The following is a 54,937-nucleotide window of genomic DNA, read 5'->3' as shown; positions in this document are numbered from 1 at the left end:
CATCATCACCGCCCAACTAACCCAAGCTTCCGAAGGTCTGCTTTTTCTCAGTGAATCTGACGCGCCCTTTGAGGTTGTTCGCTGGAAAGCAGAGGGACAACCTCTCACCCCGGCGCAACTTTTACAACTGACAGGACATCCGCCTAACGCCCCCGTGCAGGTGGTGGACATTGACAAATTCTTTGCGATCGCCACTCAAGAAGAAAACTGGCACGATGATGAGGAGAAAGAAACTGTGCAGCGGTTCCGGCAATTAGTTAGCGTGTTGAAACAGAACCTCTCACAGATTCAAGTGTGGAAAGTAGGCGATCGCGATATTGATGCTTACATTATTGGCGTTACTCCCGCTGGAGATTGGGCGGGGCTAGTGACGAAGCTGGTGGAAACTTAGGCTATATGAAAACTAGACTTGCTGCACATCAACAATAACAAACATGGATCGATTTGAATTTCAGCTAGCAATGCTGCAAAAAGGGGCAGAGGAACTAGAGAAAAAAATAGCTAACTTCAGTACAATTTTGCAGCAATTAAAAACTGCGGCAATTACCATTTGGGTAGCGCTGATCGGTTGGGCGTTTGCCAGCAAAATAGATGCGTTGGTTCCGCTGGGATACATTATAATCTTTGGTTTTTGGTTCTTAGAAGCTACCTACTGGAAGGTGCAACTTTATTATATGCAAAGAACCCATGCCCTTACCGAATTCTTGAATAATGAAAGCGCTTTAGATGAAAGTTTTAATAGCCGTTCTATACCGTCAGGCCTGGTTCACCCACTCGGCTCGTTAAAAACACTGAAAATGCCTTCTTTATGGAGAGCCCTCTGCGCTCCATCAATCTATATTTTTTATACCTTTTTGTTGGCTGTTAATTCGATTGTTTGGTTGATAACTTTTAAAACAGCTCTTTAACCGGGAAAGCTCCGAACGTGCGATTGACAAACAATATCTTTCATCCCAACTAACTAAAAGTATACATGAAAGGTTGAATTTGGTTGCTAACCCAAAAAGCGGTCGCTTGCTGTATTGCTTGGTTAAGCGATCGCCTGTTCTCTCCTCAATACTTTGCGGGTCATTTTCAGGCTAACCAGAACTGTTCGCAATAGACTTCTGCTGCGACAGCAACCTTTTGTAGCGCTTTTCAATCAGATTTTATAGTGCCGCCACTAATTTGATAAACTGAGGACAGCCCTTGGTACGGCAACCTTGGGTAATTTTGTTCATAGTCAATTTAGAAACCGCTGCTTAAACTGCAAAATAATGAGATGAAAACTCAAATACTTTATCCAATTGGTTTAGTGCTTGCACTTGCTCCATTAGCCGTTGCTACAACTGTTTTGGGTCAACGATCTAACAGTTCGTGGTTGGAACAAAAACCTCTGACGAATTGGAACAAACCCGGAGCCGCCGTTCCCAAAGCTCCTAACAATACTTCTGCCCAAGACACCCGCTGCCAGCAACAAATCCGCAATGCTGCCGCTCCAGAAGAACGAACAGTACAATCAGCAGGTTGGACTTTGTACAATGTACGCGGTGAGGGGAAAAACAGGGGTGGCGTATCGCTTATCAAAGGACAGACTGGTTTTGATGGAATGTGCCGACCTGTTGGCTATCAAGAATTTGTGTTCGTAAACGGCGTGTTTGCTGGAACCACTTCCCCCAATTTGATGAATGCTAGAAGCGATGGCTCATTGTTTCAAACTGATATCAAAAGTTCTGCGGAGCTGAGCGCTCAATTTGCCCGTTATTCCAGACAAGATGCCCTTTGTTGTCCATCGCGAACTAGCACTGTCCATTATCGAATTGAGGGTGTTAATAGCAAAAGACCTTTGGTTGTACCGATCGATGTAAAAACTTCGGTCAATCCCCGTCAATAGCGAAATGCAATAATTGTTGAATTCTAGTCGCTAATTCCCACATTGATGAAATATTTCAACCTAGCAAAATATCATATTATGAAAAAAGCACTAATCACCGGAGCCAATAAAAGTATTGGTTTAGAATACGAACTACATGATACGCAGTATAAGGTAAACGTAGTTGACCCTGGCTACACCGCAACCGATTTTAACAATCATAGTGGGCCTGGTACAGTGGAGCGGGATTGGATGCGATCGCTAAATCCATGAACTTGTCGCAATCGGAATTACTAGAGAGAATAGAGCGCGGGATGTTGGAACTGAATCCAGTGCAGCAGTTCGTGCAGGAACAGCCGAAAGATTAGCGCGATTGCCAATTCCGCATTAACTTTCCATGTCTATCAGGGCTGTAATTCTCACGGCTTTTGTGAACGGTATCAAACTATGATGGCTACATGGCGTAAGTCTGAATATATGAATTAGGGAATGTGGCAGCCCTAAATCAATCCTGTTTACTCAAAAGGAGAAACATCATGATTAAGCTTTACGGTCACGAAATGTCTGGTAACAGTTACAAACCAAGACTATTGCTGGAACTGTTAAACATTGAATATGAATGGGTAAAAGTAAACTTAATGAAAGGCGAACATAAATCGCAGGAATATTTGGCACTTAACCCATTCGGACAGGTTCCTTTGTTGATTGATGGCGATACCAAACTAGCTGATGCTCAAGCTATTTTAGTGTACTTGGCACGGCAGTATGGCAGCGATAGTTGGCTGCCGTTGGATGCGCTCCCGTTGGCTCAAGTTGTTCGCTGGCTATCGACAACTGCTGGAGAAATTCGCCAAGGCCCCGAAAATGCCCGACTTTATTATTTGTTTGGGGCTACCAGTATCAATATCGAACGGGCGCACCAGCAAGCAGAGAATATCCTGACTCAATTAGAGCGACATTTGAGTACGCGCAACTGGTTAGAATTCGAGCGCCCCACGATTGCTGATATCGCAGTATTTCCCTACGTTGCTCTGGCGAACGATGGCAAGATCGACCTCGCACCCTATCCCAACGTCCTGACCTGGATCGATCGCATCAAACAACTCCCCGGCTATATCCCAATGCCAGGACTGTAGGTGAACCAACATAGCTTAAAAACAGAGGTAACACATGGCAATCCCAGGCTGGACAAGAACCGAATCGCCGTTTCATGCGGGTGAACTAGCAATTCAAGGGCGAATGGGTACGCAGGCGAAGATGGATAGGCAAGGACGACAAATGATTCGGGAATACCTGCCCGATCAGTTTCGGCAGTTCTTCCCCCAACTTCCTTACATAATCGTGGGCACGGTGGATGTGACAGGCAGCCCCTGGGCTTCCATTCTGGTAGGGAAACCGGGATTTTTATCAACGCCCGACGATCAGATATTACAGATTGCTGCTAAACCCCTCTTTGGCGATCCTTTCACAAATAATCTTGCCGATGGCATCGATATCGGCTTGCTTGGAATTGAGCTCCATACCCGCCGTCGCAATCGTGTGAACGGTACTGTCACAGCAATTGACTCGGATCGCTTTGAAGTGCAAGTGGGACAAAGCTTTGGCAACTGTCCCAAATATATTCAAACTCGGATGTTTGAGCTAATTGAACAAGATTCAGCAACGCCGCAATCGATCCATCAATTCCAAATGCTTGGATCGGAAGAACGTGCCACGATTGCTGCCGCTGATACCTTCTTCATTGCCACCGCTTATCAAAATACATCGGCAGGCATTGCTAGCGGGGTGGATGTTTCTCATCGCGGCGGCAAACCAGGCTTTGTGCGGCTCGATGATGACTGTACGCTAACCGTTCCTGACTTCTCTGGTAATTGTCAGTTTAATACCTTTGGCAACCTAGAGTTGAATCCCAATGCAGGACTACTCTTTGTGGATTTCGATCGAGGCAACCCGCTCTATCTCACAGGCACAGCCGAAGTGATTTGGGAAGGGCCTCAAATTAATGATTACGAGGGAGCAGAGCGATTGTTTCGCTTCCACCTCGATCGTGGCTATCGGGTAGAGAGTAGCCTTCCACTGCGCTGGTCATCGCCAGTATTCTCGCCTTTCTTGGATTGCACAGGTTCCTGGTGAGGGAATCGCTTATTTAATCTTGTTAGTATTTCTATTTTTTTGCCACCACCAAACTTGGTTTTTTAAAACTTCATAGCAAAAGTATTTCAAAATTGCATTTTGCTGGTGGCGAAACCTTCCTGACATTAACTAACCTTGATTTGCTTTGCCCTGTAAAGCTTTTAGGAAATCTGGGCAGTCATTCTGTGACAGTGAATTCAAAAGTTTGTCTGTAGCGAAAGCGAGTAACTTGTAGTGGAGACTCGTTCACTGACTATCAACCTTGCTTTCAATCACTTGCTGAATTGCTGGCGGCACATTTGAGAGGAAATTTAGTCCTGTATCTTTCTCAACCTGTTTCACTGACACCCTAAAACTTTTCCAGCCCTTGCCCTTAACGCTGGCATCGTTGGGCATCTCCACCGCGATCGCTCTTGTGCCTGCTGTAACTCCCTGCACCCCTAAGCCTTGTCTATCCAGCACTACAATGATTTTCCAAGTTTTTGCCGGCACGTTAATCTTTTCCTTTTTGCCGATCGCGCCCTTACTACCAACTGGCCCGGCGATGATGTAAAGCTCTTTGCCTTGACTGACCAATTGACGGCAGTAATCCTCTAAATCACCCCAGACAACGCGATTGAGTTCTGGAACTTGCGGCATCATGTTGGTCATTAAGAAGGTGGCTGAGTTGTCGGCTTCATTGCGAGTGCGATCAGCAGAAGGGGCAACGTGGCCTCTGTCGTAACCGCTGCCCATGTAGTCACCAGGTCGGACTTTGTACCAACCAGCGGGGAGGGAGTCATCGGGCCGAAAGTCATTTTTTCTGTCAGCCGGCCCAATCCATGATTTATTGAGTTGCCACGAAACCCAGTTGGCAGTGTGAGTTTTGTTGTTGTAGCTCATGGTGTACTGAGGTTTCACCATCAGGTAATTGTTAGCGCTGCTTGCAATATTAGGAGCGGCATTACTGGGATTGCCCAGGAGCAAGTTAGGGTTATTCGTCGCGGCGGCTGCGGGTTTTTGTGGTGCAACTTGAGGGGGTGGGGATGGTGGTAAAGGCGGCGGAGCTATCTGAGGGAGACACCCGCTCAAAACCCCTGCAATCAAAGCGATCGCTCCCCATTGATAATTCTTCCTCATCCTTTCCGCTCCCTTGCTCATTTCTTGTCTGTCATTATGGCATTGAGCCGAGAACTGAGATGAGATAATGTTGCTGAATTACTTAAAATACTTATGTAAGGCTCGTTAGTGCAATAAAACGCTAGCTTCATCGGCACTCACCAATAATTCGCCTTAGCCTTCCTCTTGTCGCATATCAAAATCCGACAGTCAATGTGTCAGGCTCTTGTTGAAATAACCTCGTTTGTCGTATATTAAAATTCGACAGTCAATATACCAGCGTTTTTGTTGAGATACCTATGTTCGTCGTATATTGAAATCCGACAGTCATTGAATGAATATGCGTAAACAGAAAGTTGTTATAGGAATATTAGCAAATGCAGGAGGCGTAGGCAAGACCACGCTAGCAGTGCATTTAGCTCAAGAAGTCAGCCAGCGAGGGGTGAAAGTAGCCATTTTGGATTTAGATCCACAGCGCTCGTTAGATGTATTTTGTGGCTTGCCTGCTGCCAACACGGAAAATAGCATCGTTCAAGTGCTTGCTAAAGACTTTGATGGCAAGTGGCCGCTGGTATCAGTTTGGGATAATCCCAGTATCGAAGTGTGCCAAGGGCATCCAAGCATGGCACAACTAGCCAGCGACCTAGTGATTCGCAGACGTGGAGAGTATGTTTTAGCAGACCGATTGAAAGCGTATCCTCTGCCTCATGACCTAGTAATTTTGGATTGCCCCGCGACGCTAGGCATCATCTGCGAGAATGCGATCGCCGCCAGCACAGGATTGTTAGTACCCATCCAACTAGAGATGAAATCCGTGTCTGGGGTAGCAGACTTAGTGCAGTGGTTAATCGGCACGGCTGAAGATTTGATGCTGGAACCGCGTCCGCCTATTCTTGGGCTTGTTCCTAGCTTGTATGATAAGAGCCGTGCTATTCACCGACAATATTTACAAGAACTCCCTGAAATTGCAGCCAAGTTAAAGGTGAAATTGTACCCACAAATTCGAGATTCAGCCGAGTTCAAAAATTGCAGCGCCAACGGCTTGCCTTTATCCAAATATCGCCCAGCTCACCCAGCTTGTAAGGATTTCAAAACCATTGTCAATGATATTGTTGCGTTAGCTCAGGAAGGAAAAGCATAATGGCAAATCTTCCTAAAATTGGCGATCGCTTCTCCGGTGCTTATCAAGCAACCGAACAAGCAGATCGCATTGCCGAATTGCAAGCAGAAGTAGAGAAGCTGCGTGAGGCTCAGTCTCCAGAATTGGAGCAACAAATCGCCACTTTGCGAGAGCAGCTTTTAGCACAGTCGGGCGAACAAGAGATTGCCGTAGAGCAGATTGACCCAAATCCCTATCAACCTCGACAAACCATTACCCAAGAAAGCATCCAAACTTTGGCGCACAGTATGGAAAAAGACGGGCAAATTGCACCAGTGATAGTTATTGCCCAGGGCGATCGCTATCTCCTCTGGGACGGACAGCGCCGCTTTGAAGCAGCCAAAATCTTAGGCTGGAAAACGCTGCGGGCTGTTAGTGCGCCCATGCCATCGGATTTGCACCGCAAAGCATTATTAACTTTCATCCACCATGAAGACCTTAACTCCTTAGACAAAGCTGAGGCAATTGTCAAAGAAATTGCTACGAACACGGGAATTGAGAATGAAGAAATTCCTACAGTGCTCTCAACAGTGTTGCGCCGTTTGGAGCGCTCAGGGCTGGCTAATCAACTGACTGCCCTAGTAACGGCTGCGACAGAGGAACAGCAGCAGGGAGTGAAACGGTTGGGAGTCAGTGAAACAGAGGAAAAATTGTTGTTAGCTTTATTGGATTTAGCTTTAAATCCGGCTTCGGTAAAGGCTAACTTGATGCCGATGTTGTCTATGCCCAAGGATTTAAAAGCAGCAATTCGAGAGCAAGGTCTAAAAGGAGCACACGCTTTGGCGCTGACGGTTTTATCTGCGAAGACTTTAAAAACTTCAGAGCGTCAGGCCACGAAGGAAAGGATTGAAGCGACTAACCAAGTGATTGAGCAAGATTTGACGGTAGCGAAGACTCGCGAGTTGGTGGGGCAAATCAAGGCTAAATACCTCAAATCAGATAAATCCAAGGAATCGACGGAATCCAAACAAGTAACAGCCCTTCTCAGAGATGTAGAAAAATTATCACCAACGGTGATGGCTTCTGCTAACTCAGAACAACTTGTACAATTGCGCCAAGCTTTACAGCAGAAACTCTCACATATTAATGATATTCTTAATTAACCGTTTTTGTAACAGACTCAAACTACCCAAATCCTAAATACTGTCAAAAACTGTGGCAAAATCTATATCAAAACCATTGTCTCAAAAATTATGTGGGAAAAAGCAACTGACCTAATTTTCACAGGAGTTGTTCACTTAAAGGGAGATAGCCTCAAACATTTCTGGATAATGGACAGATCGCTCTGCGGAATTGAAGCAGAAGAGTTTAGAGTTGCCGAAGATGCGATCGTTACTTGTCCGCATTGTAGAGAGGAACAGGGGTTTTTCGAGATGCCCCACTCCCCTAATGAGGTAGCCCTCACAGTACCCAAATGGGAAAATTGTACGCTAAGCTTGAAACACTTATCAGATAAGAGTTTAGCTTTTTACTTTGCGGTTGATAACAGCTTCGCTATTTCTGAGCCTACATTGGTAATAATTCATTGGTAACAATTCATTAAAACTCTATCTTGAGCAATAGGCTTAAAGTGATAAAATTTATTTTAAAAATTACTACTTGCGATAGAAGACCCTCGAACAAAAAGAGTGTTTTAATTGATAAAATCAAAATAATTTTAACATTTTTATTGATTTATAGCTTGATCGCAACAAGTTGATCGCAACTAGGAAAGCAGGAGGCGTTCGTCTGTGGAAAGCGAGGAACTGATAAAGCAGTATGCCGCAGGTGTGAGAGATTTTACTGCGGTGGATTTGAGCGAAGCTGAATTAGCAGGAGCCAATCTTAGCGGTGCAATTTTAGATAATGCCATCCTGGATGGAGCGAATTTAAATGGTGCCAATTTAAGCGCTGCTAGTTTGAGCGGAGCAGATTTAAATGGAGCCGATTTAACTGATGCTAACTTGATCGGTGCTAACCTGAGCGGTGCAATTTTAGAAGGTGCTGTTTTAGAGGGGGCAATTTTAGATAATGCCGATTTGAGTCAGTCGGAATTAACCGTTGCAAAAATGATTCAGGCAAATTTGAATGAGGCGAATCTAAGCGAAGCTAATTTAACAGCAGCCAATTTGGAACAAGCCGATTTGACCGGTGCGGATCTCACTGTAGCGGATCTATCTCAGGCAAATTTGGTCGATGCCGATTTAACTCAAGCAAACCTCAACGGAGCTAATCTAGAACAAGCCAATTTAGAAGGAACTATTATCGTAGTTTATTGAGTAGATCGTCAGCAAAAGGCAATGGTTTGGGTGGTGAATTTAAGTTGTTAACAGGTTTATCGGATGGGGAATTAACCTTGTTAATAGGTTTCTCCTGAAGCCAAATCGGAGGTGAAAGTGGCTGACAACCTTTTCATTTCCGAACAATAGGAGGGCAATTTAAATAATATAAGCCTTTACTTTCCCAATAATTATGACGTTTTTTAACAATCTTGCTTGTATGAATAGAGCCTTGGTCTTGAACAATGACCGTAATAATTCCTGATTTTATTAGGTGCTATTGTGCTTGCTCTGCCTGCCAATCCATCAATTTAATAACTAAATTTTTACGTAAATTGACACTCGATCGCCCGCCACTATTATCGATCGCGGTGCAACGCCAATCGAGCCAACAACTTATTAATAATGATAATCGCGATCGGGTGGGAGAGTCCGCCGAGCGGCGGACTCTCCCACCCTTACCCGTTATTTGATTATCATTATTATTCAATTATATTTCTACACAAAGGCGTATTGACAAAATCTACTCCCTTCTAACTTGTTACCAATGGTTGCCGCTTGACTGCTGAGTAGCGTCTTTTTTTTTGTTAGTCCCACCGGGTGCATCTCAATGAGTGCGAATATGTATGTCAAAAAAGGGTTAAAATAAAAAAGCTAGTAAAATCGTAAAATATGGTTGTCGAGTTTTTGAATATAATAGATTCTACACCAACTACCACGATTCGGCTTTCGCCGACGAAGCGCGATGTCTACCGAAACATTAGTTAACTGGCTTGAAAAAAGTACCGAATTAGGTATATTATCCCGCGAGATTTTACAGGCGATCGCGCGTGAAATGGAAATGGTAACTTTTCCCGCCGGATTTCGAGTGGTAATTGAAGATACGCCTGTCACTAATCTCTATATTTTAGAACGGGGACAAGCCGATCGCTACCGCCGCAAACCACCGGAATTAATGTGGGCGAGTAGTTTGTTGCCGGGGGCGATCGTGAATTTATCGGCTCTTCAACGATCGCAACCTGCGGATAGTCGAATTATTGCTCGGACAGAGTGTCAATTTTGGGTAATTAGTGCCGATCGCTGGCGTGGTTTGCTAGAAAGATATCCACGGATCGCCGAAGCCTACGCTCAACGTTTGGCAGCGAAATTAGAGCAGCTAGAAGCAGAAATTGCCTACGAACGAGAGCGTCAAAATGCCCTCCGCAGCTATCTAGTACCTAGGGCGAGACGGGGAGTCATTGGCAATAGTCGTTATGCAGTGAAATTGCGCCAACAAATTCGCACGGCATCAAGTGACAGCCGATCGGTATTAATTTCTGGCGAACCTGGTTTAGAAAAGGATAATTTAGCTGCTTTAATTCATTTCGGTTCCCATCGCCGCAACGAGCCAATTATTCAGATTAAAAGTGCTTTACTTCAGAGCAATGGAGCGGAATTATTCGGGCGGTTGGGCGGCAAACCGGGGCTGTTGGAATGGTTGGGAGAAGGGACGTTAATTTTAAATGACGTGCAAGAATTACCCGCTCAATTATGCCCCAAAATTCAGCAATTATTAACCGAGGGAACCTATACGCCAGTTGTCAAGGAAGGACAAATACCGCGACCACCGCGTTCTAGTAATGCCCGGATAATTTTAATCTCAGAAATTGTGCAGCCCAAGCTAGATAAGCTGACACAACACAAGATTAAAGTCCCATCCTTGCGGGTGCGAAAAACAGATTTAGAGGCACAAGTCAACTATTATCTCAATATCATTGGTCGCAAAAAGAAATTAGTCAAGCCCCAAGTTACACCGGAAGCAATTCGCCGCTTACAAGCCTACGATTTTCCAGGTAATTTGCAGGAATTGCAGGGAATGGTCGATCGCGCCTTAGTTCAAGCACAGGGGAGTCAGGTATTAACGGAAGAAGTGTTTTGGGCCCAGGCAGCGAAGAAACAAAAGTTTCGGCTGAATTTATTAAATATTTATCCAAAATTTCGGCAATTTTTACGGAGCGATTGGTATCCCGAACGCGTAAATTATTGGTTTACCACCTGGGTGTTTGCATTGGTGGTAATTATCCTGTTTGTTGCTCCCCAAGATCGACAACATAATTTTGCCCTAAATATCTTTTGGGCGTGGTGGTGGCCGTTAATTTTATTATTATTCCCCATCATCGGGCGATTGTGGTGTGCTTTTTGCCCTTTTATGATTTATGGGGAAATCGTCCAAAAACTATCTCTGAAAATTTTTCCTCGAACTCTCAATAAATGGCCGCGCCAACAAGCCGAAAAATGGGGCGGTTGGTTTCTCTTTGGACTATTTACCCTGATATTTCTGTGGGAAGAGTTGTGGAATTTAGAAAATACCGCCTATTTATCCAGTTGTTTGTTGTTGCTCATCACCGCCGGAGCGGTAATTTTTTCCCTAATCTTCGAGAGGCGATTTTGGTGTCGTTATTTATGCCCGATCGGGGGAATGAATGGATTATTTGCTAAACTCTCAATTATCGAACTTCGCGCCCAACAAGGAACCTGCGCGGCGGAATGCAGCACGTACCAATGTTACAAAGGCGGCCCCGGCTTGGGGGAAGGATTAACTACTAATGGCTGTCCGATTTATTCCCATCCCGCCCAATTAACCGATAATAAAGATTGCGTGTTGTGCATGACTTGCTTGAAAGCTTGTCCGCATCGATCGGTAGAATTAAATCTGCGCCCTCCCGGCATCGAATTATGGACTACCCACGTTCCTCACAGTTATGAAGTTGCCCTGTTATTTCTATTATTAGGCGGTATTTATCTGCATCGCTTGCCGGAGATAAATAGTTGGTTGGGGCTGGGCATCAATTTAGAGCAATTTTTACCTCATTTAGGACTGTCGATCGCAGTATTAATTATCCCGCCGATGATTCCCCTAATTGCCTACACAATCATGCAGGCAATTTATCGATTGGGACAAGCAGAAACCATGCCATTTTCAACCTACAAACCCCTCTCATTTGTCTCTCTCGCCTACGGTTATTTACCCTTAGTCTGGGGCGGTAGTTTGGCTCACTATTGGCGATTGGGTTTGCAGGAAGGCGGTCGAGTGATTCCCGTAATTTTTGCCACTTTCGGACAAATTAGAGACGATTTACCGAGTTTTATTGGCGATCCATCTGTGATTAGTTTCTTGCAAGGTTTAACTTTGATTGTATCATTATTAGTTACAATATTTGTGACTCAAAAAATTGCCAAGCGCTCAATTAAATCTTTGATTCCACAACATTTAGCAAGTTTGTGCCTGATGCTGAGTTTGTGGTATGCGATCGTAGGAACCTGAGAGATAGAAACGGCAAAGTTATCGCCGCAAGCAAAAAAGGCGATTGTTCGCGGATACTGTGCGCTTATTCCAGCTACGACGAACTGTTTGACTGGGCAAAACAACAATTCCGCAACCCCAATTAACGTTTTGGTTTAGGATAATTTCACGGTTTTTCATCACCATTAAGAAGTTGTCGCGCTCCCTTAGTATTCGATCGCTCCCGATAACTTTGGTGTATACCGCTGCGCCCGCGTACATCAGCTCCTGTTCTGCTTTCGATAATCCCAAGGACGCTGACCGCCACCAGGAAGTCGCCACACTCCCAGCTTTTGCGATCGCCCGATATCCTCTGCGGTGTCGAACACATCAGCATTGTGGCAGTTGCCGCTGAATTGCTTGTAATGGTAAGCGAATCCAGCTTTGAGCATTTCCTCCTGCACCGATTGTTCGCCGTTGGGTGTATCAAAGAGGACTTCAGCCACAGTGCGGTTGTACGGGGTGAAATGAGCAGTCGATGCTGTTGGCGAAGTCAAAAGTAGACAGGAATTCCGTAGAGTGTCACTCTAAAATTGGTACTATATATACCCAGGAGAGTTAGGGATATGTCACTAAAACCACAACCCATCAGTCCTGTGCCAGAGGAAACAGTTCGTGTCGCCCGTGCTGCTTTCCCAAAAGGGAACCTTTATCTGACACTGCGAGATGAAATTGGCACACTTTACAGTGACAGTGACTTTACCGCCTTGTATCCCACTCATGGTCAACCAACAGTTACACCTTGGCGACTGGCGTTAATCTGTGTGCTGCAATTTATTGAGGATTTGCCAGATCGACAAGCTGCTGAAGCTGTCCGTAGTAGGATTGATTGGAAATATGTTTTGGGGTTGGAATTGACTGACCCAGGGTTTGACTTCTCTGTATTATGTGAATTTCGCACCCGATTGATAACTGGTGGTGCAGAGCAACAACTGCTAGACACTTTACTGAAGCAATTCAAAGAACGCGGATGGCTCAAAGAAAGAGGAAAACAGCGCACAGATTCTACCCATGTGCTGGCTGCTATTCGCAACTTGAACCGACTAGAAGGGGTAGGTGAAACCCTACGTGCAGCCCTCAATGACCTAGCTACAGTTGCGCCAGACTGGTTACGTTCATGGGTGCCAGAGGAATGGTTTGAACGCTACGGTCGTGCCATAGAAGAGTATCGCCTACCCAAAGGCATTGCTGCTCGTAAGGAATATGCCGAGATAATTGGCACAGATGGTATGCAATTACTGATAGCTGTGTGGGCAGAAGATGTCCCAAATTGGCTCAGGCTTGTGCCAGCCGTCGAAATTTTGCGACTGACTTGGATACATCAATATTATGTGGAGAATGAGCAAGTAAGATTGCGGGCTGCCAGCGACTTAGCTCCTTGTGGTAGTCGTTTTGACTCTCCTTATGACATCGATGCTCGCTTTGGTAACAAACGCAGTGTGACTTGGACTGGGTATAAAGTGCATCTAACCGAAACTTGCGATCGGAACCAAGTCCATTTAATCACTCATGCTATTACCACTCAAGCTCAAGTTTCAGATGTTACCCAGACTGCACTTATCCACGAGGCATTGGCCGCCAAAGACCTGCTTCCCAGTCAACACATTGTTGATGCTGGCTATGTCGATAGTAATCTGATCGTCACCAGCCATAAGCGTTATGGAATAGATTTAGTTGGGCCTGTTCGCCCCAATGTTAGTTGGCAAGCTAAAACACCTGGTGGTTATGACATCAGCCAGTTCACAGTGAACTGGAATACAAAACGGGTGACTTGTCCCCAAGGTAAAAAAAGTACCAAAAACTGGGTTCCGACTCAGGACAAATGGGGCAATGCAGTAATTAACGTGAGATTTCCTCGCAAAACTTGCCGACTTTGCAACGCCCGTGCTTTATGCACCCGCTCGAAAACTGAGCCAAGAGAACTGACACTGCGTCCAAAAGCTGAATACCAGGCACTGCAAACCGTGCGACAACAACAGCTTTCCACTGACTGGCAAAAACTCTATGACACCAGAGCGGGAGTTGAGGGAACGCTATCTCAAGGAATTGCAACTTTGGGGCTGCGACAAGCTCGCTACATTGGTTTGGTTAAAGTCCGACTCCAGCACTTGTTGACTGCTGTGGCTCTCAATGTGGTGCGGATGGTTGCTTGGTTACATGGTCGAACCCACGCGAAAACCAGAATTGCTCGATTTGCCGCTCTAGCTCCAGAGCCAGTTTGAAGCAAGAGCTTTCAATCCAAATTACCAATAATATCTGTTAAAATCATCTTTTCCCATGTAATACATGGAAAAGGCTCTGCTACCTTATGAGACGTGAGTTCGATGGAAATTTTAAGCGTCTTGGGTGGTCACAATTCACGGAAAAGCGATCGCCTAGCCAATCGTCCCTGGTTTTTTCGCGATCGCCAGCCCATCGAACTCACGTTATGAGCTAAAATTACGGTGTAATACATGGATCAGCGATTATGAAACGTGATATCCAGGGAAAGTTTGCGCTGAAAAACGAAGACTATCGTTTAGTTCGCTCATTGAGACTAACTGATTCCACTTGGGTAGCTTTGGGCATCAGATCTGAATGCTTGGGTCTTACTAGGGCTGACTATTTAGAGCATATTATTCGCGAAAATGCTCTGCCAAGTACAGTTCCTCCAAGTAATACACGGGGAAACGATTCCCTCTATCCAAGTAATACACGGAAAAATATGGAGTCTCTGCCGAGTAATACACGGTATGAGGAGGAAATAGAAGTACTCAAAGCGGAAATACAAAATCTCACTCAAAAGAATACTGTGTTGAGTGAACAAACAGCAATTGCTTTCTCCCAAACAGTAGAACTTGAGCTTTTACGCGATAAGCGAAGCTTGCTCGCTGCGCGAGATCGCATTTTGCTTGAGTTGAAATTAGGCAAGCAAGCCCCTGGATACAAAGCTGTTCAAAAAGCTCTCAATCGTTTCATCGCTGAATTGACTTACCCAAACACGAGCATTTTTTGACTTCGCCAACAGCATCAGCATCGACTGCTCATTTACCCCCTAATTCATGCAGTGATGGAGTAAATACTGAAAACTTTCAGTTCTACTGCTAATGAAAAAATACCTCAACCTAGCCACTGCCTTGCTCAGTTCCCTCAAACCCAAATCCCAACAACTAACAATTGACAGTTACGGGCAAACAACCCTCACCTATGAACAACAGCAAGCCCTGATGGAATGGTTGTTTTCGAGTTTAATTAATGCCGGGTACTTCGGCAAAGCTCATCTCATCTGGAACGATGGGCAGGATAGAGAAAGGGAAATATTAACTGCACTGATGCGAAATGAGCCGATATTCTTGTACCGTCTGGGAGAGCGACCATCCTTACCTCCTGCTGGGTTTTATTGGCGACTGATGGGCGAACATCCTAGCTTGCGAATTTACCAGTTGGAGATGGAAGGTCAAGACTAGATGAGTCAAAGTTCATCATCAGATCCTAGTATTCTGAAGGATCGGCTGTTTGAACCACTCTCAGCAGGTTTGAATTAAGACAAAATAGTTGTAATCTGCAAGTGAAGAAACTCCTAAAATTAATGAAACAATTAGAACTTTTCCCGGACTTTAACCCCAAACCTAACGTCACTCAGCCTCAATTGCTAATGACTGCTAACTCCCTACTCCAATGGAAGCAACGGATATTTGACTATCAACAATCGGCTAATATTCGTCAGCCAGAGCAAAAAACTCTGTTCGACATTGCTCCTAACCCTTATGATTCCAACGAAATAAAGCCCTTCGGCTTGCAATTCCAAAACCTTTCTTGTCTCGAACTGCCCGACCCTGGCGATCGCACTTGCCTCTATTTCGTTGTTGACAATACTTTACCATTGTTGCTGTATGTTGGAGAAACGGAACTCACGCCTAAACAACGGTGGGTTAATCACTATTGCCATCGCTACATTTTGCACTACATTGAACTGCACCGACGCTATTCCTTTGATGTGGCTGTTGGGATTGCTTTTTGGTATGGAGCACCTAGCGATCGCAAACAACGGCTGAAGTTAGAATCTGAGTTAATTTATAAGTGGCGTTCCCCGTTTAACAAAGAATGCTGGCAATGGTGGGGTCAGCCCTTTGGTAAATAGGGGTTTGCATTTTGCTAACAAAGCAAATCGAGAAACTACAGAGCTTGAAAATTAGTAGTTTTTTTCACAGTGATAAGGAAGGGCAAAATAAATTTGCTATTTTAGAGCAATGCAGAAAATTCTTCACTCAAATTTTTAATGAATAATTACACTCTCAAAAAATATGAAATCAATCAATTTCCGAGCCTAAAATATTATTATATTCTGCCCAATCAAGATTTAATCCTTGATAAGTCGCCCAGGCCTTAATTACTTTTATAGAGCAATTATAGGTCTGAAAAAATTGATTGAGTAGGTAGCCAGTAACGAGGCCTTTTTCTCGCTCAATATCGAGAAGTTTCCAACAGTAAGATTCCTGTTGTTGTAGGAAAGTAGTAATCTCATACTGCTGTTCTCGCAGGTGAGGATAAAAAGTTTCTCCTAAAGTAATAGTATTAGCAATCACCAACTCAATAAAAGAATCCTCAATGCCTAATAGTTGTGCGTGCAATACCAAACGCATCAACCATATTTTAATTTGTTTATGGATAGGCAATGGCCAGCGCTGGGGTGGTTTGAAAATATAATCAGCAGTCAAGTGAACAGCCGCACGAACGTGATCGGCAATCGCTTTCAAAGAAAGTTTAGTTAAGTTATCTACATGATAGTAATCTATTCCGGCAACTTGAGCCACAGTTTGAATTATCGGAAATATCAGGTCAGTTTCATAGAAACTAGGTACTTGTTGCAGAATAGCTGCTAACTTTTCTAAATCCATCCCAGCCGCAATATAATTCCTCTTGAGAGGAATCCGCTTATTTCCATACTGCTGGTACTCACAATCCATAAAAACCAGAGTGTAAAAGTTCAGAAATCGCAAATCTTCTTCTGGTAAAATGTAAGGAAGTATGTCATCGCGCTCGTAGTATTCTTTATCTTTAGATTTAAATTCAATATCTTCTTCTGTTTCCACTAATTCATCACCTCTTTCTGGGTAACAATCGTAGTGAATGCGAGTGGAGTTACCGCAGTGACCATGAGGATGACTTCGCCAAAAATTCCAGCGGCTGATAATAATACGATTTTCGGGTACGCCGATTTTATCGCGCCAGATAGCAATAGTTTCAGTATCATTTGGATATACACTCACCACCAATCGGGATGGTGGCAATTGATAAACTTCAGTGCAAAGTTCCCAAGCCCAAGTTAATGCTTGTTCTTTAGAATAATCGCCCCAGTTACCTAGCATCTCAAAAAAGGTAGGATGGCGCTGTGTGAGAACAGTGATATTCGGAGAAATATGCTTTTGTAAAATTGTACTATGACTTAATGGCGAGTATTTCTGTCCCAAGGAAATAGGATGAAATGGTAATGTCCAAAGATTACTTTGCAACATTAAATTGGGAGGTTTTGCAATCAAAGGTACACTGGGGAAAATCTGATGGCCTCTGGTAGCATAGAAGGAAATAAATTGTTGCCGAATTTGGTTACTATTCATGCTGACACAATTGTGATAATTACCGAAATAGCCCCTTCTTTTAGTGATATTCCTCTGGCTCCAACCTATCCGCTGACGGTTGGCGAATGAGGTCAGCACTAAGCCATTGGCGGACGGGTGGCATACCCATTTCTACCAGATAAATTCTACAAAATTGTTTGCCAATCCCGGTACGTAGTTTTAATTGTCTGATGATTTTCCCTTCATACCACTGACTGTTCCAAAATGCTTCACAGGAAATGTCTACTAATTTATCCTCAGTGATGAGAGCATCTGATTTTACTAATTCCTTGCCACTTTCTCCAAGTTGGATATTTAGCGGTGGCTTTTCCTCTAAATCATATTCGTAACTTTTCTCATAATTCTCCCAGTTTTTGGGAAGCAGAAAGTAAAAGCAACTGATGGCAGTCAGTAAACAAACGGCTAATAAGAATGCCATGAACAGATAAAACCCTACTTTATCAGGCAAGGGAGTAGTGGCTTTCTCCAAAGTTGTTCTAACGAGAGAAAAACAGCAAAAAATAGCTAATAGTCCGACCATTAGGAAAAAGAATCTAGCACTACTTATCGTTTTCATTTTTATTTAACAGTTAATAGTTTTGCTACGAAAGCAGAATCGCGATCGCCACTCAATTCTAAGTAATCCATCGCCCTAGTCATGGCCACGTACAAAAGTCTCGCTTCATCAGCAATTGACTGAGACTGAGAAGGCATAAAACCAACACCCGGAATAAACACTACTGGAAATTCTAGCCCCTTACTGCTGTGTATTGTTAACAATTTTACGCTTGGGGCTTCGGGGTGGTAGTAGCGGCTATTACTATCAGCATTGAGCCATTCTACAGGGATATCAACATTTTTCAAAGCCTGATTAAGCGATTGCCCCATGAAGCCTAAACGGTAAACAATCGCGATGTCATTCCAAGCTATCCCACGCTCTCTATATTCGCGAATGCGATCGCATATATGCCTTGTCTCAGCGGCAAAACTAGACAAGCGGGTAAATGTCGGTTTTGCCCCATGTCTGCCCACAGTTTCGGGTTTGAGGAGTACGGGCGCATCTTCTTCATTATCTTCTGTGGGCTGCATGATATTCTTAGCAAACTGATAGGCAAAGTGTAAAATCTCTTCAGTATTGCGGTAATTGAGTTTAAGACTTGTAGTCCGTCCCCTTGCCTGAATGCCCACACTAGCAAAACTAAACTTACCGAGTTTTTTCTTTTCGTAAATGCTCTGAGCATCGTCGTAAAGCACTAACAACGAATTAGTTTCGGGGTCAACCATCTGCACGATTAATTTGAGCCAATCGGGTTGAAAATCATGCCCTTCATCCAGTAGCACCGCCCCATATTTACCCTTGGGTATATTTCCCGCTTCCACTCCTAAAATCACTTGCGAGACTAACTGCTCCACAAATTCATTGCCTCGGTACATGGTGCGATCTGGTAACGGTAGGTTATAAAGTCGCAACTGTTCCATACACCAGCTATGAAAATGTTGTACTGATACTTTCCCCTCAATAATACCCTTTTCTCTGAGTATTTGCCTGAGCTTTGATGCTAGGGAAATATTAAAACATAGTACCAATATCGGTTTGTCACTCTGTTCTGCTAAAAACTGACAGCGATAAACCAGAATTAAGGTTTTACCTGACCCCGCCACGCCATGAATTACACGATGTCCGCCCCTGAGACTTCGCGCTAACTGCTCTTGCTGCAAGTCCATAATTTTGATGAGGTCAGGTGCGATCGCCACTGGGGTAATTTCTGTATCCTCTTCTGGTTCTGGCAATAGGGATGGCTCAATGGCAATATCTGGGAAAATATGCCATCGGATGCGATTAATTTGGTGCTGGCTTAAAGTGTGCTCGAAATGGTAAGGAAACATATTCCACAAACGTTCTTGAAAATCGCTATCAGCAACGCTTTCCAGCATTTCATCTTTGCAAATTACTAAGTTTGATTCGATTACTTCTCCTAAGCCCTGTTTCTCGAAAACTGAGCGCGTAATATTGGTAAAAACAACACCATAACCGTAAGGAATTATGCACTTACCAGCGTAGGGATTGCTGAAGCTGTGGACTAAATCAGCATCGCGTTCTAATAACTTCACGGCATGAAATACATACTTTCGCGCTTGCTCTAAAGGGTTATCTACTTGTTTGGGATTGTCGCTATTGCGATCTAAAATTGTCCAACTTGCCCTCGTCACATTGCGGATGGTGTCGATTTTCCAGTCTTTGACTTCTAACACCAATAAGCCTCGAATGGGGTGCAAGATGATGAAATCGGGGTGCAGTTGCCTTTTGCCAATGGGTACGTCATACCAGATGAGGTAATCCCGATCGAGCTTTTGTTCTAAGCGCATGGCCAAACGTCTCTCTCCCGGTGTCATTCGGGCTTCGCAACTGTTGAGTGAGGGGATGAGAGAGGGCATTGTGGGGTGGGCTAGAGGATATTTGCATTTTATGTCTATATCCTCCGCTATCCTTCTCAACTTAATGAAAAGCGCTGAGTACCCTGTTTTTTAAAAGCGATTGCCATTCAGTGCGCTAAAATATTAACGTTTCAACCAATTTGTGTTAGATATGAAACTCCGATATGTCTCTGGCTTAGTGGGAGCTTTATCACTTTTTGTTGCCAGTGCTGCTAGTGCAAGTACCTATACCAATAGCGATCGAAGTTTTGCCTTGTCCTTTGACGAAATTCAAAGGAATAATAATAATTTTTATTATCGTCATAGTGGCGATCGCTATTTTATGGGACAAATTAAAATCATTAATACTTCAGAAACAGCAGGCAGCGTAACTTATAAAGGAACCTTTAAAGAAGATTTAATTGGCAAAAGAGAGAAAGAAATAAGCTGTGTTGGTGATATTAATATTGTGCGACACCAAAAGAATAATCAGGTTGAAGCACAATTAACTCAAATAGTTAAAAGCGGGACAAATTGCCCATCCATTGGTCAAACTTTCAAGGTAACATTAGTAGAGCCTTTACCAGTTGCCGATAAAAACGGCAATTTTACTTCACAGAATAGCGATAATGATTTATCAGAAACAGCCGGGTTTCTGACTTGGCCAGCATGGCAAGTCGTGTCGAGTGATGGTGAGTTGAATTGCCGCGCTCAACCCAATGCTGAGGCTGCCGTGAAATTTGTGTTTCGGGCTGGACGCGATCGCCTTAAAGCTGAGACTAGAGGGGCTAGTGCTTTTCAATCAAGTAATGGAGCCACCTGGATGCGGACGGTAAGCCCGAAAGGGATATGTTATGTTCGTGCTAATTCTAAATTTATTAAACCAATTTCAATTCCTAATTAATACTGGGTTTCGAGATTAAAAGGGTTGATTTGTATGGCAATGGAGAAAAAGTAGAATTATTCGCGCGACAAAAGCGCGATCCGTCGCGTTTTTGGTACGGTGGCGATCGTTCTGTGCTATTTAATGCTGAGTTGTCTCATTATCCCAGAAAATTTGAGAGATGAGTGCAAAATCCTTATCCGTAGGTTCTTTACCCAATGTTTCAGTCCAAGATTTTTTCAATTCTTGCCAAGCTGCGGGTGTTTCTGGTTTACGAGTCAGCAAAGTAATTAAACGAGTTTTAGTTTTAGCTTCTTCTGGTTCAACACCTTTAGCAATCAATCCCAATTCAAACCCTGGATTGATGCTATTGAGCAGAATATCTGCATATTGAGTATCGGATAGGTTTAATTTTTCAATGGGTTGGTTTGTCATAATTTTCCTATAATGGCGTTAGGTGGTAAATCCGTCTTTTAGAAGTGAAAAATCTTCGAGGTAATTTCCTTCAAAAATGCTAAGAATATCAGCATGACCTTGCTGTGTTCGTAATTTTACTACGGATTTAACCCATTGAGTTGAAAACGGGATTCCCAAGTAGCAATTTCCTGAAGTTTCCCAGGTTGGATCGAGAGCATAGCCATCAGGGGAAAGGAGCCAAGCATGAGCGAGGGGAAAAGATACATCAGCCGCGATCGCAAATCCTTCCACATAAGTGAGATTACTATGTTTCAAAGCAAGCTGCTGGCAATTGTAATAACAAGAACGGGGTTGACCGCGCTTAATATTTTTCGGTAAAGGTTTAGGTTCCATGAAGCGGCCGTAGTCTAAAATTAATTCTTGAAATCCCGAATATTTGCTAGTCTCCTTTTTTGATTGTTTCATCACTGCCACAATCGCTTGTAGATATTCCCGCAGTTGCTCGACTACTTGAGGTTTAGATTGATTATTCATTGTTCTTTTGTTTCATTTGCCGCCATTATCTCCGTCAATAATTGATATTTGCCAATTAAATTATTGATTCTCGCTGTATCTACATTTGTATGGGAGCCTAATGTAGCACCTTCTTTTACCCTATTTTCAATTATGTGCAAACTTTCCTCTAATTCTTTAATTTCGGACAATAATGTTGACTTAAGTGTTTCAATTCTCATAAATAATTTAACCTCGGAAATAGAAATCTTTGAGATATCCAATTATAGTATAATAGTGATGCTAACCTCCTGAATCGCTAAATCAGTTATAAAAATTACTGTTAACTGTTAAGTCCTTGCTCCAACTTCATCAGCTTTTCTAACTTGCGATTGAGGAGGTTAGCATCAGTTTCATTGGGCGATCGCTCCTTCTCTAACCACTTCAAAATCTCAGGTTTAGGACGGAAGGAAAGAATGGGACGTTTACTATCGTACTTGGCTTTTGCTTTTCGGATTACTTCAGGATTATTTGCTTGCCACTGCTGCTGTGGGGAAATTTCCACTACCTCGATGGAAGTCCATCCTGCACGGAGCCTTTCACCTTGTCTGCCTATAAGTACGTGGGTTTCTAAATACTTTTTAGCCCCTCGTTCAGTTTTCCAAATTTTGGCATCTTCCAAAGTGCCGACATCAATTCCATTATATTCTGGATTGCCTTGGGTTTTCTTAATAGCATAACGAACTTGAGTATCTTTCTGAAATTTTATAGCAAATTGGGTCATAAATTAAAAACAATCTAATTCAGAATAAGGATAGCCCTTTTAATGAGCTATCCTTGAAAGCGAGATTAATGGTTACTGCTCAGAGGTTAAGGGAATGATGGGTTTAACTTCGGCGATCGCTCCTTGGCTCATCTTCTTTTGTAAAGCATAGTCTTGCTCTAAATGCCCGATGGTGCGATTGTCTATCCGCTCTAAAGCTGCCTTTTCCCAAGTTTGAGGAAAGTATTTCTGAAGTAGCTCTATATGTTCTTTTTCTTCCTTCATAAACCACCATCCTCGACCCGCAAAGTGCATACGGTAATTAGCGTACACATATCCAGGTCTGTTTTCATAATCATCGCCCAACAATTCCTCAAGGCTAATAGACTCCTCTGGTTCATCTTTTTTGAAAGAAAGACCTAGTGTTCGTCTTTCCGTCTGTTCAATAACTTTCGCCTCCCAATTATTAGGAAATTTTTCTTTGAGTTGTTGAACGTGCTTAATCTCAGGCTTGGTCAACCACCAGCGCTGGCCCGCAAATTGCATGGGGTAAGTTTTTACGTAGCTCATGTTATTTGTTATCCTTTTCAGTCTGCATTATTTTTCGCCTTCTTTAAAGTTAGACTTTGAGTTAATTGCCATCTTAAGCAATTCTCTTGCTTTCTCCAATAGCTCTGATTGACTGTTAAATTCAAGCTCCCCCGTAAAGCATTTCCAATCAAGCATGAATTCAATAACTCCACTCGAAGGAGAGTAAAACCTCACGGAATAAGAATGTTGACCTAATGACTCGCTTAAGGGCTTTAGGATTTCAAAAACTTGATTTAGGGTTGATTCCTGTAACACGATCTGCTCCTAACTATTGATTTAGCTGGGGTCATCCTTATGATATCAAGCCAATTGGTGAGCACGGATAATTTCATTTTTCACCCAATCAATAGTTGATTGAGCTTCAAATGGTAAGGAGTCATTGGTAACAAGATTGTATTTATAGCTTCCATTCTTGATTCCAAACCCCGCATAAATCCATCCCTCGCTATCTTGAATTTCCCACTCCTCTGAGTATCCTTGAGAAACTGGTTCATCTAACTTGACTATTTTTAACCCTTTCGCTAACAAGGACTTCTCAAGTTCGGAAATAATAGCAGTTGTTACAGAATGTTCCATTTTTCTATCCTTCTTGAAAGTTGAGTAAAATTGAGCGTTGATAGTGAGTGGTTACAGTGTTTTGCTCTTTCTTGTCCCCTTTAAACATTGAACGGTTAACAACAAACAACCTCATTGATGGCTTATGGCTGGTATTTTTTAATTTCTCTAGTATCAGATAGAGACAGCCTTAGTACCCACCCCTCATCATTTATGCTCATATTTCCGTTGAAGACAGAAACATCCATTTTCTTTAAGTAAGATGGCGACAACTGGACGTAAAAACACTTTTTTGTGATGTTGATAACTCTACCATCTTTACCCTTCCATCCTATTTCCATAAAACCTCCTACTAGGGGTTTAAGCTTTCCAATCGATTCCACATCTGTCTGAGTTCAGCATCCTGGGGATTGTACAGGAGTTCCTTGAATGGGGGAAACTCTTTAATGTACATTTTGTAGAGCTTGGGATTGCTTTGGAGGCTGGCTTCAGTGTTGGCGATTCTATCAGCCAATTTAACAATCAAAGCTTTTTTGTTGGACTGGATTTTTAGTGCAGTCTTGCGAAAGCGATCGACTCGGTTTGTACCGGGTTCGCTAGTTACAGCAAACACAATATCGGCCGTCTCTTTCCCAAATTCAGACACTAACATTTCATAAGTCGTTGGAGTATCTTCCAAAACATCGTGGAGCCATCCTGCGACCATAATCGATCCGTCGCCTGCATACCCGAATTCAGCCAGCACTTGAGATACTTGAGCTAAATGATACGAGTAGGGATGCTCACCATATTTTTGAGTGCCGTGTTGGGCAATTGCAAATTCTTTAGCTGCGTTTGTGATATTCATTAGACATCTCATCGTCCGTAACTACTGGTAACATTTCTAGTCTTTCATTCCATTCTTCTACTTTTGTGTTCATTGGCTTTTCTCCATTTTCGTTTTGTTAATGATTGGTTTTACCAACTTTCAACGATTTGCTGCATCATCAAGATAGTCCATCAACTGATTAATCTCATCTTGATTGAGTCCCGCTGCTAAAGCCAAATCTATCCACTCTTGCCCTGTGTGAGTTTCCTCTGAGTGTAAAGAGATAAATTCATCCAATTCGGGAGAATATATTTTAAGCATTTGTCACCATCCCGAAACATCAACTTGATTGTTATGAAGAAAATCTACTTTGTTAAAATTAGACTTTGAGTTATTTGAGTTAATTACCATCTCAAGCAATTGTTTTGCTTTCTCCAAGATTTTTTTTGTTCAAGTGTTGAAGCAATTTTGGATCTCTCCAAGATACAAGATTGACTAGAGCTTCTAGCCGAACCTGCCAATAATGGCGGAGCGCATCAATTTCTGCATTGGCTAAGTTTTGCTGCTGTTCGGTTAAGCCTGTCGTAGCCCATTCAATGGCTTGGTTGGCTTCTTGAATCTGGGCTATACAAAGTGCGTACTCCGATTCAATTTCAGCCTCGAATTCTGCTGCCAAGGCTTGCTGTTGTTGAGTCATGTATTCTTTGCCTTTGAGCATACTCGCCCTCCTGCGATCGCCTTGGATTTCACCTGCTACTTAGCATAGTTCGTTTACGAACAACTGTCAAGTGGTTGTATTTCAGATTTAGTAACGTTTTCACTCCTCAACTGCTTTCACATTGCCTCGGATAAAAATGCCTTCGTCCAGTCACTGCGAACCGTTCAAACTTGTCGCTCGAAAAAACTTTGGCGGTGCCACTGCAAAGCATCGGGGCGGGGGCGATATTCTTCTCGCATTGGTAGCGTAATGCGATCGCCGTGAAAATCTTTGATAGGACGAGCGTGGGGAGAATACTCTCTCAAAGTATCGGCAACTATAATTGTGAAATCATCGTTGAGGGTAAACCAGAATCGGTCAAAAGCCCAGTGATGGTTTTTGCACAAACTCAATCCATTATTGATGCGGTCGTCATAAAATTTACTGAACGGCTTGATATGTGCTCCATCTACGATATTCTCCAAACTATTGAATACTTGCAAGCCACAGAACGCACAACGGTGTTCGTAGATCGAAATGATGGTTCTCCGAAATGCGCCATCTCTGACAATCGATTCTTGTTCGCCTTCACTGGTAATCTCGTCTGGCTGATAAACGCGCCCACCAGTCGAAAATAATTGGTCTTGCAAATCCCGGAAAGCGTTGAATTGCAGGGAACACTCAATTTGTGCGGTTTTGTCAGAGAACCAAGCATCGATCAGGGTGAGCAACAACTGATTCCTGCTTTCGGGATGTTGCAGGAGCTTCCATAATTCAGAATCTAAGTAAGCATAATCTATTGTTTGTCGGATCGCGCTAATGCTCCTCACTTTTACTTTGTTTTGGCTCGATTCTACAAGCTCATAACCCGGTTTAGCTTTGAAGTGCCAAAATTTATTGTATTTTAAATGAAAGAATGGCAAACCAATATCGGCTTTCCTGTTGATTTCTAAGTCGCCCCATAGCTTCAGAAACGCTGCAATTAACTCAGGTGACAAATAAATTTGATTGTGCTGGATATCGCCGCGCTGAATTAGTCCGATTACGGCTAGCAACAAAACTGGTTTATTGGGAGCTAGCCCCGCAGAGCGGCTCACGTTTAAGCCAATTGGGTTGGATTTTTTTTCTCTTTGAGAAAACTTGCGACAGTAGTAATCAATCCCTTTGCTATTCATACTATTCACTAATTATAATATTTTCCTTCATTTGTGTTAGCTTAGTTTTTTTCATTTGAGGACAATCTTGCATTATACAGCGGATTCCAGGTTTATGAACTACACCCCCAAAAATCGGCTTTCTTCTGGATTTCTCAGCAACCACCACCCGCCCAGAGAAACGTTAATTCTCCAAACAGGCGACTCTGAACTCAAAAGGCGGCATTTCTTACAGAGTAACTACAATGCTGCTAAAACTGGTAGACTAATTAATACCAACTGGCAACCTGCTTTTGAGTACCCCCCAGCTTTTTGATTGATGGTTCATTGGAAAATATAGAGATGAACTTTTAAAATTTATTAAACCTCCCCCTGAAATAACCCGATGAAAGAATATCGATGCACCCGCAACGCGCCCTACAGTCACCCCTGCGACGGCCGCTCTGACCTCAGCGCCAGAAACGGATATTACCTTCGATCTCAAACAGCCCAGGATGCTATGCAAAGAATGGTGGAGCGCTTTCCTGAAGAAACAAGCTTTGGATTCACCGTTGAGGAATGGAAAAACCTCCCTGGTTGCCAGAGCAACTATGATGCAAGCTGAGGCAGTTGGTACTTACTTTTCTACCCCAAGCCCATCGACTACAAATTCTTCTCATTCACCCCACACAAGCCGGCTTTTGAATATCCACCTGCTTTTTAGGAAATTATGTCAGAATTCACCCAATCTCAAATGCTCAACTTTTTAGAATTCTTTGCCCAAGTGTTACCAAATAAAACACTCAGGGAATCAGTTATGTTAGCTTTAGAACAGCAAGATAATGCCAGCTTAGTTCAACTAGCAACAGAACAGGGCTATACTTTCACAGCCGAGGAACTAAATGAAGGATTCCAAACTATCACTAAAGAGATATTAAACACAGCCATTTCTGACGCAGAAATAGCGGTAATTCAAAAAAGAAATTAATTTTTCTAATTTTTCGTCAAGAAGTAAGCCCAAGGTTTACAGTGTCAGAGTGAAAAGATTTATCTTGCTTGGCAGAGCCAGTAAGTGTAAGCTAAGTAGGTTGGTACTTGTTTTTAAGATAAAATCCCTGAATTAACTTGATAATTATGAACGGTGAAAGTCAACGAACGCTATTAAAATCTCATCCCATCCCCGCACAACCCGCTACAGCTCCCGGTGAAATTACCCTACACGAGTGGAAACCGGGCGAAGAATGGGTGACACACTTTCACAACTTACAAGATGGGGGCTATTATTACGGTCACTATTTCCGAGATTTGGAAGTTGCTGAAGCTGATTATGATGCGCGGGTGCGGGAGTATTTGGGTCAAACCCATAATTATCCTACAGTGCAGCCTGTACTCGTACCAGCGCACATCTTAGAAGGGATAAAAGCAGTAAGGGAATGCAACACAACAAATATGTTTGATGTCGGCATAGCTAAAGTGCAAGCAGTGGCGCTGGGCTACCCAGAAACTGCTGATTGGATTGACTCCCATAGAGAGGATTACATACAAGGCATTTTCAGCGGATTTGTACCTCAATAAAAATGAAAGCTTTAGATGGAATTCAACCCAAACAACAATGTTGTTAAACTCTGTCTTCAAGGTATGGGCATGGAAGAAAAAGGCAAACCTGAAGAAGCAAGTAAACTGTTTCTTCAAGCCTGGAATGAAGCGACATACGACTTTGAAAAATTTATTTCCGCCCATTATGTAGCTCGATATCAAAAAAATGTTTCCGACAAATTAAAATGGCTCGAAACAGCTTTGCAGTTGGCATTAAAAATAAATAACGACACTGTTAAGAGTGCTTTCCCTTCTCTATATTCAAACATTGCTAAATGCTATGAGGACTTAAACGAACCTGACAAGGCAAAAAAGAATTATGAATTAGCAACTTCGTTTAAGGATAAACCTTCTGACAAAGGCCCCTTTTATCATGGGACGAAAGCAGATTTGCAGGTGGGCGATTTGCTGATAGCAGGAGGTAGTTCTAATTACAAACTTGAACTCAAAATGAATCACATTTATTTCACAGCCATTGTTAATGGGGCGGGACTAGCTGCTGCATTAGCAAAAGGCGACGGGCGCGAACGAGTTTATATCGTTGAACCGACAGGGGGGTTTGAAAATGACCCGAATGTTACAGACAAAAAATTTCCGGGCAATCCGACACGCTCCTATCGCTCACTCGCACCATTAAAAATCGTTGGCGAGGTAACAGATTGGGTGAGACAAACACCTGAAGAACTCCAAAAATGGCGTGAAAAGTTGGCCAGTAACAAAGGAGAAATTATTAATTAATATCTGAAGAGAATAAATAGACATGAAAACCAAAATCAACCAAGATATAGATTATTTGGTACAGGTTTATAAGAGGCGATCGCAATATTCAAAACGGCTAATCAAATCCTTTGTTTGACAAGAAGCGGTTTCAACCGCCGAATAACTCAAACCCCATAATCGGAAACCCACGGATCGAGCTTGAATTCTGACGTTAAAAAATCAATAAAACAAGTTATTTTTGCCGGATAAAAACGACTGCGACGATAGAACGCATGAATTTGTAACTGAGTAGGCTGATAATCCTGCAACACCACCTTAAGATCGCCCCGGTAAATCTCATCACCAAACATCCAGACCGGCGCTACCGCAATCCCCAAACCCGATAACACTGCTGCTCGAATCGCCACAGAACTATTAGTTTGAAAACAGCCCCCAACCCGCACCTTAATAATGCCATCTGTTCCTTGAAACTGCCACTCATTGCCCGTTGCCAAATGGGTATAGATAATACAATCATGCTCCACCAAATCATCGGGTTTTTTGGGTTCTCCCGCTTGCTCAAAATAGCCTGTTGTTGCCACTGTGACGCGGCGAGTCATGCCGATGCGATGGCTAATGTGGGAACTATCCAGACGATTACCAATGCGGATCAAAAGGTCTAAACCATCCTCTACAATGTCCACAAAATGATCCGCCATCATCAGATCGATCTTGACATCGGGATAGCGTTTCATAAAGGCTTTTAAACGGGGGACAATCTGCATTTGCCCAAACAGCACAGGACAGCCCAATCGTAAAAGGCCTGTAGCCTGTTCTTTTCCTGTTAAACTGGCCTCCGCTTCGGCGACGGTTTCCAAAATTTGCTGACAGTATTGATAGTATTTTTTCCCCTCCTCGGTCAAACTCAAATGGGTAGTAGAACGAGTGATTAATTGTACCCCCAGATATTTTTCCAGAGCGGCGATTTGCTTACTAATGGTCGGTTGTGTCGTTTGTTGTTCCCGCGCAACGGCAGAAAAACTGTTCAGTTCGATCGCCCGAACGAAACTCTGCATACAGGCAATTCGATCCATAGTACACCTATTCCAAAATGGCATATATCATATTCTATTTTGCCTGCTTCTCAAAGAAATTGAAATAGATGATGATAGTCTCATCAACCGTTCTCACCCCAAAAACGCAGATGTTAAAACTCAAATCCCTCAGTCCTCTGTTCGCTCCCCTAGCCCTCGCTAGCGTTATCAGTGTGGGAGATGTAGCCATACATAGCTTTTTGCCCCAATTCCAAAATCAGGCGATCGCCGCCCCGGAAATGACGGCTCAGCAAAAGATCGAGATGATTAGTAAAAACAAAGGACAAATTGGTAGTGGCGACCAATTACGACGATTTTTCTTTGGTGATTTATTACCATTAGGAGTGCAACCCGGTGGAGCAGGTATGGTGGTCAATCTCTACAACAAAGCCAACGATGTTACCTTCTCCTACTGTGCAACTTATGATGTCGTTGTTGCTGTGAAAAAAGGCAAAGTGCCGATGTTTCCAGCCAATGAAGTCAAGTAATTTATCTTTCCCCTTGCAGATGGAATGTGAGGGTGAATTTCCTATAAAATATAGGAAAAACCTGTGAATTTACAACTTGAACTCTCTAAATTTAAACGGGAATTTTTGACAAAATTCCCCCCTGAAAAAGCGGCAATCATGCAAGGAGCAACCCAAGCTTTAGCGAAAGAATTTCAAAACCGAAGAGCCTTAAGAATTGACGATGAAGCCCCCGATTTTCTCCTACAAAATACTGACGGTCAGCCGATTAGTCTTTACGATAAATTAAATCAAGGAGCCGTTATTCTCTGCTTTTATTTTGGCAGTTGGTGTCCCTATTGCAATCTAGAATTACGGGCTTATCAGGGGCTATTACCCAAAATTCAGGCATTAGGAGCTTCAGTTTTAGCTATTTCTCCCCAAACGCTTGATGCTTCGCGAAAAACAGCCATTAAAAACGCACTTTCCTTTGATGTTCTCAGTGATAGTGGTTGCACGGTTGCCCGTGATTATGGGGTCGTCTTTGCAATTCCTGACCCACTTCGACTGATTTATAAAGAACTGGGTCACGCTCTCCCCGATTACAACGGGACAGAAGATTGGCTGTTACCTGTTCCTGCGACTTTTATCATCGATCGCCGCCATCATATTGCCCTAGCTCATATTGACGTGGACTATACTAAGCGTTATGAACCAGCCGATGCGATCGCCATTTTACTGTCTCTGTTTGTGGCTGCTTAGTGCAAATTGATTTTGATTGTCCCTGAATAGTTCATTAATGGATCGTTAACATGGAACTTCAAGATACATTGGCTTTATTACATCCGGCGATCGCCATTATTGTCGTCTTTCCCTTAATCGGAATTGTACTGAATCGCGCCCTACTCACCCGTCAACGCCGTCTGCAAGTCGCCGATGGGGAAAAAAGTAAAATTCCGCCAGTAGTAGGTTCTGAGCACGTAGCGATCGGTAATTGGTTGAGTCGCTCAGTGGTAGGGGTTGCCCTACTGGGAATGGCCTATCCCATCTTCTCAAAAATGCTCGGTAACGACACCTTGACCAAAGAACCCTTTCGAGTCTTTTTTGTGGTCGCCATTTTCCTATTAAGTATTGCTTCTTTCACCCTACTATTTAAGGCAAGAGTTAAACTCTGGCGAGGCATTTTTGCCACTTTTACGGGCATGGGATTGATTATTTTAGGGTTTCAGCCAGAAATCTTTCGTAGGGATAATGAATGGTTTGTTTCCCATTATTACTACGGTATTACAGCCGCTTTATTGATGATTTTTTCAGTGGCGATCGTGCCAGATATTTATCAGGATAAACAAAATCGCTGGCGCACCGCTCATATCATTCTCAATTGTTTTGCTCTACTGCTTTTTATCGGTCAGGGAATGACTGGTGCAAGGGATTTACTAGAGATTCCCCTACATTGGCAAGAACACTATATTTATCAATGTGATTTTACTAACAAAACCTGTCCTCAACCCAAATAAAACGGTGATTTGAAAATGATGCAATCCAGAATTTTTGCCTTAGAAGCTCATGTGCGTTTCTCCGATAGAGTCGCTACGGTGACTGAAATTATTCAGACTGAAAATGCTAGCATCGCTATTTGGGGAGTCAAGCCTGGCCAAATTGTTCAAGCTCATTGTCACCCCGATGGACAAGATACTTGGGTAATGCTCCGGGGCACTTTGACGTATTATTTAGGCAATGGTCAAAGTCAAAGCTTGAATGCTGGTCAAGTTGCAATCGCAGAAAAAAATCAGATTCATGGGGCCGTGAATGAAAATAGTGAAGATGCTGTGTTTGTCTCCATTTATTCTGCTCCCCAAATTGGCTATGAAAAGGCATTGCCTTAAGCTAATTTTTATGATATGACTTCCGCAATAATCTACAAAAATTATGCAGGTTGCCAATAAAGTACATAAATTTTTTATGCGAGTTCCTAGCCCAATGTATCTTGGCATTGCTGTTTTGATTTTTGCGGCTTCTAATTCTGTCACTCGTAAAATCGTTGAAGTTGGACAAGCTCATGCTATCAATGGCATAAATCCTATCTCACTATGCAATGTTTTATTTGTGGGTAATATTTGTGCTTTGGGGTTAATGACTCTAATTTTTTATCAAGACTGGAAACCGAATACTCTGAAAGCTCTGACTCGTAAAGATTGGATTAGTTTAACCATTACAGGTATTTTATCGGGGGCGATCGCGCCAGCATTAATTTTTTCAGCCATTGAACAGACAAATATTACCAATATTGTTTTAATTGGGCGTATCGAACCAATTTTAACTCTGGTATTGGGTGTTTGGCTATTGGGTTCGCGGGTCGATTTTTGGGCAAGTGCAGGCTCTCTGATTTCCTTTGTTGGGGTGATAGTGACTGCTTTTTTAGCGAGTTCAGGGCAGATGATGACGATGGCTGGATTTCATGGAAGAGGAGAAATTTTTGTGGCGATGGCTGCTATCATTGGTTCCATTGCAACCGTTGTTGGTAAACTGCAATTACAATCCATTCCCTTGGGAATTTTTACGATTTATCGCAATATTCTGGGGACGGTGATTTTTTTCATCTTGGCTAATCTCCTTTACGGGCCAAACCATTTTGCAGAAGTGTTATCTCCTTTTCTTTGGCAATGGATGATAGTGTATGCGGCGGTTATTGTCGTCATGGGTCAATTATGCTGGTTAGCGGGTTTAAAAAATGCGACTTCAACGGAACTCAATTTAGCCAGTTTATTGAACCCAATTGCAGCTATAGTGATGGCTTATTTAATTTTAGGGGAAGCTCCTACTTTAGCTCAATATTTAGGGGGAAGTTTATTGTTTCTCGGGGTGATCTTGGGTTTGGTTGGCAACCTATATCAGGCTAAAAGAAATCGAGAATTAGTTAGGGCTTGCTGAATCAGTGAGAAAAGTAAACAGTGTATGGATTTTCCGACCAAAAAAGTAGTAAGGGTGCAAGAAAAACAGGTATAATGACTCAAAACCCGTGCATCACCATTTGCGATCGTGTACAGAAAAGTTGAGCTTACCCCAAGCCCCCCATCCGACTTTGAACTTCCCAACGGATGCAAGTTGGCAGAAGATAACCGTTGGGTGAAAATGGCCCAACTAATTCCTTGGTCGGAATTTGAATCAGATTATGCTGAAAATTTTCCCACGGAAATGGGAGCACCCGCCAAATCATTTAGAATGGCATTAGGGGCATTAATTATTAAAGAAAAACTCGGAATCAGCGACATAGAAACAGTAGAACAAATCCGTGAAAACCCCTACCTACAATACTTTATCGGTCAATCAACCTATAGTAATGAACCCCCATTTGACCCATCACTATTAGTTCACTTTCGGCAAAGAATTAGTGCGAATCTAATCAAGAAAGTCAATGAACGAATGGTGGAAAAAATGCGCGAAACCACCCCAGTTCCACCCGAAAAAAAAAAGGATTCGGACGCAAAAAATGAGTCACCCAATCAAGGAAAATTAATCATAGATGCGACCTGTACCCCAGCAGATATTAGCTATCCCACCGACTTAGGACTATTAAACAAGGCCAGAGTTCACACCGAAAAAATCATCGATATCCTCTATAAATCCCTCAAAGGAAAAATTAATAAAAAACCCAGAACCTACCGTAATATTGCCAGAAAAGATTACTTAGCAGTAGCCAAACAACGACGACCTAAACGAAACAAAAAAATCCAAGCAATTAAAAAACAACTGCAATATATCAAAAGAAATCTCGCTCATATTGAACAGCTAATCGAATCAGGTGCCACCCTACAAAGTCTGACCAAAAAGCAATATAAAACCTTGCTAGTCCTGACAGAAGTCTATCGGCAACAACTCTGGTTATTTGAAAATAAAAAACAGAGTATTGAGGACAGAATAGTAAGTTTAAGCCAACCCCACATCCGTCCCATTGTCAGAGGGAAAGCAGGAAAACCAGTAGAGTTTGGAGCCAAACTGTCAGCGAGCTGCTTTGAAGGATATGTATTTTTAGACCGGATAAGTTGGGATAATTTTAACGAATCGGGAGACTTAAAAGCACAAGTAGAAGCCTTTAAAAGTTACACAGGATACTATCCAGAATCAGTCCATGCTGATCGGATTTATCGAACCAGAGAAAATCGAGCATGGTGTAAAGAAAGAGGAATTAGACTCAGTGGCCCACCGTTAGGAAGGCCACCAGCAAATGTGAGTAAGGAAACCAAGAAACAAGCCTTAGAAGATGAGAGAATTAGGAATGCGATTGAGGGCAAATTTGGACAAGGAAAAAGAAGATTTAGCTTGAATCGAGTCATGGCAAAACTTGATAATACTGCTCAAACAGCTATTGCTATTACTTTTTTAGTAATGAACCTTTCTACCTGGTTAAGACGGGTTTTTTGTGTGTTTTTATGTCACAAACCGAAAATCACGCCTGTTTACGGTTTAATGATTATTAAAAGCTATAACTGGGCAACTTATAGTCAACAAAAAGTTATGTTTCGCCGAGCTTGAATTGCCCATCAAGTGCGATGTCTGCGGCTGGCTACGCCTACGCGATTTTTCCTAACTTATTCAGCAAACCCTAGTTAACCCCAGTCCTCGCGAGGCTATGGAAACGGCGCTCGGTTTCCGGGGAGTTTAACGGTGGACACTTGACAATTGACAGTGGACAGTGGACAGTGGACAGTGGATACCAAAAACCAATATCTGATTTAATCAACGAAGCGATCGCTACTTACTCAACGACTTCGATAACTATACCCCCAAATCTGGCTTCATCAGCCCAGCATTTAATTCCGTCTATGTAAGATTCATGGCTATTGTATTCCTCGGCGTTATTGCTGTCAGAGTAGTAAGCAACATATCCCCCACCCATCGACTCATTATAAAAGTTAAGCTTTCTGCCATTGATATCAGTGGCTTTTTTGAAACAATCCTCACAAACGTATTTGGGATATCGGGGAAAAGAATTGATAGAAGCCTTGCAAATGGGACAGATTTGTGAAGTCATTTTTAATAAGTTGAAGATGCCTAGACTTACTTGTATAATCTACCTTTTTTGTCACCACAGAGAGTTAATCTGTAATCTTTCTTCTCATCGCTTTAAGCTGTCCGCGCTTGGTTTTGCTATCGAGGCGCTTGCGCTGAGAGCTGCGAGTCTGTTTGGTATTGAAGCGCTTTTTGGGAACTGCAACTGCATTTTGAATGAGTTCTTGAAGCCGCCTTAACGCTTCCTCTCGGTTCTCTAGCTGACTGCGATGTTCTTGGGCTTTGATGATAACGATACCATCCTCCGTAATGCGCCGATCGTTCAAATTTAACAGCCGCTCTTTGTAGCGCTCTGGCAGCGAGGAAGCTTTGATATTAAAGCGCAAGTGAATAGCAGTTGCTACCTTATTTACATTTTGTCCCCCTGCTCCTTGAGAACGAACTGCACTAATCTCGATCTCGCGCTCTGGGATGCTGGCTGTGTGATAAATTTGTAGCATAATTCCTAAGTGAGAGGAGAACAGCATATTGTTCTCTCAGACAACTGTATAAGCCGGTAATGATTTCATCATAGAGCAGCGAGGGTTTGAACAAAAGCGCGGAACTCCGCGTTTTTAGATTGGTGGCGATCGCTCTGTGTTAATCTGTGTTAACAGTTAACAGCCCTAATTATAGTTAGGATTGCAAGTCGCTACAAGTAAGCAAATAGTTGTTGCTATCTTGAGGTTCAGGAGCCTAGGATCACCATACCCAAACGGGAAAATTATAGGAATCGGCAACAAGAACAACAGCGAGGGTTAGTAAAATGGATGAACTCGTAAAAAAAATAGCTGCTTTAGGTTTACCGGGTATTATCCTGGTGGTAACGATGGCGGCGACAGGTTTAACAGGAGCGGCTGCAATCACAGCAGCTCTGGCATTTTTAGGTGGCCCGGCGGGAATGCTCGGAGGCATTGCCGTACTAGGTTTGACGGGATTGATTGCCGATGCTCTGACAAAAGTAGGGTTAGAGGACTTACTGAGAGCAAAGTTGACCACATTTTTTTACGTACACCCAATGGCAGAATGATTTATGGCGGCTACGTCGGCTGGATTCACCGTGAGGGTTTGAATCAGGCCCTCTCGCGGATGAGAAGAGACTTGACTTGACAGAGTTTGTGGGCCAGGTAGCTCAAAGTTTAGTTGTGATTGCACGTCGCTACAGCTATCTCCTCGTTGGTTTAAAATTTTGCACAAAATTAATCCACTGCTGAACCTTAGAACCAGTGATGTCTAAAATCGGAATAGAATAGACATCTGATTCAGGAGGGCCGCCCTCGGTATCTCTGGCAATGCTGGTGCGTTCTGGCTTACCTAAACCGTAGGTTGAAGCTGTTTCACTAGCTAAACTACAGGAAATCCTAAAGTTTCCCATACGAATACTTCCATTACCTGCTAAATAAACCCATTCATAACCCGAAATGCCTCTAGATTGCTGGCACAAAAATTGGGAAGTTTCAAACATTTTGGCAATATGAACATCGTAGAGACGAAGCTTGCCACCGTAAGCCGGTTGAGTTGTATCTCGATTAGGTACAGTAAACTGCATGAGGACAAAGCCTCCCCTAGCTTCTGTCCCACCATACCGAATGCTCAGCGGCACCTGGGTGTTCTCTTGAGCCAGGATGATGTTAACCTTTTGAGTAAATTTAGCACTGTCAGTCTCAGCAATTGTTTTACTACCCAAGTAAGTAGGTGCAGAAAAAGCGAAGTTTGCAGGCAGTAAGATAACCGCACAGGTCATTAGTTTTGCCAACTTGTGGCGCTCTGCTTTTTTGGCGATCGCATATATTTTAGTTACGATAGTGCGCTCCGAGGTGATGGGTGTGCAATTGAGTTGGAATTGTGAGAATGGTAGTTTATACATAGCTTTTATGAGCAAGTGAGGAGCTGTGCTGATTTGCTGGTAAATTAAGGGTTAACAGAACTTGAAAGTATTATTTATGAGAAAAAATCGGCTAGTAGCATTGATGGTCAATTTGATAATTTTGGGTGCTTGTTTACCAATTATTGCACAACAATCTAAACGATACCCAACTGAGAATGAATTGCAGCAATTAATGAAGCAGTTTCGCAGTTTTGTCGCTGCGCCATCGCCAGGTAATCGTGATTTTTATATTCGCGATCGTCGGAATGAAGCTGAGACTGAGAAATTGAAAGCTTTTGTTAGAGCTTGGTTGCCAGTTAATCCTGATGTAGCACCTTTTCTCGGTCAATGGACAGCGTTAGAAGAAACTCAAAATATTTACCCTTCAACTATTAAAGGTAAGGTTTGTATTATAGAAACCTTTGTTCCCACCGAAAATGATATGGGGATAAGTTTTACTCAAGGAACTATCTCTGGCAAATACATCAAAACCAGTGGTTTCACTATTCTCCTCCAACAAGGTAACTATTTAGGAGTGGGTTTTATTAACACTAGAAGTAATCAACTTGGTATCTACGAATACGCTTGGCCTAAACCGTTAATCGCTCCTGCTAAATTAATGAGTTCTATTTCTCAAGGGAATAGAAATCGGTTACTTCAACAATTTAAAGAAGCTGGTTGTAGTGATAGTTTGCCGAAGAGGTGATGAAATGATTAGAGTTATGAAAAGAAGCTTGTTTATATTGGCTATTATCTCATTTATTTCTGTCATAGCTTTGCCTGTTAAGGCGATAGAAACTAGGTGTGGATGGTTGCGAAATCCCACGCCAGCAAATTGGTATTTAAAAGACGGAGATGGCACTTGGGTTATTTCCATGCAAGGAGGATATCAAGCCGAAGGAATGGATAATCTTCCCAGTGACGAAAAGGAATATGTCAAAACTAATGGTTATTACGGATATGGGTGTGCTTGTTTAAATGTGTCAACAGATAGCAATCGGATGAGGATTACCATGATTCAAGGCGGTGAAGCATTGCCACTCTCGACTTGCCGCGAAGATTCAAATTTACCAAAAGAATGAAATTCAAGCCAGGACTATGTGCGATCGCATCAGTGGGGTTAGCTTTCACCCCTTCATTAAGTTTGTCTAGTCCGTTGACAAACTGGACAAGATAAAAAAACCCTTTTTAAGGGAGAAAAAGGCAATTTATGACAAATTTGCTTAAGGAAATGGATTAATGATGGGACAGTCGATCGTATCGGAGTCAGCAGCCATTTTTTTGATTTTCTTTAGTACAGCTAAACAATCTCCTAAAGCTCTGTGCTCTCCATTAAGCGGTTGCCATTTGTAGTTTTTATAATAGTAACTCCAGTTGCCTATCCATTGAGCTACCCACTCCATTATGCACTCGGAATAACGTAAGTTTATTATTGGTAAGCCGTGAAGGTTACAGCAGTAATTCAACACCTTAATATCAAAAGTAGAATTGTAGATGAATACTTGTTTATCTGTAAGAGCTTCCACAATAGCAGGATAGATTTCGGGAAAAGTGGGAGCCTGTGCCACCATTTCATCAGTTATGTTATGTATTTGTGTGACTTCTAAGGGAATGGGGATGGTAGGCTTGATTAGTGTGTTTAGTAGCGGTTCGCCACTGGGTTGAACAATTGCTATTTCTACTATTTCAGCCTCATTGAAGCCTGTTGTCTCTGTATCCAAAACTACCCAATCATCAAGACCGAGCTGCTTTCTTGCCCATTTTACCGCTTTGACTCTATCTTTTTCAATGAATCCTACCTCTTCGTACCACTCCTTGTAAGCGCTCTTGTATCTTGCTTTAGCCCTACTAATTTCTAAAGCTTCTAATTGTTTCTGGGTTGGCTGTCGCTTTGGCTTGCATGACTCTGGATTTGCCGGATCGTACAGCAATACATCATATTTGCGAGTGGGGATAATTCCAACTGCTTTTACTGGCTTTAATCCCATTTCTGCAAGCTGTTTTTTGGTTTTTAAGTGTGGCGGTGGTTCGCCTGTTTCCCCCCACCATTTATAAGTCTCTATCTCCATAATTAATAAGAGCGACACTTTCAATACAATATAGCTCTTTAATCAATAGCAGTTCTTTACCCTGCTTAATAAGCGATCGCCAGTAAATCCTGCTCTCTTCCCAGCCGTTGTTTTAACGTGAGTTCGATTTGTGCGATCGCTACCAAACCGACGACTATTGGGCAGGCGATCGCTTCTTAGTGATGAGTTTTATTTTCATCAGAGTGGCAAAAGAGGGTTAACTACGGTTTGAGGACGTTAGCGGGAAACTGCCCAGTCACATTACCAGGGGGAGCATAATGGCAAACGACATAGAAAGCTTGATACTGCGTACCCTCAAGCGTTTTAGTGCCCTGTGCTGCACCGCAGCCTAATTCCGTACTACTCTTCCACACCACCTGAGTAAAATGCCCCGTACTGGCAGCAAACGCTGGATTGGCATAGTTATATTTAGCCACCTCGTCGTACCAGGATTTCACCGCGCTGTTAGCAAGAGTGTCTGGGGCTATAGAAGCCGCCGTGGTGTAGTAGACGTAAAGGTTCTCTCCCGCACCGTTCCGTTGACTGGAGGAACTATGGGCAAGCTCTCCAGTTGTTGCCATCTGCTCGGCCCAAGATTGAGCGGTGCTGTTGAGGGAGTCACTGGTGGTCATCGCAGGACTATGATGCTGAGTGCGATAGGTATTGTGCATAGACAGGGCGGTATTATGCAAAATTGTCTGGTTAATGGAGGCCTGCCCCCATGCACTCTTGCTCAGCATTCCCAGCGATATAATGCTGACCAATCCTGTAAAAGTTAACCCCATAATTTGCTGCCGATTCATTAGCGTCTCCTAAAATTTTTTCAACTTACTTCTTTAATAAGAGAAAAATACTGTAACAACAACAGTTATTTTCTGAAGAATCATCATAAGGATAAACTGTTTCTACTCGCTACCCACTTCGTAGCTAGCACCTCCTATCATTTTCGTAGCTAGCACATCCTATCATTTAGCAGAGTTAAAAACGCGATCGCATAACCCATACAAAATAAAACCCCCAGTTTTGCGCCGGGAGTAAAAGCGCATTAGATTGCGTTTTCTTCTTCAACCAGGGGTGCGTGGTTCTTCAATTCGTTTGGCTAGCTTTCTTGGTCTTCCTGTAGCAGCGATCGCAGTTTTCCCGTTCAGAGAAATAGGATAACCGCCTTCAATTAAAGCATTGATACGCTGAGTTACAGTTGTCGGATGAATTTGTAAATCATCTGCTATCTCTTCAAAAGTAAGAGTGTTACCTTCAATCAAATCCAGCATTTCCAAAGTTTTAACTATTCCTCTGGATAAGAGAGGTTTTATCCATTTTTTCTCTGAATCTTCTAGGCTCTGGAATTTGTAAATTGTTTTTGCTAAGGCGCAGATTTTTTCTCTCTGGTCATCGTGCATTTCAGTTTCCTCTGTTACAATGGGTGAGACTTATACAAAAGAACATTTTGGGGAGTTGGACTCCCCATTTTTGTCAAAAGCGCAACGCGATGCGTTTTTAGAGTGAGAGGAAAAGTTTTAATGTTCCCTCATCTGTTTGCTCTAAATGGGTTGGATCTATCTCTATCATTCCCGGCTCTTGAAATTTAGCGTGTAGGTAATCTGCCCAAATGAAATTGATTCCGGCAGATGTGGCACATTGCTGATCTTCAGGGCGATCGCCTACCATCCAGCAATCTCGCTGTAGTTCCTCCGGTGAGCAAAAGTTAGAGGATGCGATCGCTATCATTCCGTGTCCTGGTTTGCGACAAGAGATTGTACTGCCATCCCCTGATACTGGATTGCTAAATTCCAATGGCACATTGTCATGTGATAGTTGCCAGCAGATGTCCCCTTCATAGTTTGGGCAAAAGAAAATCTCCGAAAGTTCAGGGAATAATTGCAAAGTAATTCGTTGCTCTTCGATCGCGCTTTCTAAAGATTTATGGCCAGCAGCAACGCCTCCCTGATTGGTGATGCCAATGCAAATGAAACCGCGATCGCTGTAGTATTTCACTGCTTCTTGAGCGCCGGAAATTGGTTCCTGATCGTCGGGTTTATTAATGAATTTAGCTCCGCTTTTAGGTTGGCGAAGTGTGCCGTCGAGATCGAAGAAGAAAAATTTAGTCATGGTTTGATTGAGGGCGATCGCTCACTTCGACCGCCAGATATTGTTAGCCGTAGTGAGTGGAAGTGGTTTTATCCCTCTTTTGTCTTTTGTCACTGTCGGCAAAAAATCATCGGGGATGCTTATAACATCAGACTTTTATCAAAAATCTTGATTTCAGCCATTCTAATTTTTAGCATTATCTAAGGTTCTCTCGAAGTTTTTGATATCGCCCCCAAGAATTTCCACAACTGATGCAGTAAAGCAGTAAACTCTCAGACATTGAGCTTACGGGCTTTACATGAAAATACAAGGGTACGGCCAAGCAAAGATACTCACCCAAGCAGAAATTGAACTCTTATTTAAAGAAGGGTTCCAGACTGAGCGCGATCGCGTTCTTTTTGGAGTCTGCCTTTACACCGCCTGCCGAATAGCCGAAGCTTGTTTGTTAATGGTCAAAGATATTTACACGAACTCTGGCATAGTCCGCTCTACCATCAACTTTCGCAAAGGCAACACCAAAGGAAAATTACAGACTCGCACCATTCCGGTAATTGAAGACTTGCGAAGTCTCCTCATGTCTTGGCGACTGAACGCTGGCCCGACTTATTTATTCCCCAGCCGCCACCGCTGCCATCATTGGAAACACATTCACGAAGATTCAGCCCTCGCCATTCTCAGCGAAGCTTTCGAGCGAGTTGGCATCGAGGGAGCTAGCTCTCACAGCTTCCGTCGCACGGCTCTTACCCAGATGAGTAACGCTGGGATTCCGCTGCGGGTGATTCAAGAAATTTCAGGCCACCGCAACCTCGAACAGTTGCAGCGGTACTTAGAGGTGAAGCCGGAACAGGTACGCGGTGCGATCGCTTCGCTTTCCATGCTCTCTTACACAGGGAAATTCACATATCCCCACGTAGAGGAGGAATTGCCAGCCGTGCCGTTACCCTCTGAGCAACTGTCACAGTCCCTATTAGACGAGTAAAAGTATCAAACTGTAAACATTGATGACTCGCTCACCAAAAAGCCCCTAAAATGATAAAGCACCAGCGGCGCTCGACACGCCCGGTGCTTTTAAACCCGCTAACCTTTAGAAGAGGTGAGCAAACAATTCTCAATTTCCATAATACTCGCAACTTGGCAAATTTGCCAATTCGATTTACTCACCTCTTCTAAGGACATGGGGGTTTTCTGTAAATTAAACAGGGAACAAACAATGACCAGCATCCTACCCAATTCCGACCAAGTTAATCAAGAATGGAAAATCTGGAATCAAGCCCCTAACGCCGCCGCGATCGCCGCAGGCATCAAAGATATCCCGGCGCACTGGAGTCTCACCCCACTACAAGACAAAGCCTCTAAGCGCGATGGATGGGAAAATGAACCATTTATCCCCCATTCCCACATTGCGGATTTGATTTTGAATGGGGAAGAAAAAATCAGTAAAAAAAATGGGAAGGCTTACCGTGCCTATTATTCAGGCTTTGGGCTTCGCGCCGGGGATTATTCAGATGGACTGTTAGCCATAGATGTAGATGGAGCTCAGGCTGAAGAATTATTACAGCTAGTTAGCGGCGGCGACTTACCGCTAACAGTTAGCTGGACATCTGGCAAACCAGGCCGTCGCCAACTGCTCTATCAAATCCCCGAACAATACCGGGAACGGCTTAAACCCTTAACGCACAAGGCTATCAGAGAATGGGGTTCGTTTAAGAACGATTGCGATTTAGATTTCCGCTACAACAAGGTGTCTTCGGTTTTGCCCCCCAGCCGACACCCCGAAACTGGTTCTTATAAATGGATAAATTCACCCGTCAATGTGCCAGTAGCGATCGCGCCTGATTGGTTATGTCATTTGGTCGTGAAATTAGCCAATCCAGAGCCAACAGTAGAGCCACCGAAACAGCAGCAACAATTTACTCCCTATGAGAACATCACCCTACCCGTAGCTGCTAGTATCCCGCTAGAGTTTTGTCTAGCACGTAGTTCGCGAGAACTGCTTAACGGTGTAAGTGAGGGCGGGAGAAACGAAGCAGCGGCGAAACTGGCACGGGATTTGATTGGCACTGCTAATTATTTGCACTCCATCAATCAAGCGTTTGACGGCGACCCCCAATTACTACTACAAGAGTTTGCTCAGTGCTGCCACCCGCCACTGCCACAGAAAGAAGTTGAGTCAGTTTGGAAGTCAGCCAACAGCAAGCACCCAACGCCTGCAAGTAAAGGTGAAGGTGTGGAGAATTGCGTGAAGGGTTGGTATTGGAATAATTTTGTCAAACGCGATCGCGCCTCAACCAACTACCAAACCAACGGCTCCGTAGCATTAAAACCACAACCACAAACCAACATCCTGACGCACCCCACAGCGCAACGACTCAGTGAGGAGGAACTGGAAACAGAACTCAAGAAACTAATAGAAGATGACCCCAAAACTTCTGAAGTTCGCCGACGGTTAAACTCCCTCGCTAACCGTACCGAGCGCCGCAACTTGAACGCAATTAAGGAACAATATCAAGCCTTAAAACAAGAGCATCAAGCTGATGACGAGAAGCCAGAACAAACAGAGAATTTAAAGGAAATTGCACGACTGCGGACAAGCACCCTTAACCCTTATGATTACTTAATTGGCGACGGCGGGAAACTAGCAAGGCAATTAATAGAAACCGCCGCAGCTATGCCTACCTCGGCTTCTTGGCTGTTCACTACTTTGGTGGCCGCTAGTGCCAGTTGCATTAAAGCTGATAGCAAGATTATGATTCATCCCAAATCTAACTACAAGCAAAGTGCAATTTTCAGGACGTTAATTATCGCCAATACAGGGGCGAAAAAAACCCCCGCGCAATGTGCAATTTTAGATCCTTTAACCCAACTTGAAACCGAGGCAGCCGCTAAATTTGAACAGGAAAAATTACAGTTTGAGGAGGAATTGCGGCAATATGAACGGAAGCCAAAAAAAGACCGCGCCGACTCACCACCACCCAAACTACCCATCAGAAAGCGCTACATTTTAGGGGATGTAACGCCAGAAAAACTCACAAAAATTCACAACGAAAACCCCAATGGGTTCTTAATTTACCGAGACGAGGGCAGTGGGTTTTATACCAGTTTGAATAAATACCGGGGCGGGCAAGGTGATGATATCGAATTGGATTTAAGCGAATTTAACGGGAAGCCCTTAATTGTCGATCGCGTTTCCGGGAGTAGTTTCGTCGCCAACCCCCACGTCTGTCGCACTGGCAGCACCCAGACGAAGACTTTCAAAAAATTAATGGGTAACTTTGACGACGCGGCGGGGTATTGGGCGCGGTGGTTGATTGACATTTCCCCTGCCCCACCAAGTTTTATCGATCTAAATAATGAAACGGAAACGGGATTGACCGAAACCTTAACCCAACTCTATCAGGCGATCGCAAACCAGGAAGCCAATATTTATGGCTTGTCAATGGAAGCTAAACCAATCTGGCAAGAATATCAACATGAGTTAACGCGCCAACTACTAGAAACCAACTTGACCGGACTGCAAAACGTTTACCCCAAGCTGGAAACCTACTTTGGTCGCTTCTGCTTGTGGCTCCACTTGGTAAACGCGGCACTCGCCGGAGTAAAGCCAGAACCCCAAGTTAGTGCAGATACGGTAAGCCAAGCTATCAAGCTAACTAATTACTACGCCCATCAATGGGTGCTGTTCCACACTACCCAAAACCCCGAAGTTAGCAACTTGACTGAGCAAATGTTGAGAATCCATGAATTTGCGAAACGCAAGAATAAACCAGTCGCGCCCCGCGATTTAAAGATGGGAGTGCGAGCGCTCAAATCGATTTCTGGGGCTCAAATTCGGGAATGGTGCGAAGTGCTGGGCAATACCGCCGGGTATGGGTCCTGGGATGGCAAGGTTTACTCCCAAACCCCAAATAATGTTGACAATGTTGATGGTTTGTTGCCGGTTTGCCAACCTACTCAAAGCGTTATGGGGTGTGGTGTTGATGGATTTGTTGATAAGGTTGACAAAAATTTCACGACTTCAAAAAATTCAATAATTACACCAATTGTAGAGACTGGCATAATCTCAAAAAACGAGATGTATCCTCTTGGTGATCAACAGTGTCAACAAAGCACTCAAACCTATACAGAACATGGTGTTGATGGTGTTTGCAGAACGGCAACAAACCATCAACATTATCAACATTTAACCCCCCAACAGACCCCCCAAAACACCCCCCCCAAAACACAGAGCGGATCTGAAAACCTTACACCGCAGTTATTGACGGATGTTGCCAAAATTATTGACGATGTTGATGATGGACTGAACGAAACCGAGTTAGAGGTGGTGGAATTTATCAATGATGCGATTTGTGAAGCCGATACTAAATATGCGATCGATGTCCAGGAAATTATCAGTTCAGTTTGCCACAGCGGGGCTGCCAACCAGGAGAAAATTTGGTTGATGTTGGGTAAGGCAAAGCAAGCGGCCTTCAGGACTTTGCTCAATTCAGATACAAACTCTTAAATCTCAAGGAGGAAGTGAAACAATGCTGGCAATCTACCCCGATGCTACGGATATTATTTGCCCTTTAATCAGAGGCGGTCAATTCCATAATCCTGTCAGGATAACGACGACATCTCTTAATTGTGAAAAAAAAGCAGTTTGCGATATTAACCACTTTTTTAGTAAAGAGATTGGGTGTATGCTTCAATATTCTGAAACGGACCCAAATCAAGTCGCTTTTCTGTGGATTCATCCTGAAGCTCGAGATAGCTCCAAAGAGTTTCAAGTCCCCTGTATTGGAGCTTGTTGTTTTTATCGGCAAGAATCAGGCTACGAACTGCAATGGGTTTGGTTGCATCCATACTGGCGGGGACGAGGACTTCTCTCGGAAGCATGGCCTAAGTTTATTTCTGAGTTCGGGGAGTTTGACGTAGAGCCGCCGATTACTAAGGCGATGGCTGCGTTTTTAAAAAAACATGGCTTCAAAATGACGGAAAGATTTAAACATACTCAACGTATGTTTCTTCGATATGATTCGTTTGATTCGAGATGGGCTTCCCTAGAGAGTTGTCGCTAATTAGCTAGTCGGAAAACTCAGCCTTAGAATCAAAATTCATTCATCGCGGAGTTCCGCGCTTTTGGTAGAGTTGTTTGGCTAACAATCACCACCCCAACAAAATTGTTAAAATCCAGAAAGCGGGTGCATCTTCAAACCTGCTTTGAGGAGAATTTTTAACAATGTGGCTGAAATTTGGTGTTGCTCCCGGTGGCGAACTGGTGAGTGTTGATGAAGTCGTGCGCGGAAAAACTCAGCTAACTTGCCTTTACTGCGGTGGCGAACTTACAGCAAAAAAAGGGAACATAAAAGAACATCATTTCGCTCACACCGGGGAAACTTGTAAGCCCGTTTCTCAGCGGATTAAAACTAAAGCGTTTCCCTCGCTACCTCTCTACGACAATTTCAATATCCAACTCAAAGGTGAGGAATTGGAACAGTTGAAAGTGCTGTGGAAAGAGTACGGCGTTAGTGACCGTCCCATTCCCAGAGATTTGATTAGTTTTCGATGGGAATTAAAGGGGTTATTGCAATCAGAAGATGAGAAATTTTATGATTTTACGAACCTCGGTAAAATCCCCGTCGCGGCGTTGCCCCTGGCGTTGTTCAATCAAGTCCAAGAACCCTTGTTATTATCAGAGTTAGTGAGGTTAGAGCAATCGGTAGAAGTGGCCGTTGCTGCTGGACTTTCCTGTTTGAATGAAAGACTCGCTGATTTGAAGATTTACCGCGCACAGTTTCGGCGCATTCTGTTAAATTCGCTGTATTTCCTAGAGGTTAAAGCTGATGGTAAAATCTTCTACAAAATCGGTGTAACGACACGATTAATTGAGGAGAGAATTGCAGAAGTGCAGCGAGATTTGAGAGTTCATTACTCGGATGTGATGGTTAACCTGCTGGGATTTTGGGAACACCGGGGGAATGTGGAATTGTATTTTAAGCACCGCTACAAGGCGTTTAATTTTCGCATTGGCACGCTGACGGAGTATTTTCAATTTGCCAACGTCAAGGCTGTGCTGAACGATCTGTACTTGTAGCGACCTGCAATCATAAACGCTCAAACCTGCAATCAAAACTTTTGTGAGCCAGGATTAATTGCAACTATAATTGTGCTTCAGCCAGGATTAATTGCAACTGAGCCAGGATTAACTGCAACCGAGACTGCAATCATCCACTTCAACCAGGATTAACTGCAACTAAACTTTGAGCTACCTCAAACAACTGTACAGTCGCCAATTCAGCTATAAGCGACCTGATAAATTGCTCCCCGATGAAAAATATAGCGCTAAAAGTAACTGCAACTGACAGTAAAGAAAACGCTCCTTTTTTTTACCATCCCAACCCTTCCTCAAATCTCGCCAGTTGTGACCTTAAATTTAGTAACGAAACCCGGTAAATAAATCAAAGGCAACATATCGTGCGATCGCAACGAGTTTCATTACTTGGATATCTGTCAGTTGCAAATAATCCTGGCTGAAACCGATGATTGCAGTCTCAGTTGCAATTAATCCTGGCTGAAGCACAATTATAGTTGCAGTTAATCCTGGCTCACAAAAGTCTTGATTGCAGGTCTGAGCGTTTATGATTGCAGGTCACTACATGTACTCCATGGAAGCCAAAAAATTGAGTGAAGTTGAGCGACATATTCTCAACGAATCATCTCAATGTTGAGAAGCTGTGACAGAATAAACCAATATCAAAGGAAAAACAAAGCGCGAGCCTAAACAGCGATGGGCTAATTATTATTGCGATCGCGCTTGGATTTGATTAGCCGTTTTGAATATTGCGATCACCACTAACACCTCAATTTTTGGGAAACTAAACCCAAACCCAAACCCAACACCCCCACCATGCCCAAACTCCCCGAGTGCGATCGCTGTCTCCTCTACGCCCGCAACCTATACCTCCTCTGTGCAGTCCATCCGACGGGCCCCAACACCGATACTTGCCCCGACTTCCGAGCAGACCCCAACACCGCACCGGAGGAATTGTGGGAACCCGAAGGAGCGAGTTACTACAACGGCGAACTCATCCTGCAACCGAGGCAGCGGTGGACGCTAGAGCAAAAGTTGGAACTTTTGGATACCCACTTGAGGATCGGACATGGAAAATTTTCAAATAATAGAAGATGAACAAAAGGACAAACTCCATGAATTTCGGGCAGGGTAAATCTGATGGAGAAGTAGAATTCTGATTCCAGAGGCGATCGCTTTATCGTTGGGCATCCACACTGCAATTGTTTGGCTTTGGGCTGTGACTCCACTCAGTCCGCGACCCGGACGGTCAAGGACGAGCACCGCTTTCCAGTTGTGAGAAGGAACGGTAACTTTACCGTTTGCGATCGCTCCCTTTTTCCCATAAGGCCCCGCCACTATGTAGAGTTCTTTGCCGAAAGAAATAAGCAGGCGGCAATACTCCTCAAATTCGCGCCACACCTCACGGTTGAGTTCCGGCACCTGGGGCATCATATTGCTCATCAGGAAAGTAGCCGAGTTATCTGCTTTGGTTTTGGTGCGATCGCCACTGGGGACAATGTGTCCGCGATCGTAACCGGTGCCGGTGCAGGGCTAGCGCAGCGATCGTGGCGATTTGTTGCTACTATGCCAACACGGACGACAAGGGACTCGCACACAACGCCCGCGCCACGACGAAACTACTAACTAATTATCAAGCTGTGTAGCTTGTCGATTTACTTTTTCAGCAAATGCAAACAAACCTGCCACAAACCCTATTTACTAAAAGGCTGACCCCACCACTGCCAACACTCTTTGTTAAAGGGCGACTTCCACTTATAAATTAAGTCAGATTCTAACTTCAGCCGCTCTTTACGATCGCTCGGAGCTCCATACAAAAAAGCAATCCCAACAGCCACATCAAAGGAATAGCGTCGGTGCAGTTCAATGTAGTGAAAAATGTAGCGATGGCAATAGTGATTAACCCACCGTTGTTTAGGCGTAAGCTCTGTTTCCCCCACATACAGCAATAGTGGCAAAGTATTGTCAACAACGAAATAGAGACAAGTGCGATCGCCAGGGTCGGGCAGTTCGAGACAGGAAAGGTTTTGGAATTGCAAGCCGAAGGGGTTTATTTCATTGGAATCATAAGGATTAGCAGCAATCTCAAACAAAGTCCCCTGCTGTAATTGTTCAACCTTGGCTGATTGTTGATGCTCAAATATCCGTTGCTTCCATTGGAGTAGCGCTTCAGCACTCATCACCAATTGAGGATGACGCGTTACATTACTCTGACGGATTTGAGAAATTGAGAATAGTTCTAATTGTTGTTCCATTGGAGTGAGATATTGAACACAAAAAGTGAATTAATTTTCCGATGTGTATTACAATTTAAGTCAACATTTCATGCAAATTAATTAAGGAATTTGTTGGTAAATACGCTGCTAGTATTGCTCCACAAACATAGATAGCTAATAGATTATTTGTGCAGAGAACTCATGAGAATGTTGTTTTATAAGTGACAACAATAATTCCACCTCGCTGCTGACCATGCTAATTTTCCCAGGCTTCTTTCTAGTTAAAAGAGGTTGAAGTTTGGCAATGAGATTAGTTAGCGGAGTAACTTTCGCTTGACTCTGGCTCATGCCCTCTAACGGCGCAGAATCTTCGTTAACTAACTGGCGCTGTAACCGTTTGGCGATCGCTTCTAATTCCTGAATCTGGTTGCGCCGCTCGATCGCCGCTAACCAACGCTTGTACTTTGGATTGGAAGGCTTACCCAAATAGCACAGTTGCTTAACCTTGTGATCCTGTTCCTGCATCAGCTTGTAATAGTGATAAACCTTGCCTCCTGGTCGATTGCGAGCACTAAACCGGGAGATCCAGACGCACTCCGGTGCTACTTCTCCTTCTGCTTGTAGGAGTTGGATCTGAGAGCGGATGTGCTGGATTCTTTGCTGGATGGGGTTCATAGACTGGTTAGCGGAGATAAGTTGTCTATCAATGATTTAATTGTATTACCTCCGCTAACCTAATGTCAAGCCCTTGGCTAAGGGCTATTTAAAACTCTACTAAATTTTTAAGCAGGGCCGCGATCGCGGCAATTTTTGAGAATAAGCGGCACTTGCTTGTACTGCGAACCCAGCCATGACCCAAATAGAACCAAATTCCGAAGCAACTGTAGAGGAAATCCAGTTTTCACCTGCTCAAAAGGTGGGTGAAACTATCAACGAAACTGAAAAAATTTCACAGAATCCTGACTTACTTAATGAAGGAGAATCAGAACCTTATGAATTCAATCTTTGCACAGTCAAAATCCACATTATTATGCGACCAGAGGACGGGCATCCAGAAGGGCGAATCGTAGAAATTACAGCAACGAGCCACGACGACTTACCACTATTAACACAAGTTAGAGAGAACTCAATTGGAACTTGGCCAAGTGCTTTACAAGAATTGCTCCAGCGGTTAGCCTTCAACCTACCTAACCGAAAAGTGAGTGCTCAAATTCGCTCTGCTGTTAGTCAACCCCGCAAGAAAGCTAAACAAACTCCTCAAAAGCCTACTGATTCCCCCGTCAATAAGGGTGAAATCGGAGTCCAAATTTCCTTGTTTTAAAGAGGTAAAAAATGAGTCTAATAGAATACGAAGGCAGACAAATTGAACTGCCCAACGAAATTACTTCAAATGATGAAAAATTACTCGAAGTCCTGCTTCCTTACTTCCCGGAATTAAGCGAAGCTACGATTGAAAGAAAAGCAGGTCAACCCATTAAAATCATCAAACAAGCCAAGACAAAAGGTGTAGAAGAGTCGCAAAAAGAACTATCCGTACTGCATAACAATTCTGTATTTCAATGCCAGATAAAAACTCATCAAATCCTCTCCCCCACTCCCTTTCTCCCACTCTCCTCCTCACCCCCACTCCCAATTCCCCATTCCCCACTCGCCTCACTTATGGTAGCACCAGAAGAACCAAATCAAGCTGTCCAACTCACTTGGGCTCTCCAATGTGAATCTATCAACGGTTATGTTACTCCGCTAACCTTAGCAAGTCGCACTCAAGAAATCTCTCAAGCAATAGCAAGAGGTGAAGAAGAACTACAGAAATTTAAAGCAACTCTCAAAAAAATGCAACTTGCGCCAGCGGCTGTACATCCCCAAATTCCCCTTAATTTTTAATGCCTGCAACCTTTTTATCTGTGTCGCAAGCCATCGCTGGTTTGCGACACTCCTACCCAGTACCCAAGCCAATTGAAGCGATTGAATTTCTCCAGCAAACGCTCAATAGTGCTCAAATTATCAATCTTTACCAACACTTTTTTCCAACTGAATTTGCCACCAGTACCAGTTCTATTTACTCTGATAGTCCTGACATTCATAGCCCCCGCGAATTAGAATTTTTCAGTCGGCTTGACGAAACAGAACTTATCCCTATCAGCCCCTGGCAATTAGAAATAGCCCAAGAAGAACGCCTCGACGAACTCCTAATAGAGCCTTGGGGTTTAGATTGGTTGAGCTATGAAGATTATGATATTGAGTCATTAGCCCCTGAGTGGCAAATCTTGTTGCCTCTAACTTCTAAAGGACTAGATTGGCTAACTGAAAATGACGCACAAGGTTGGTATGAAGAGGAATTTAAGGTTTTATTTTCTCACATTCTATCACCCGATAGTATCAATCATATGCAATTCCAAGAGCTTTGCTCTCTGGCTGACTCTCCCAAAAAATCGGTGCCAATTGCACTAAGTTTCCTCAATTATTCAACAGGTAATATTTGGCTAGACGGCTGTGCTCAAGACGAGTATCAATTTAGAGAATGGACTGTCGAAAACTTGATATCTTTATCAGCGCAATGGCAAAGTGCTAAAGAATTAATAACCCAAGCTCAACAGGTTATAGACTGGCTTGCTACTAACCGCTATCAACATTTTCAGGAAATTCTTGATCTCTGGAACAAAAGCACTTTGTCAATTTGAGTTATCCGTGAATCCGAATAATTACGAGTGAGACTTTCAGGTCTAATATCGTTTACCCAAATGATTGCTACAAATGGATACTGGTAAGCTTCCGCCTAGTCAACCTGGTGTATAGCAAACATTTAGGTAATCCATATAAAGACTCTGAACTTCGCAGCAACCGCTAGTGCGGTTGTTGTTATTGAAAATTGAGGTCTTAAGCATGAATGAAACTCTAACAACAGCCGAAAGAATTGCACGTCTCAATGACCAATTACGTCAAGGAAATAGAAACATTGGTGAAATTCGGATTACTCAAGCTGTAAAAGCTCTTCCTTCTGAACAGCAACAAAAGTTACTGCAATTAGTAAGAGATTTTAACAGTTTTGAATCTGGCAACAACCCCTACGGAGAACGAGATTTTCTTGCTATTCAACTTGATAGCAGAAACTACTTTTTCAAAATTGATTATTTTGACAGAAAAGCTTGGGTGGAAAATCGAGAGGTGGGTTCAGAATGTCCAGAAGACCCGGATAAAACTTGGAGAGTTGCTACTCTAATGAAATCAGACGAATACTAATTTCCAACTAGGAGCTAACCTTACCTATCGGGTTAGCTCTATAACCTCTATCAATTTTAAGCTATTATGCAACACTTATCAGGAGAACTCTTCCGTGAAATTCTGCAAATAGCTCCCCGACAGCTAACAGAAATTGATGCTGAATTACTGTTCATCAAAGAACAATACTTGTTCCATTATCGAGAAGGGACAAAAGAACACTACAAACTACTCTCCTCTGTCAGTTTAAGAACTGCATTTTCTCACGAGCCAATTGATACAGGTTGGATGCCTCCAGGGGTGATAAGATGGGGAACTAACTCTCAAGGAAATTGGGTAGTAAAATTCATACCTCCTACCCAATATAACCTCCACTTTGATGATATTGAACCGATTACTATTCCGCTAACCGCTTTGGTATTGGTAGGACAGAACACTCAATATTGGGTATTTGCAACTGATGTCGCCAACTTCAACCCAGAGGCGAAAGCTTACCATACTCCCTTACCAAATATCCACCCAAACGGTTTAATTTGCTGGGGTCAAAATACTCCACCTGTTGCTTCAACCCAAACCATTGATATTGCTTGGCAAACCTTCATCACTACTCCTTTCAATGCTGACTTGTCCAGCCAAAAAAGCCGAAAGTTTCCCCAAGATATCAGAGAACATCTGAAAAGTTTAGCCTTCAGAAAAAGGCGTTCCTATCCTGTTAAAGATTTAGTTGAGAGCAGGTATAACCAGTCAATTAACTCTTTAATAGAACAGTTCCTATTGATTGCTAACCCTACCTAAATTAAAGATTCTAGGTAGGAATTGTACTCAACATTTCTCCTTCAAACACGAACTTTAATTTAATGCTAAAACTCTTTAGCCACATTCATGCCTCTATTCCCCTACCTCCCATTGCTACTGGAGTATTCTGTGAATACGTTACAGCCTCTAACGGCGTATTTGTGCGTTCAGTTCGCCCTGGACTAGAGGCAATGATTCCTGTGGCAAATTCAATGCCCAATACTATCAAAGGATTACCATCTATAGAACCGTACTTGCACCTTGATACTCATTCAGTACCATTAGAATTAGTCCTTTCTATATGCACAAAAGCTGCATTTAGCAAAGATAATAGTGGCAATCTCACAGAGGTTTTATTTCACCTATCCCTTGATAGTAACAATCAATGGCAACTGACAATTCCCCTCCAAACCACTACACGAACAAGCTGCCAACCTCTCGATACTTTATCCTACTCAACTGCCTTAATTGAGTGCCACTCTCACGGAGAATTGCCTGCTTTCTTTAGCAGCACAGATGATGCTGACGAGCGCGGGTTTCGACTCTATGCAGTCTTGGGTAAAGTTAATACTTTGAATCCTGAGATTTTAGTCAGAATCGGAATTTTTGGACACTATAGCTTAATTAAAGCTACTTCTGTATTTGCTCTACCATATTTTATCACGGATGCTTACCAAAACTCCCTTAAACCTCGACTTTGAGTACGCGAATTCCACTCCTCTCCTACTCAAAGATTACTCTCACCTTCACTTGTGGCTCGTTGGCTGTGGCGGCACTGGCTCATATATAGCTGAAAGTTTAGCACGATTAGCTTACGTTTTCAAACAACTTGGTAAAAATGTCAATGTTGCCTTTGTTGACCCTGACATTGTTGAAGAGAAAAACTTGGGCAGGCAGAGATTTTGTCAATCCGAACTCGGACTGAATAAAGCCGCTACTCTTGCTTTGCGTTACAATCTGACCCGGGGGCTAGAAATTAGTGCAATTCCTGACTATTTTGACCCCAAATTGGTAAAATCTTACTGGAATGATTTGGTAATTATCATTGGCTGTGTTGACAATAGTGCGGCTCGTCGTTCCCTCGGCAAAACACTAGAAAATAACCACCACTCGGAGATTCCCAGTATCTGGTATCTTGATGCTGGCAATAACTTTGATAGCGGTCAAATTCTACTAGGTAGTCATAATTGTGCTGAGGGGTTAATTCCTCACCTAGAACAGTTCGAGAAAACAGGCATTATGGGAGCGCTACCCTCTCCTATTTTGCAGTGCCCCAATTTGATAGAATCGCAGCCTGAAGAACTAGCTTCTTCCCATTTATCTTGTGCTGAATTAGCCACTATTAACGCTCAAAGTCTCACAATTAATCAGGCGATTGCCTCCATCATTGCTGACTATCTATTCCGTCTCACTCTGACGAAGGACTTACGTAAGTTTGCCACTTTCCTTAACCTTAAATCGGGTTCTATGCGCTCGGAATTTATCAGTTTTTCATCTCTTAGAAGGTTTGAAAGAGGGGGAGAAGGGGAGAGAGGGAGATGGGGGGACTGGGAGAG

70 protein-coding genes and 1 pseudogene (1 of these 71 cut by a window edge) are annotated in these 54,937 nt (G+C 43.2%); 42 read left to right on the top strand and 29 right to left on the bottom strand.

All coding sequences use genetic code 11. The features are described 5' to 3' along the window. The 6 genes from PY364_RS25385 to PY364_RS25360 form a co-directional block, all read left to right on the top strand. Positions 1-391 carry the 3' portion of a nuclease A inhibitor family protein gene (locus PY364_RS25385; protein ID WP_275570485.1) on the top strand. Its footprint begins 11 nt before the window's first position, so 391 of the gene's 402 nt are visible here — the last part of the coding sequence; its start codon lies beyond the left edge, outside the window; the stop codon is at positions 389-391. A gap of 43 nt (positions 392-434) precedes the next feature. Further along, positions 435-908: a hypothetical protein gene (locus PY364_RS25380; RefSeq protein WP_275570484.1), complete on the top strand. Its 474-nt coding sequence runs from the start codon at positions 435-437 to the stop codon at positions 906-908. Between the two features lie 353 nt (positions 909-1,261). Next, positions 1,262-1,873 carry an LppP/LprE family lipoprotein gene (locus PY364_RS25375; RefSeq protein WP_275570483.1) on the top strand — a complete coding sequence of 204 codons (612 nt, stop codon included), beginning with the start codon at positions 1,262-1,264 and terminating at the stop codon, positions 1,871-1,873. Between the two features lie 78 nt (positions 1,874-1,951). Then, entirely contained in the window at positions 1,952-2,125 is a 174-nt protein-coding gene (locus PY364_RS25370; protein WP_275570482.1) for a hypothetical protein, read from the top strand. A gap of 263 nt (positions 2,126-2,388) precedes the next feature. Continuing rightward, positions 2,389-2,988, top strand: a complete 600-nt coding sequence (locus PY364_RS25365) for a glutathione S-transferase (RefSeq protein ID WP_275570481.1) — start codon at positions 2,389-2,391, stop codon at positions 2,986-2,988. 34 nt (positions 2,989-3,022) lie between these two features. Further along, complete coding sequence (locus tag PY364_RS25360) at positions 3,023-3,985, top strand: pyridoxamine 5'-phosphate oxidase family protein (protein ID WP_275570480.1); 963 nt, start codon at positions 3,023-3,025, stop codon at positions 3,983-3,985. Positions 3,986-4,231: 246 nt separating this feature from the next. Here PY364_RS25360 and PY364_RS25355 read toward each other — a convergent pair whose 3' ends face one another. Then, entirely contained in the window at positions 4,232-5,104 is an 873-nt protein-coding gene (locus tag PY364_RS25355; protein ID WP_275570479.1) for a DNA/RNA non-specific endonuclease, read from the bottom strand. Positions 5,105-5,417: 313 nt separating this feature from the next. Here PY364_RS25355 and PY364_RS25350 point away from each other — a divergent pair, with 313 nt between their 5' ends. From PY364_RS25350 to PY364_RS25325, 6 genes are all read left to right on the top strand, one after another. Further along, on the top strand, positions 5,418-6,224 hold the full coding sequence (locus tag PY364_RS25350) for a ParA family protein (RefSeq protein WP_275570478.1): 807 nt from the start codon (positions 5,418-5,420) through the stop codon (positions 6,222-6,224). Further along, positions 6,224-7,345 carry a ParB/RepB/Spo0J family partition protein gene (locus tag PY364_RS25345; protein ID WP_275570477.1) on the top strand — a complete coding sequence of 374 codons (1,122 nt, stop codon included), beginning with the start codon at positions 6,224-6,226 and terminating at the stop codon, positions 7,343-7,345. Before PY364_RS25350 ends, PY364_RS25345 begins: the two co-directional genes overlap by 1 nt. Positions 7,346-7,435: 90 nt before the next feature. Beyond that, a complete protein-coding gene (locus PY364_RS25340; RefSeq protein WP_275570476.1) occupies positions 7,436-7,774 on the top strand; it encodes a hypothetical protein in 339 nt (112 codons plus the stop codon). Positions 7,775-7,972: 198 nt separating this feature from the next. Further along, positions 7,973-8,500 (top strand): pentapeptide repeat-containing protein, encoded by a 528-nt coding sequence (locus tag PY364_RS25335; RefSeq protein ID WP_275570475.1) that lies wholly within the window; start codon positions 7,973-7,975, stop codon positions 8,498-8,500. A 245-nt stretch (positions 8,501-8,745) separates the two neighbouring features. Then, the gene (locus PY364_RS25330; RefSeq protein ID WP_275570474.1) at positions 8,746-8,973 is read left to right on the top strand and encodes a hypothetical protein; all 228 of its coding nucleotides are present in this window, start codon (positions 8,746-8,748) and stop codon (positions 8,971-8,973) included. Positions 8,974-9,245: 272 nt separating this feature from the next. Further along, positions 9,246-11,804, top strand: a complete 2,559-nt coding sequence (locus tag PY364_RS25325; protein ID WP_275570473.1) for a sigma 54-interacting transcriptional regulator — start codon at positions 9,246-9,248, stop codon at positions 11,802-11,804. Positions 11,805-12,043: 239 nt separating this feature from the next. On the opposite strand, the gene PY364_RS25320 is transcribed toward PY364_RS25325, so the two are convergent. Then, positions 12,044-12,319 (bottom strand): thermonuclease family protein, encoded by a 276-nt coding sequence (locus PY364_RS25320; protein ID WP_275570472.1) that lies wholly within the window; start codon positions 12,317-12,319, stop codon positions 12,044-12,046. A 69-nt stretch (positions 12,320-12,388) separates the two neighbouring features. Between PY364_RS25320 and PY364_RS25315 the strand changes: the two genes are divergently transcribed. From PY364_RS25315 to PY364_RS25300, 4 genes are all read left to right on the top strand, one after another. Then, the gene (locus tag PY364_RS25315) at positions 12,389-14,044 is read left to right on the top strand and encodes an IS1182 family transposase (RefSeq protein WP_275570471.1); all 1,656 of its coding nucleotides are present in this window, start codon (positions 12,389-12,391) and stop codon (positions 14,042-14,044) included. Between the two features lie 245 nt (positions 14,045-14,289). After that, positions 14,290-14,817: a hypothetical protein gene (locus PY364_RS25310; protein ID WP_275570470.1), complete on the top strand. Its 528-nt coding sequence runs from the start codon at positions 14,290-14,292 to the stop codon at positions 14,815-14,817. A 91-nt stretch (positions 14,818-14,908) separates the two neighbouring features. Beyond that, complete coding sequence (locus tag PY364_RS25305; protein ID WP_275570469.1) at positions 14,909-15,268, top strand: hypothetical protein; 360 nt, start codon at positions 14,909-14,911, stop codon at positions 15,266-15,268. Positions 15,269-15,390: 122 nt separating this feature from the next. Further along, entirely contained in the window at positions 15,391-15,942 is a 552-nt protein-coding gene (locus PY364_RS25300; protein ID WP_275570468.1) for a hypothetical protein, read from the top strand. A 169-nt stretch (positions 15,943-16,111) separates the two neighbouring features. Here the strand turns inward: PY364_RS25300 and PY364_RS25295 are convergent, their stop codons facing one another. Genes PY364_RS25295 through PY364_RS25285 form a run of 3 tightly spaced genes read right to left on the bottom strand, consistent with a single transcriptional unit; the run spans position 16,112 to position 19,855 of the window. Continuing rightward, on the bottom strand, positions 16,112-17,419 hold the full coding sequence (locus PY364_RS25295) for an alanine--tRNA ligase-related protein (RefSeq protein ID WP_275570467.1): 1,308 nt from the start codon (positions 17,417-17,419) through the stop codon (positions 16,112-16,114). 40 nt (positions 17,420-17,459) lie between these two features. Beyond that, on the bottom strand, positions 17,460-17,996 hold the full coding sequence (locus PY364_RS25290) for a hypothetical protein (protein ID WP_275570466.1): 537 nt from the start codon (positions 17,994-17,996) through the stop codon (positions 17,460-17,462). A gap of 2 nt (positions 17,997-17,998) precedes the next feature. Next, positions 17,999-19,855 carry a 3'-5' exonuclease gene (locus PY364_RS25285; RefSeq protein ID WP_275570465.1) on the bottom strand — a complete coding sequence of 619 codons (1,857 nt, stop codon included), beginning with the start codon at positions 19,853-19,855 and terminating at the stop codon, positions 17,999-18,001. A 151-nt stretch (positions 19,856-20,006) separates the two neighbouring features. Here PY364_RS25285 and PY364_RS25280 point away from each other — a divergent pair, with 151 nt between their 5' ends. Beyond that, on the top strand, positions 20,007-20,738 hold the full coding sequence (locus PY364_RS25280; RefSeq protein ID WP_275570464.1) for a hypothetical protein: 732 nt from the start codon (positions 20,007-20,009) through the stop codon (positions 20,736-20,738). A gap of 120 nt (positions 20,739-20,858) precedes the next feature. On the opposite strand, the gene PY364_RS25275 is transcribed toward PY364_RS25280, so the two are convergent. The 11 genes from PY364_RS25275 to PY364_RS25225 all read right to left on the bottom strand — a co-directional run bounded on the left by PY364_RS25275 (position 20,859) and on the right by PY364_RS25225 (position 26,215). Continuing rightward, positions 20,859-21,152, bottom strand: coding sequence for a hypothetical protein (locus PY364_RS25275; protein WP_275570463.1), 294 nt, complete (start codon positions 21,150-21,152; stop codon positions 20,859-20,861). Between the two features lie 18 nt (positions 21,153-21,170). Further along, a complete protein-coding gene (locus PY364_RS25270; protein ID WP_275570462.1) occupies positions 21,171-21,668 on the bottom strand; it encodes a hypothetical protein in 498 nt (165 codons plus the stop codon). Then, positions 21,665-21,868 carry a hypothetical protein gene (locus tag PY364_RS25265; RefSeq protein WP_275570461.1) on the bottom strand — a complete coding sequence of 68 codons (204 nt, stop codon included), beginning with the start codon at positions 21,866-21,868 and terminating at the stop codon, positions 21,665-21,667. The genes PY364_RS25270 and PY364_RS25265 overlap by 4 nt, the downstream gene beginning before the upstream one ends. Positions 21,869-21,969: 101 nt before the next feature. Beyond that, entirely contained in the window at positions 21,970-22,410 is a 441-nt protein-coding gene (locus tag PY364_RS25260; protein ID WP_275570460.1) for a hypothetical protein, read from the bottom strand. A gap of 72 nt (positions 22,411-22,482) precedes the next feature. Further along, the gene (locus PY364_RS25255) at positions 22,483-22,959 is read right to left on the bottom strand and encodes a hypothetical protein (RefSeq protein ID WP_275570459.1); all 477 of its coding nucleotides are present in this window, start codon (positions 22,957-22,959) and stop codon (positions 22,483-22,485) included. Between the two features lie 321 nt (positions 22,960-23,280). Further along, positions 23,281-23,556 carry a hypothetical protein gene (locus tag PY364_RS25250; protein ID WP_275570458.1) on the bottom strand — a complete coding sequence of 92 codons (276 nt, stop codon included), beginning with the start codon at positions 23,554-23,556 and terminating at the stop codon, positions 23,281-23,283. Positions 23,557-23,678: 122 nt separating this feature from the next. Beyond that, entirely contained in the window at positions 23,679-23,876 is a 198-nt protein-coding gene (locus PY364_RS25245) for a hypothetical protein (protein ID WP_275570457.1), read from the bottom strand. Between the two features lie 11 nt (positions 23,877-23,887). Further along, entirely contained in the window at positions 23,888-24,382 is a 495-nt protein-coding gene (locus PY364_RS25240) for an HD domain-containing protein (RefSeq protein WP_275570456.1), read from the bottom strand. Positions 24,383-24,502: 120 nt separating this feature from the next. Next, on the bottom strand, positions 24,503-24,664 hold the full coding sequence (locus tag PY364_RS25235; protein WP_275570455.1) for a hypothetical protein: 162 nt from the start codon (positions 24,662-24,664) through the stop codon (positions 24,503-24,505). Positions 24,665-24,755: 91 nt separating this feature from the next. Continuing rightward, complete coding sequence (locus PY364_RS25230; protein WP_275570454.1) at positions 24,756-25,061, bottom strand: hypothetical protein; 306 nt, start codon at positions 25,059-25,061, stop codon at positions 24,756-24,758. 164 nt (positions 25,062-25,225) lie between these two features. Beyond that, positions 25,226-26,215, bottom strand: a complete 990-nt coding sequence (locus tag PY364_RS25225; RefSeq protein WP_275570453.1) for an HNH endonuclease — start codon at positions 26,213-26,215, stop codon at positions 25,226-25,228. A gap of 94 nt (positions 26,216-26,309) precedes the next feature. On the opposite strand from PY364_RS25225, the gene PY364_RS25220 reads away from it, so the two are divergent. The 4 genes and pseudogenes from PY364_RS25220 to arr form a co-directional block, all read left to right on the top strand. After that, positions 26,310-26,510: a hypothetical protein gene (locus PY364_RS25220; protein WP_275570452.1), complete on the top strand. Its 201-nt coding sequence runs from the start codon at positions 26,310-26,312 to the stop codon at positions 26,508-26,510. Positions 26,511-26,903: 393 nt separating this feature from the next. Beyond that, positions 26,904-27,161 carry a Nif11-like leader peptide family natural product precursor gene (locus PY364_RS25215; protein ID WP_275570451.1) on the top strand — a complete coding sequence of 86 codons (258 nt, stop codon included), beginning with the start codon at positions 26,904-26,906 and terminating at the stop codon, positions 27,159-27,161. Positions 27,162-27,307: 146 nt separating this feature from the next. Further along, the gene (locus tag PY364_RS25210) at positions 27,308-27,748 is read left to right on the top strand and encodes a DUF5049 domain-containing protein (RefSeq protein WP_275570450.1); all 441 of its coding nucleotides are present in this window, start codon (positions 27,308-27,310) and stop codon (positions 27,746-27,748) included. A 381-nt stretch (positions 27,749-28,129) separates the two neighbouring features. Next, positions 28,130-28,507 (top strand): annotated as a pseudogene (gene arr / locus PY364_RS28860) (NAD(+)--rifampin ADP-ribosyltransferase); the annotation flags it as partial. Between the two features lie 146 nt (positions 28,508-28,653). Here arr and PY364_RS25200 read toward each other — a convergent pair. After that, positions 28,654-29,562 (bottom strand): LysR family transcriptional regulator, encoded by a 909-nt coding sequence (locus PY364_RS25200; RefSeq protein WP_275570448.1) that lies wholly within the window; start codon positions 29,560-29,562, stop codon positions 28,654-28,656. 110 nt (positions 29,563-29,672) lie between these two features. Between PY364_RS25200 and PY364_RS25195 the strand changes: the two genes are divergently transcribed. The 6 genes from PY364_RS25195 to PY364_RS25170 all read left to right on the top strand — a co-directional run bounded on the left by PY364_RS25195 (position 29,673) and on the right by PY364_RS25170 (position 34,541). After that, positions 29,673-30,050, top strand: coding sequence for a hypothetical protein (locus PY364_RS25195; RefSeq protein ID WP_275570447.1), 378 nt, complete (start codon positions 29,673-29,675; stop codon positions 30,048-30,050). A gap of 63 nt (positions 30,051-30,113) precedes the next feature. Next, on the top strand, positions 30,114-30,770 hold the full coding sequence (locus PY364_RS25190; protein ID WP_275570446.1) for a peroxiredoxin-like family protein: 657 nt from the start codon (positions 30,114-30,116) through the stop codon (positions 30,768-30,770). A gap of 50 nt (positions 30,771-30,820) precedes the next feature. Further along, positions 30,821-31,525, top strand: coding sequence for a DUF4079 domain-containing protein (locus tag PY364_RS25185; RefSeq protein WP_275570445.1), 705 nt, complete (start codon positions 30,821-30,823; stop codon positions 31,523-31,525). Between the two features lie 15 nt (positions 31,526-31,540). After that, the gene (locus PY364_RS25180) at positions 31,541-31,894 is read left to right on the top strand and encodes a cupin domain-containing protein (protein WP_275570444.1); all 354 of its coding nucleotides are present in this window, start codon (positions 31,541-31,543) and stop codon (positions 31,892-31,894) included. A gap of 43 nt (positions 31,895-31,937) precedes the next feature. Further along, positions 31,938-32,939, top strand: coding sequence for a DMT family transporter (locus tag PY364_RS25175; protein WP_275570443.1), 1,002 nt, complete (start codon positions 31,938-31,940; stop codon positions 32,937-32,939). Between the two features lie 108 nt (positions 32,940-33,047). Beyond that, the gene (locus PY364_RS25170; protein WP_275570442.1) at positions 33,048-34,541 is read left to right on the top strand and encodes an IS5 family transposase; all 1,494 of its coding nucleotides are present in this window, start codon (positions 33,048-33,050) and stop codon (positions 34,539-34,541) included. A gap of 223 nt (positions 34,542-34,764) precedes the next feature. Here the strand turns inward: PY364_RS25170 and PY364_RS25165 are convergent, their stop codons facing one another. After that, positions 34,765-35,040: a hypothetical protein gene (locus PY364_RS25165; RefSeq protein WP_275570441.1), complete on the bottom strand. Its 276-nt coding sequence runs from the start codon at positions 35,038-35,040 to the stop codon at positions 34,765-34,767. A 64-nt stretch (positions 35,041-35,104) separates the two neighbouring features. Further along, entirely contained in the window at positions 35,105-35,518 is a 414-nt protein-coding gene (gene arfB, locus PY364_RS25160; RefSeq protein ID WP_343278862.1) for an alternative ribosome rescue aminoacyl-tRNA hydrolase ArfB, read from the bottom strand. 305 nt (positions 35,519-35,823) lie between these two features. Between arfB and PY364_RS25155 the strand changes: the two genes are divergently transcribed. Continuing rightward, the gene (locus tag PY364_RS25155; protein ID WP_275570439.1) at positions 35,824-36,087 is read left to right on the top strand and encodes a hypothetical protein; all 264 of its coding nucleotides are present in this window, start codon (positions 35,824-35,826) and stop codon (positions 36,085-36,087) included. Positions 36,088-36,222: 135 nt separating this feature from the next. Here PY364_RS25155 and PY364_RS25150 read toward each other — a convergent pair whose 3' ends face one another. Beyond that, entirely contained in the window at positions 36,223-36,924 is a 702-nt protein-coding gene (locus tag PY364_RS25150) for a hypothetical protein (RefSeq protein WP_275570438.1), read from the bottom strand. A gap of 76 nt (positions 36,925-37,000) precedes the next feature. Between PY364_RS25150 and PY364_RS25145 the strand changes: the two genes are divergently transcribed. Further along, positions 37,001-37,630, top strand: coding sequence for a hypothetical protein (locus PY364_RS25145; RefSeq protein ID WP_275570437.1), 630 nt, complete (start codon positions 37,001-37,003; stop codon positions 37,628-37,630). 16 nt (positions 37,631-37,646) lie between these two features. Beyond that, positions 37,647-38,006 (top strand): DUF4087 domain-containing protein, encoded by a 360-nt coding sequence (locus PY364_RS25140; RefSeq protein ID WP_275570436.1) that lies wholly within the window; start codon positions 37,647-37,649, stop codon positions 38,004-38,006. A 141-nt stretch (positions 38,007-38,147) separates the two neighbouring features. Here PY364_RS25140 and PY364_RS25135 read toward each other — a convergent pair whose 3' ends face one another. From PY364_RS25135 to PY364_RS25120, 4 genes are all read right to left on the bottom strand, one after another. Further along, positions 38,148-38,993, bottom strand: coding sequence for a 3'-5' exonuclease (locus tag PY364_RS25135; protein ID WP_275570435.1), 846 nt, complete (start codon positions 38,991-38,993; stop codon positions 38,148-38,150). 221 nt (positions 38,994-39,214) lie between these two features. Continuing rightward, entirely contained in the window at positions 39,215-39,796 is a 582-nt protein-coding gene (locus PY364_RS25130; protein WP_275570434.1) for a CAP family protein, read from the bottom strand. A 261-nt stretch (positions 39,797-40,057) separates the two neighbouring features. Beyond that, complete coding sequence (locus PY364_RS25125) at positions 40,058-40,393, bottom strand: HTH domain-containing protein (RefSeq protein ID WP_275570433.1); 336 nt, start codon at positions 40,391-40,393, stop codon at positions 40,058-40,060. A 97-nt stretch (positions 40,394-40,490) separates the two neighbouring features. Then, a complete protein-coding gene (locus tag PY364_RS25120) occupies positions 40,491-41,102 on the bottom strand; it encodes an HAD hydrolase-like protein (RefSeq protein ID WP_275570432.1) in 612 nt (203 codons plus the stop codon). Between the two features lie 277 nt (positions 41,103-41,379). Here PY364_RS25120 and PY364_RS25115 point away from each other — a divergent pair, with 277 nt between their 5' ends. From PY364_RS25115 to PY364_RS25100, 4 genes are all read left to right on the top strand, one after another. Continuing rightward, complete coding sequence (locus PY364_RS25115) at positions 41,380-42,060, top strand: tyrosine-type recombinase/integrase (RefSeq protein WP_275570431.1); 681 nt, start codon at positions 41,380-41,382, stop codon at positions 42,058-42,060. Positions 42,061-42,291: 231 nt separating this feature from the next. Further along, positions 42,292-45,582 carry a DUF3987 domain-containing protein gene (locus tag PY364_RS25110; RefSeq protein ID WP_275570430.1) on the top strand — a complete coding sequence of 1,097 codons (3,291 nt, stop codon included), beginning with the start codon at positions 42,292-42,294 and terminating at the stop codon, positions 45,580-45,582. A gap of 22 nt (positions 45,583-45,604) precedes the next feature. Beyond that, positions 45,605-46,138 carry a hypothetical protein gene (locus PY364_RS25105; RefSeq protein ID WP_275570429.1) on the top strand — a complete coding sequence of 178 codons (534 nt, stop codon included), beginning with the start codon at positions 45,605-45,607 and terminating at the stop codon, positions 46,136-46,138. A 161-nt stretch (positions 46,139-46,299) separates the two neighbouring features. Next, the gene (locus PY364_RS25100; RefSeq protein ID WP_275570428.1) at positions 46,300-47,154 is read left to right on the top strand and encodes a GIY-YIG nuclease family protein; all 855 of its coding nucleotides are present in this window, start codon (positions 46,300-46,302) and stop codon (positions 47,152-47,154) included. Positions 47,155-47,493: 339 nt separating this feature from the next. On the opposite strand, the gene PY364_RS25095 is transcribed toward PY364_RS25100, so the two are convergent. After that, complete coding sequence (locus tag PY364_RS25095) at positions 47,494-47,640, bottom strand: hypothetical protein (RefSeq protein ID WP_275570427.1); 147 nt, start codon at positions 47,638-47,640, stop codon at positions 47,494-47,496. A gap of 327 nt (positions 47,641-47,967) precedes the next feature. On the opposite strand from PY364_RS25095, the gene PY364_RS25090 reads away from it, so the two are divergent. Further along, a complete protein-coding gene (locus PY364_RS25090; RefSeq protein ID WP_275570426.1) occupies positions 47,968-48,249 on the top strand; it encodes a hypothetical protein in 282 nt (93 codons plus the stop codon). Here the strand turns inward: PY364_RS25090 and PY364_RS25085 are convergent. The 4 genes from PY364_RS25085 to PY364_RS25070 form a co-directional block, all read right to left on the bottom strand. After that, positions 48,232-48,651 carry a DNA/RNA non-specific endonuclease gene (locus tag PY364_RS25085; RefSeq protein ID WP_275570530.1) on the bottom strand — a complete coding sequence of 140 codons (420 nt, stop codon included), beginning with the start codon at positions 48,649-48,651 and terminating at the stop codon, positions 48,232-48,234. The two genes, PY364_RS25090 and PY364_RS25085, sit on opposite strands and share 18 nt — an antisense overlap. Beyond that, positions 48,594-48,749: a hypothetical protein gene (locus PY364_RS25080; protein WP_275570425.1), complete on the bottom strand. Its 156-nt coding sequence runs from the start codon at positions 48,747-48,749 to the stop codon at positions 48,594-48,596. The genes PY364_RS25085 and PY364_RS25080 overlap by 58 nt, the downstream gene beginning before the upstream one ends. A gap of 96 nt (positions 48,750-48,845) precedes the next feature. Continuing rightward, the gene (locus PY364_RS25075; RefSeq protein WP_275570424.1) at positions 48,846-49,406 is read right to left on the bottom strand and encodes a hypothetical protein; all 561 of its coding nucleotides are present in this window, start codon (positions 49,404-49,406) and stop codon (positions 48,846-48,848) included. Positions 49,407-49,541: 135 nt separating this feature from the next. Further along, positions 49,542-50,042 carry a hypothetical protein gene (locus tag PY364_RS25070; RefSeq protein WP_275570423.1) on the bottom strand — a complete coding sequence of 167 codons (501 nt, stop codon included), beginning with the start codon at positions 50,040-50,042 and terminating at the stop codon, positions 49,542-49,544. Positions 50,043-50,217: 175 nt separating this feature from the next. Here PY364_RS25070 and PY364_RS25065 point away from each other — a divergent pair, with 175 nt between their 5' ends. From PY364_RS25065 to PY364_RS25035, 7 genes are all read left to right on the top strand, one after another. Then, a complete protein-coding gene (locus tag PY364_RS25065; RefSeq protein ID WP_275570422.1) occupies positions 50,218-50,688 on the top strand; it encodes a hypothetical protein in 471 nt (156 codons plus the stop codon). An 11-nt stretch (positions 50,689-50,699) separates the two neighbouring features. Further along, on the top strand, positions 50,700-51,251 hold the full coding sequence (locus PY364_RS25060; RefSeq protein WP_275570421.1) for a hypothetical protein: 552 nt from the start codon (positions 50,700-50,702) through the stop codon (positions 51,249-51,251). Then, entirely contained in the window at positions 51,251-52,048 is a 798-nt protein-coding gene (locus PY364_RS25055) for a hypothetical protein (protein WP_275570420.1), read from the top strand. Before PY364_RS25060 ends, PY364_RS25055 begins: the two co-directional genes overlap by 1 nt. Positions 52,049-52,250: 202 nt before the next feature. Further along, positions 52,251-52,607, top strand: coding sequence for a DUF3768 domain-containing protein (locus tag PY364_RS25050; RefSeq protein WP_275570419.1), 357 nt, complete (start codon positions 52,251-52,253; stop codon positions 52,605-52,607). Positions 52,608-52,673: 66 nt separating this feature from the next. Then, entirely contained in the window at positions 52,674-53,381 is a 708-nt protein-coding gene (locus PY364_RS25045; protein ID WP_275570418.1) for a hypothetical protein, read from the top strand. Positions 53,382-53,443: 62 nt separating this feature from the next. After that, positions 53,444-54,082 (top strand): Mov34/MPN/PAD-1 family protein, encoded by a 639-nt coding sequence (locus PY364_RS25040; RefSeq protein WP_275570417.1) that lies wholly within the window; start codon positions 53,444-53,446, stop codon positions 54,080-54,082. Next, a partial coding sequence (locus tag PY364_RS25035; protein ID WP_275570416.1) for a PRTRC system ThiF family protein occupies positions 54,048-54,937 on the top strand: 890 nt, incomplete at its 3' end. The genes PY364_RS25040 and PY364_RS25035, both read left to right, overlap by 35 nt.

Source organism: Kamptonema sp. UHCC 0994 (assembly GCF_029167235.1).
In the GTDB taxonomy this organism is placed as follows: Bacteria; Cyanobacteriota; Cyanobacteriia; order Cyanobacteriales; family Microcoleaceae; genus Kamptonema.
The sequence above is the reverse complement of the archived record's forward strand: the minus strand, read 5'-3'. Positions and strand labels throughout refer to the sequence as shown.

Bases quoted from the DNA above. Each gene is read 5' to 3' on its own strand.
- PY364_RS25105 (WP_275570429.1), top strand. From the start codon at position 45,605: ATGCTGGCAATCTACCCCGATGCTACGGATATTATTTGCCCTTTAATC.
- PY364_RS25155 (WP_275570439.1), top strand. From the start codon at position 35,824: ATGGATGAACTCGTAAAAAAAATAGCTGCTTTAGGTTTACCGGGTATT.
- PY364_RS25340 (WP_275570476.1), top strand. From the start codon at position 7,436: ATGTGGGAAAAAGCAACTGACCTAATTTTCACAGGAGTTGTTCACTTA.
- PY364_RS25305 (WP_275570469.1), top strand. From the start codon at position 14,909: ATGAAAAAATACCTCAACCTAGCCACTGCCTTGCTCAGTTCCCTCAAA.
- PY364_RS25375 (WP_275570483.1), top strand. From the start codon at position 1,262: ATGAAAACTCAAATACTTTATCCAATTGGTTTAGTGCTTGCACTTGCT.
- PY364_RS25300 (WP_275570468.1), top strand. From the start codon at position 15,391: ATGAAACAATTAGAACTTTTCCCGGACTTTAACCCCAAACCTAACGTC.
- PY364_RS25090 (WP_275570426.1), top strand. From the start codon at position 47,968: ATGCCCAAACTCCCCGAGTGCGATCGCTGTCTCCTCTACGCCCGCAAC.
- PY364_RS25150 (WP_275570438.1), bottom strand. From the start codon at position 36,924: ATGTATAAACTACCATTCTCACAATTCCAACTCAATTGCACACCCATC.
- PY364_RS25250 (WP_275570458.1), bottom strand. From the start codon at position 23,556: ATGGAACATTCTGTAACAACTGCTATTATTTCCGAACTTGAGAAGTCC.
- PY364_RS25315 (WP_275570471.1), top strand. From the start codon at position 12,389: ATGTCACTAAAACCACAACCCATCAGTCCTGTGCCAGAGGAAACAGTT.
- PY364_RS25165 (WP_275570441.1), bottom strand. From the start codon at position 35,040: ATGACTTCACAAATCTGTCCCATTTGCAAGGCTTCTATCAATTCTTTT.
- PY364_RS25365 (WP_275570481.1), top strand. From the start codon at position 2,389: ATGATTAAGCTTTACGGTCACGAAATGTCTGGTAACAGTTACAAACCA.
- PY364_RS25115 (WP_275570431.1), top strand. From the start codon at position 41,380: ATGAAAATACAAGGGTACGGCCAAGCAAAGATACTCACCCAAGCAGAA.
- PY364_RS25215 (WP_275570451.1), top strand. From the start codon at position 26,904: ATGTCAGAATTCACCCAATCTCAAATGCTCAACTTTTTAGAATTCTTT.
- PY364_RS25260 (WP_275570460.1), bottom strand. From the start codon at position 22,410: ATGACCCAATTTGCTATAAAATTTCAGAAAGATACTCAAGTTCGTTAT.
- PY364_RS25275 (WP_275570463.1), bottom strand. From the start codon at position 21,152: ATGACAAACCAACCCATTGAAAAATTAAACCTATCCGATACTCAATAT.
- PY364_RS25180 (WP_275570444.1), top strand. From the start codon at position 31,541: ATGATGCAATCCAGAATTTTTGCCTTAGAAGCTCATGTGCGTTTCTCC.
- PY364_RS25360 (WP_275570480.1), top strand. From the start codon at position 3,023: ATGGCAATCCCAGGCTGGACAAGAACCGAATCGCCGTTTCATGCGGGT.
- PY364_RS25120 (WP_275570432.1), bottom strand. From the start codon at position 41,102: ATGACTAAATTTTTCTTCTTCGATCTCGACGGCACACTTCGCCAACCT.
- PY364_RS25285 (WP_275570465.1), bottom strand. From the start codon at position 19,855: ATGCCCTCTCTCATCCCCTCACTCAACAGTTGCGAAGCCCGAATGACA.
- arfB (WP_343278862.1), bottom strand. From the start codon at position 35,518: ATGCTACAAATTTATCACACAGCCAGCATCCCAGAGCGCGAGATCGAG.
- PY364_RS25070 (WP_275570423.1), bottom strand. From the start codon at position 50,042: ATGAACCCCATCCAGCAAAGAATCCAGCACATCCGCTCTCAGATCCAA.
- PY364_RS25310 (WP_275570470.1), top strand. From the start codon at position 14,290: ATGAAACGTGATATCCAGGGAAAGTTTGCGCTGAAAAACGAAGACTAT.
- PY364_RS25185 (WP_275570445.1), top strand. From the start codon at position 30,821: ATGGAACTTCAAGATACATTGGCTTTATTACATCCGGCGATCGCCATT.
- PY364_RS25245 (WP_275570457.1), bottom strand. From the start codon at position 23,876: ATGGAAATAGGATGGAAGGGTAAAGATGGTAGAGTTATCAACATCACA.
- PY364_RS25175 (WP_275570443.1), top strand. From the start codon at position 31,938: ATGCAGGTTGCCAATAAAGTACATAAATTTTTTATGCGAGTTCCTAGC.
- PY364_RS25065 (WP_275570422.1), top strand. From the start codon at position 50,218: ATGACCCAAATAGAACCAAATTCCGAAGCAACTGTAGAGGAAATCCAG.
- PY364_RS25200 (WP_275570448.1), bottom strand. From the start codon at position 29,562: ATGGATCGAATTGCCTGTATGCAGAGTTTCGTTCGGGCGATCGAACTG.
- PY364_RS25145 (WP_275570437.1), top strand. From the start codon at position 37,001: ATGAGAAAAAATCGGCTAGTAGCATTGATGGTCAATTTGATAATTTTG.
- PY364_RS25345 (WP_275570477.1), top strand. From the start codon at position 6,224: ATGGCAAATCTTCCTAAAATTGGCGATCGCTTCTCCGGTGCTTATCAA.
- PY364_RS25280 (WP_275570464.1), top strand. From the start codon at position 20,007: ATGAAACTCCGATATGTCTCTGGCTTAGTGGGAGCTTTATCACTTTTT.
- PY364_RS25140 (WP_275570436.1), top strand. From the start codon at position 37,647: ATGAAAAGAAGCTTGTTTATATTGGCTATTATCTCATTTATTTCTGTC.
- PY364_RS25100 (WP_275570428.1), top strand. From the start codon at position 46,300: ATGTGGCTGAAATTTGGTGTTGCTCCCGGTGGCGAACTGGTGAGTGTT.
- PY364_RS25255 (WP_275570459.1), bottom strand. From the start codon at position 22,959: ATGAGCTACGTAAAAACTTACCCCATGCAATTTGCGGGCCAGCGCTGG.
- PY364_RS25325 (WP_275570473.1), top strand. From the start codon at position 9,246: ATGTCTACCGAAACATTAGTTAACTGGCTTGAAAAAAGTACCGAATTA.
- PY364_RS25055 (WP_275570420.1), top strand. From the start codon at position 51,251: ATGCCTGCAACCTTTTTATCTGTGTCGCAAGCCATCGCTGGTTTGCGA.
- PY364_RS25290 (WP_275570466.1), bottom strand. From the start codon at position 17,996: ATGAAAACGATAAGTAGTGCTAGATTCTTTTTCCTAATGGTCGGACTA.
- PY364_RS25130 (WP_275570434.1), bottom strand. From the start codon at position 39,796: ATGAATCGGCAGCAAATTATGGGGTTAACTTTTACAGGATTGGTCAGC.
- PY364_RS25270 (WP_275570462.1), bottom strand. From the start codon at position 21,668: ATGAATAATCAATCTAAACCTCAAGTAGTCGAGCAACTGCGGGAATAT.
- PY364_RS25330 (WP_275570474.1), top strand. From the start codon at position 8,746: ATGACCGTAATAATTCCTGATTTTATTAGGTGCTATTGTGCTTGCTCT.
- PY364_RS25060 (WP_275570421.1), top strand. From the start codon at position 50,700: ATGAGTCTAATAGAATACGAAGGCAGACAAATTGAACTGCCCAACGAA.
- PY364_RS25125 (WP_275570433.1), bottom strand. From the start codon at position 40,393: ATGCACGATGACCAGAGAGAAAAAATCTGCGCCTTAGCAAAAACAATT.
- PY364_RS25240 (WP_275570456.1), bottom strand. From the start codon at position 24,382: ATGAATATCACAAACGCAGCTAAAGAATTTGCAATTGCCCAACACGGC.
- PY364_RS25040 (WP_275570417.1), top strand. From the start codon at position 53,444: ATGCTAAAACTCTTTAGCCACATTCATGCCTCTATTCCCCTACCTCCC.
- PY364_RS25295 (WP_275570467.1), bottom strand. From the start codon at position 17,419: ATGAATAGTAACCAAATTCGGCAACAATTTATTTCCTTCTATGCTACC.
- PY364_RS25220 (WP_275570452.1), top strand. From the start codon at position 26,310: ATGAACTACACCCCCAAAAATCGGCTTTCTTCTGGATTTCTCAGCAAC.
- PY364_RS25050 (WP_275570419.1), top strand. From the start codon at position 52,251: ATGAATGAAACTCTAACAACAGCCGAAAGAATTGCACGTCTCAATGAC.
- PY364_RS25225 (WP_275570453.1), bottom strand. From the start codon at position 26,215: ATGAATAGCAAAGGGATTGATTACTACTGTCGCAAGTTTTCTCAAAGA.
- PY364_RS25235 (WP_275570455.1), bottom strand. From the start codon at position 24,664: ATGCTTAAAATATATTCTCCCGAATTGGATGAATTTATCTCTTTACAC.
- PY364_RS25075 (WP_275570424.1), bottom strand. From the start codon at position 49,406: ATGGAACAACAATTAGAACTATTCTCAATTTCTCAAATCCGTCAGAGT.
- PY364_RS25045 (WP_275570418.1), top strand. From the start codon at position 52,674: ATGCAACACTTATCAGGAGAACTCTTCCGTGAAATTCTGCAAATAGCT.
- PY364_RS25265 (WP_275570461.1), bottom strand. From the start codon at position 21,868: ATGAGAATTGAAACACTTAAGTCAACATTATTGTCCGAAATTAAAGAA.
- PY364_RS25380 (WP_275570484.1), top strand. From the start codon at position 435: ATGGATCGATTTGAATTTCAGCTAGCAATGCTGCAAAAAGGGGCAGAG.
- PY364_RS25370 (WP_275570482.1), top strand. From the start codon at position 1,952: ATGAAAAAAGCACTAATCACCGGAGCCAATAAAAGTATTGGTTTAGAA.
- PY364_RS25230 (WP_275570454.1), bottom strand. From the start codon at position 25,061: ATGCTCAAAGGCAAAGAATACATGACTCAACAACAGCAAGCCTTGGCA.
- PY364_RS25210 (WP_275570450.1), top strand. From the start codon at position 27,308: ATGAACGGTGAAAGTCAACGAACGCTATTAAAATCTCATCCCATCCCC.
- PY364_RS25110 (WP_275570430.1), top strand. From the start codon at position 42,292: ATGACCAGCATCCTACCCAATTCCGACCAAGTTAATCAAGAATGGAAA.
- PY364_RS25350 (WP_275570478.1), top strand. From the start codon at position 5,418: ATGAATATGCGTAAACAGAAAGTTGTTATAGGAATATTAGCAAATGCA.
- PY364_RS25135 (WP_275570435.1), bottom strand. From the start codon at position 38,993: ATGGAGATAGAGACTTATAAATGGTGGGGGGAAACAGGCGAACCACCG.
- PY364_RS25195 (WP_275570447.1), top strand. From the start codon at position 29,673: ATGTTAAAACTCAAATCCCTCAGTCCTCTGTTCGCTCCCCTAGCCCTC.
- PY364_RS25355 (WP_275570479.1), bottom strand. From the start codon at position 5,104: ATGAGGAAGAATTATCAATGGGGAGCGATCGCTTTGATTGCAGGGGTT.